This is a genomic window from Hyunsoonleella pacifica (assembly GCF_004310335.1).
GTDB classification, from domain to species: domain Bacteria; phylum Bacteroidota; class Bacteroidia; order Flavobacteriales; family Flavobacteriaceae; genus Jejuia; species Jejuia pacifica.
Genome location: NZ_SIRS01000003.1, coordinates 1 through 57,671 on the forward strand (window position 1 = coordinate 1; position 57,671 = coordinate 57,671).

Sequence of the window (57,671 nt, forward strand, 5' to 3'; positions counted from 1 at the left end):
TCATCAGTTTTGGTAGCCTTTGCACTAGCTATATTATCGGTTGTTCTATATATAGGTTTCCCATTGACAATATCATAAATAGCATAGACTTTACTACCAACTTTTATTCTTCGGGGTTGATCCTGATAGGCATCAAGGTAGGCAGAAACTCTAACTTGCTTAAGCCTATTATTTTCCCGCAAAGTTGATTTAAGGTTTTCAATTGCAGCCGTATTATAACTGGCTGCAATCTTCTGCCTTTCAACTTCGGTCTGTGAAAATAGATGAACACTCCAAAGAATGACAATTATATAAAAAAGGGTAACCTTATTACTCATTGTTAAAACCAGCATAATTTGGGTTTAGGTCTATCTCGTCTTCCGGTATTTTCAAGAAGAATAAGTTACTGTCTGCTGGAACGTCAATTGAAATGCGATGGATATCATTTCTAATAATAGGTAGGTTATAACGTTTAGCATCAAACCATTGAGGGCCAAACTCTCCATAAAACTCTTTTTTACGCTCCAATAGTATTTCATCTAATAATGCCTGTCCTGTACTAGTGGTCTTAACAGCATTAGGATCTCTTGCAGATTGTAGCGCAAAGAGTAAATCCTGTGCCCCTGTAGTATTACCTAATTGATATTGTGCCTCTGCATCAAATAATACCATCTCTGATTTTCTGATAAGTGGAATATCTGAAGCAAATGTAAATGCATATTTAGTGGAAACAAACTCTCTCCAAGGCTCTGTATCTGATACACCATAAATATCAAAGAATAAGTTACGAGAATCAGTAGCTGAAAATTCATTTACAAATTCTGGATCAAAATAGGTTGCTGAATAACTTAATGTTAAATGGTCCATCATAGGTGCCGCATGCCCCCAAAAGAAGTTAGTCTCATCAGTACCATTTTGAAAGAGTGCCCAAAGCCATTCTTGATCGGTCATGTCACTAAACCCATTACCCCAATTAGCGGACTGCACAGCTGAATCTGCATCTCCTCCATAAGCAGCTCTAGCTACATCAGACATTCTTCCCCAATCATCCTGGGTAACCGATAAAACTCGAGTTAGTACTGCTTGGGCTACAGCCTTGTTGATAAAACTTTTCCCCAATCGTGTATCTGGCAAATCTGCTACGGCATCTTCTAAATCCTGAATAACTTGATTGTAAATCTCGCGCATCGGTGCTGGAGGATTACCATTCACTGTTTCTAAAGTAGTTTGTTCTGTATAAAAAGGGATTCTTTCTAAATCTCTATCGTTATTGTAATTGGGACAGAACTCTAATAATAACTCAAATAAATGAAATCCTCTAAAGAACTTCCCTTTAGCAATAAATTCTTTTTTATCGTTATCACTTAAAACCTCGTTCTCCTGAACTCCCTTAATTAGGGTATTAGCAAAATTTACATTCTCATAATTAAAATCCCATGTAAAATCTGTACGCCTAAAATTGGGTTCTCTATTTTCATGACCATAATCAAAAGTATAAAAGGTAAATGCTTGTATTATATCATTACCTTTTACAGCACGGGCAAAGTACATTGAATAAATGCCTCCTTCGTCTGGATTGGCTCTATACTGCCCTTTATAATTAGATAATATCCCATTAATAAACACCTGTATATTATCTCTATTTGAAAAAATAATATTACCAGTAACACCAGAGTTATCCTTAGGTTCATCAACAAATTCTTCACTACAAGAATTTAAATTTATAAGAAACAGCACTATGATAATCATCGATAATGGTAGTTTCCAGATTTTTGTATTATTTATATTTTCCATAACGTTTTATTTATAATTTAAGAAGTGCTCCAAATGTCAATGTTCTTTGCAATGGAGATCTATTATTGGTCAATCCACTAAATGATTGTTCAGGATCTATTCCTTTGTGAGTTTGCCATGTGATTAAATTATCTGCTTGCAGATATAATCTAAACTGGTTTAGACCTATTCTTTCTAAAACATCACGAGGCAGATTATAACCAACTGTTAATGCCTTTAATCGCAAATAATCGTTTTTAAATAACCACCTTGTGGAACGGTCATTAAAGTTATTATTCCTAAGTGTTAAGCGAGGAAAATCTGAGATATCTCCTGGTTGCGACCAAGCATTAAAATTATCTGGATGTGCTGAAGATCCTATGGCGGTAAGGTTACTAACTAAGCCTGAATAATCTGTATCAAGAACATAAGCTCCTACACTAAAATTAAATAACACATTTAAATCAAATTGTTTGAATTTGAAAAAGCTATTAATACCTCCTTGAAAATCTGGCAATGACTCTTTTCCTGTTTCATACCTCGTTGCTTGATCATACTGGTTAGTAACATCCCTACCTACTACTTCATTATTAGCATCTGTAACGTCTATATACCAAAGCGCATCTCCTGTTGCTGGATCTACTCCTGCCCATTCTCTGATATAAAACTCAAATATTGAATTACCTGGAGCCCAGAGTTTAGAGCCTTGCACTACCCTATCTGTAAAAGGTGTAATTTCTACTATTTCATTTTTGAGAATTGAAAAATTTCCTCCAATACTCCATTGGATATTACTTTTATTGATGATATTACTATTTAGGGTAACCTCCCATCCGCTATTTCTTATAGAACCAGCATTTGCTCTAACTGTTGGTATACCAGGAGAAGGAGTAGCGTCTATATCTTGTATTAAATCTTTACTTTCTCTAATAAAGTATTCTACTGTACCTGAGAATATCCCATCAAAAAGCGTAAAGTCTAGTCCATAATTTGTTGTTTGAATTGTTTCCCATATCAAACCTTGATCGGGAAGCTGTCCTGATGCAAGAAGCGCTTGTTCTCCTTCCACCGGAGATAAAGTTATATTGCCAAAATTAGCACCAGAAAAAAGGACACTAGTTGGAAAAAAACCTCCAGGTATTGAAATATTACCTAGCTCTCCAAAACTAGCACGAAGCTTTAACTTATTAAGCCAGCTTATATTTCTCATAAATTCTTCATTAGTTACATTCCAAGATCCACCTATCGAGAAAAAATCACCAGTTCTAAATTCTGGAATAAATTGTGAAGACTTGTCTTGACGATAACTACCCTCAATAAAGTATTTTCTATCAAAATTATACATCAACCTACCTAAATAGCTTGTAATACGGCGTTCTGATCTGAAACCTCCAAAAGATTCTGCTGAGGTACCATTACCTATTTCTTGTTGTCCAGGTAAAAAACCAGTGACAGATGTTCTAAAAAAATCACCTGCACTAGTATTGGCCTCATAAATTCCGTCAATCGACACAGAATGCTTACCAAAGGTATTGGAATAGTTTAAAGCCTGAACCGCATTTAATGCTGTAGTTATATTTCGTCTCTTAGTTACCCTTCCATTAACGTTAGAAGCTGACCCTATCTCATCATCATCAAACTCATGACTATCAAAAACATAATTCTCATAGTTTAGTGTTGACCTAAACGTAAAATTACTTAGGAATGATATTTCAGCATAAGCAGAACCTAAAAGGTTGGTTCGTATTCTTTTCTCCTCACCCAATTGTATAGAAGCTAAAATACTTTCGCCAGAGCTACCTGGTCTGGTATTATTCACAGGTTGCCCTGTTGGTCTTCCATTACCATTACCTAAATCAAAAATTAGATTACCATCATTATCTAAAATTAAATTACCATTTGCATCTCTAACATAAATTGGATATATACTACTATTACTATATATCCATGAAATGGCTTGCGTAGTACTTCCTGATGTTTGGTCTGGATTGCTTGAATTAGATCTCGAATAACCTAAAGTTATTCCCGTTTTTAACCAATCATTAACTTGGCTGTCAATTGCTCCTCTAGCTGCTATTCTTTCAAAATTTGATCTGATAACTGGACCTTCTTCATCTAGGTAATCTACTGAAAAGAAGTAATTGGATTTCTCACTACCTCCAGATACACTTAGCGTATGATTAATCCTTGGGACATCTTTCCTTAATACTGTTTCTTCCCAATCTGTATCCCACAAAAGGTTGGCGCCCGAAACTACATTACCATCAGTATCTATAGGGTTACTTACGCCAAATGGATTATAACCTAATGTAGGAATTACCGAAGCACTTGCATTAGTACTTGCTTCCTGAGGATTTTGTCCTAAATTATATATATTATCATTTCTTAATCCAGTCCAGACAAGTTTAAGGTAGTCTTCACTACCCACTATATCATGAATACCTACGGCAGGATTAGAAAACCCATACTGGCTTCTTAAAGTTACTTCGGCCTGAGAATTCCGTTTCCCCCTCTTAGTAGTAATGATGATGACGCCATTTGCGGCTCGTGAACCGTATAGTGAAGCAGCACCAGCATCTTTTAAAACAGAAATAGATTCTATTTGATCTTGACTTATTGTATTGATGTTTCCACTAAATGGCGCACCATCAACAACTATTAAAGGCGCATTAGAACTTGCAAAATTACCAGTATCAACGTTACGATTACCGTTTTGATCATTAAAACTTCCAAAACCTCTAATCCGAATATTAGGGTTTTGCCCAGGTTGACCCCCTGCTGTAACTATATTTACACCCGCAACTGTACCTTGCAATGCTCTTAAAGGAGAGGTTACTTGTTGATTTTCAATTATCTCAGCATCAATAACATCAACTGCGCCTACAATAGCTTCTCTGGTTTGTGTACCATAGGCAACAACAACTACTTCTTCAAGTGCTGTGGCATCTTCTTCAAGATTAATGTTGATAGTATTAGAAGTTCCTATAATAACTTCTTTTGTAATATATCCAACATAACTAAAAACAAGAGTATTTCCTGAATTTAATTTTATTGAATAATTTCCGTCAAAATCTGTCGAGGTTCCGTTTGTAGTACCTTTAACTATAACAGTGGTTCCAGGAAGAGGTAAGTTGTTTTCGTCAGTAACTTGTCCTGAAATAGTTCGTTCTTGGGCAAATGATGATGATACACCAAACATTAATAGCACCAATAATGCATAGTAGTTTTTTAATCTCATAAAAAGTGAATTTGAATTAGTCTATGCAGATTGAAAAAAGGAAGACAGCAAAGTTTTTTAAGTGACTAATTCAAAAAATTACACTTTACATAACAAAGTTTAGTAGATTTCTCTTTATGTTTTTTAGTAAAGTCATTTACTCCCTTACCTTTTAACAATTGCAAGGGTAAAGTAAATTACAAAAGTTTGTAAAATGGATAACCCCCATAATAGTTTACTCTTCCGACAAGAATTTACTTTCTTTTTTCTTGAGTTTTTTGTTTCACTTTTGTCTGAATGTACTCTGTAGGAGTAAGAGATGTTACTTTTTTGAATGCTTTATTAAATGTAACCTTATTGTTATAGCCAACCTCGTAGGCCACATCAATTATATTTAAATTTCCATGTACATCTGCTTCTAATATATTTATGGCTTCTTGCACCCTAAACTTATTGATGAGTTCAAAAAAATTCATTTCAAAATGTTCGTTAACAATTTGGGATGTATTATGCCTAGTTGTATTTAGCTTATTAGAAAGAATTTCTAAGTTAATATTACTTTTTTTATATACCTTATCTTTAGTAAGTAACATAATTAAATGTTCTTTCAGCTCATTGGAAAGCGCTGGAGTAAGACCTGATTTTTCATATTTAGATGTTAAAACCATGCCTGTAGCACTATTTAAATCTAAACTAAATATAGTTGGTTGTACAAAAGCAATATAGGTTATATAAAGTATCATAACTGACATTGCTCCAATTTGAAAATGGTAAACATAAATGGAAATATCACTTTTTATAATATATGCAAAAATGCCATATAAAAAATATGCTGTTATATATGCCACATGAATTCTATACAAATTTTTAAACCATCTTATTATAGATGATTTATGAGGAAATACACTGTTAATTTCAATTTTTGAAAACTGAGATTTCCAAATAAGTAATGCATAAAATACTAGTGATGCTATTTTTATAAAAAAGGTAAAAGTGTCATAAAAATCTCCATCAAATTCATTAAGCCCTAACATTATTTTTATTTTTTCTGAAGAAGACTTCTTATAAATTGGCGTTAAAAAAAACAATAAAATTATTGTTGGCAGTAAATGAATTAAATCAACAATTCGAAATTTAAATTTTTGAGTTATACTTTTAAAGTAAAAAAACAATAACGGTCCAAACAATAAAGCTACTGAAGAAGATATACGATAGGCATGCGGATAGATTAACAAAAGCCTACACATAAATAATACAAATTCTAGAATAAACAATGAATGAATAGCAATGAAACCGCCTATAAATAATTTGGCATACCGGTTTTCCTTTTTAGTTAAGTTAATTGCTATAGCAAAAAAAAAGCCTATTAAAGCTGCATAAAAATACACAAAACTCAATGTGGTAACATTAGGTAGATATTTGTTTTTCAAACTAATATACTCTTCTGAATCTATAATCTTATTATAAGCACTGTTTTTTAAAATGTCAAAATTTAATGTATTTGAAATATATTTTTCTGAAAATATTTTAGCATCCCTAGATTGGTTTAGTTCTGCATTTAACAATGCTAAGTTTCTAAAAAACTCAATAGAATCGTTAGGCTTTTCTTTCAATCCGTCTTGATACAAAACCAAAAGCTCTAATCTTGTTAAACTATTATCTATAGTTTTTTCCTCAATTAGACTATCTATTTGAATAGATTTTACAGGATAAAGATTAGAAAGCGCATAACATTCTACACCAAAAATAAAAACACACAAAACAATGATTAGTACTTTAGGTCGATCTTTCATAAAACTATTTGAGAGTAAACTCCACAAAACAAAATATAAGCTTTTCGCTATTTTTATTATGAATTTATAAATAAAGATATCGGTAAATCTTAAAAAAAACTTAAAAAGGTAACTCCCGATAATCTTTTACTAGTACGCAAGTTCATATAATAAAAAAGTCACTCTTCAAAAGAGTGACTCTAATTATACCATTTTTTATGATAATTTCTATTGTCTAACTTTCTGTTCCCAATTCCATGCCGATAATATAGCATCATCCAAAGAAAGTTTTGCTTTCCAACCTAACTCATCATTAGCTAGTGTTGTATCAGCATAGGCTGCAGTTATATCTCCTTCCCTTCTGTCTACTATTTTATAATTCAATTTCTTTTCTGACACACGCTCAAATGACTCAACAACTTCAAGAACAGAACTTCCTTTGCCTGTCCCTAAATTAAAGGTTTCATAGTTATTTTTATTCTTTCCTTGTAGTAATCTATTAAGAGCTACAACGTGAGCTTTAGCCAAATCAACAACATGAATATAATCACGAATACAAGTACCATCAGGCGTAGGATAATCATTTCCAAAAACAGATAACTGTTCCCTTAAACCAATAGCGGTTTGCGTAATAAATGGTACTAAATTTTGAGGTACGCCTATCGGCAATTCTCCTATCTCTATAGAGTCGTGAGCTCCAATAGGATTGAAATAGCGCAGAGCAATAGCCCCTAACGTTGGCACTACTTTACAAGTATCTTCTATAATTTCCTCTCCAATTTGTTTTGTATTACCATAAGGTGATTCTGCTCTTTTAACAGGTGCATTTTCAGTAATTGGTAACTCATCTGCCTGTCCATAAACAGTGCAAGAAGAACTAAATATAAAACTAGCTGAAGGTAGCCTTTTTAATTCTTTTAAAATATAAACTAAGGTTGCAATATTATTTTCATAATACAGCAATGGTTCTTGTACACTCTCTCCTACAGCTTTACTTGCAGCGAAATGAATAACACCTTTAATATCTTTATGTTTAACAAAAAAAGCTTCAACTCCAGTTTTATCTTTTAAATCTAGCTTTTCAAAAATTGGTTTCTTACCTGTAATATTAGTAATCCTTGTTAAAACATCTATGGAGGAGTTTGATAAATCGTCAATAATCACAACTTCATATCCTTCATTTTGAAGTTCTACAACTGTGTGAGAACCTATAAAGCCTAATCCTCCTGTTACTAATATTTTATCCATTTATATAGTTTATAATTGTTGCTGTAATAAATTCAATTTGTTCTTCATCCAATTCCGTATGCATAGGTAAAGAAATGACTTCTTGCACTAATTTATTGGTTATAGGGAAATTTGTCTCTTTATATCTACCGCCTAAATAAGCTTTTTGTTTATGAAGTGGGATAGGGTAATATACTCCACAAGGAATTCCTTTTTCATTTAAGTGCTTTACAAGTGCATCCCTATCAATGTCAATTAGCCTTAAAGTGTACTGATGAAACACATGACAATCACATATGTCGCAGATATCCTCCTCACATCCATTTCCTAAATTAGGTGTTACAATTTGTTTTATATCTTTAAAAGCTTCATTATACTTCCTGGCTGCTACTTGTCTTGCTTTATTATAAGCGTTCAATTTGGGCAACTTAGCATCTAAAACTGCTGCTTGTATGCTATCTAAACGAGAGTTAACACCAACCACATCATGATGATATCTTTCATACATACCATGATTAACAATACCTCTAATGGTATGCGCTAAATCATCATCATTGGTAAAAATAGCGCCACCATCTCCATAAGCTCCAAGATTTTTTGATGGAAAAAATGAAGTAGCTCCCACATGTCCTATTGTACCAGCTTTAGCTTTTGTTCCATCTTTAAATCTGTAATTAGCTCCTATGGCTTGAGCATTATCTTCAATTACATATAAGTTATTTGCTTGCGCAATCTCCATAATAGCTTCCATATTGGCACATTGCCCAAATAAATGTACTGGAACAATTGCCTTTGTTTTTGGAGTAATAGCTTGTTTTATAGCCTCAATATTAATGTTAAAATCATCTTCGTTAACATCAACCAAAACTGGGGTTAAATTAAGTAAAGCTATAACCTCAACAGTTGCCGCAAAAGTAAAATCTGCAGTAATTACCTCATCACCTGGTTTTAATCCTAATCCCATCATAGCAATTTGTAAGGCATCTGTTCCATTAGCACATGGAATTACATGTTTTACTCCTAAATAACTTTCTAAATTCTTCTGAAACTCATGAACCTTAGGTCCGTTTATAAAAGCAGTATTTTCTATTACATTATTAATTGAAGTAGTTACAACATCTTTTATATCGTGATACTGACCCTTAAGGTCTACCATTTGAATTTTCTTCATATTCAAAGTTTTAGAGTCTTATAAAAATTTTACGACCCTATTTTAATTATACTCGACTTGAGGTTTCGGCTAACAAAATTACAAAATTCATCAAAGCCATTCATTGATTTCTTTCAAAGAAATGTATTTTAGCAAGAAAGACAATAGGCTTGCAGTTTATATATAGTATAGGCACTTATTTCGCTGGGTTTATTTTAAAAATCGTAGCGCTATTCAACACTAAAATTAAGTTAGGGGTTGATGGTAGAAAACGTACTTTTAAAATTCTAGAACAACAACTTGAACCTACAGATAAAACCATCTGGTTTCACTGTGCTTCACTTGGCGAGTACGAACAGGGGCTTCCTGTTTTTGAAAAGCTAAGAGAACATTTTAACAAGCACAAAATTGTATTAAGCTTTTTTTCTCCTTCTGGTTTTGAAATACGAAAAAACACCACAATTGCAGATATTGTTGTGTATTTACCTTTAGATACTAAAACAAATGCAAAGCGATTTATTAACCTTCTTCATCCTGAACTTACTGTATTTGTAAAATATGATATTTGGCCTAACTATTTAAATTTACTAAAGAAAAAAAATGCTCATACCATTCTAATTTCAGCTATTTTCAGACCTAAGCAAATCTATTTTAAATTTTACGGAAACCTTTTTAGAAAAGCGCTTTTTACCTTTAACCATATTTTTGTTCAATACGAAAGTTCAAAAAAGCTTTTAGAGTCGATTGGTTATAACGATGTAACTATTTCTGGCGATACCAGGTATGATAGGGTTAGTAATCAATTAAATAAGAACAATACATTAGATTTTATTGAACGGTTTAAAAGTAACAAGCTATCTGTTGTAATTGGAAGTTCATGGCCTGAAGATGAGTTATTATTTACTAATTTTATTAATAATAAACACTACCCCGAAGTAAAGTACATTATTGCTCCTCACAATATAAAAACCTCTCAAATCAATAATTTTATTTCAAAAACAAACACAAAATCCATTTTATTTTCTGAAATGGAGAACAAGCCATTGGAAGAATATAATGTGTTTATTATAGACACTATTGGTTACTTGTCAAAAATCTATAGCTACGCAGATATTGCTTATGTTGGTGGGGCAATGGGAACAACAGGGTTGCATAATACACTTGAACCTGCTGTTTTTGGAATACCTATATTAATTGGTAGCAACCATAAAAAGTTTCCTGAAGCACAAGCTCTTATTAATAATGGTGGTATGTTCTCTATAAAAAACCAATCACAATTCAACAAAGCACTAATAAAATTACTCAAGAACAGTGACTATCGTAAAAAATTAGGGTCTAAAAATTTGGAGTTTGTAAAGAAAAATAGTGGTGCTGTCATCCAAATACTAGATTATCTACGTATATAAAGTGTTTTTCTTAAAGAAAATCCAAACAATTGTGCGCTTTTTAATTATTAGATATTAAATTGCATACTAAATAATTAACACTAAAAAATAACTACAATGAAAAAATTAGTATTAGGAACAGCTTTATTATTAGCATTAGGATTGTCTTTCACATCTTGTAGAGACACAAAAAAAGCTGAATCAGTAGAAGAGGCTGTAGAAAATGCTGCAGAAGCAACTAAAGAAGCAGCAAGTGATGCTGTTGAGGCAGCTGGAGAAGCTGTTGATAAGGCAGGTGATGCTGTTGAAGGTGCTGTAGACGCTGCAAAAGAAGCTGGAGAAAACGCAGTTGATGCTGCTGGCGAAGCTGTAGATAACGCAGCTAAAAAAGCTGGAGAAACAGTTGATAAAGCTGTTGATGCTGCTGGAAAAGCCGCTGACAATGCTGCCGATGCTGTAAAGAAAGAAGCAGATAAGTTAAAGTCTAGTCACTAATAACGACTAAATTTAATGATTTTAAAAACCACCTTTTGGGTGGTTTTTTTGTTTACATACATATTTGAAAACAAAAAAGCCTTATCTATTTAGATAAGGCTTTTACAGAATATTGACCTATTCTCGAACCAATCCATTAATTTTTTTTAAAAAAGGTTTATGCTGCCATATTTAAAACAACAGCAATTAAAGTCACATTAAAATATAATATTATAGTACTTAATTAAGATGAGGAAACATTCAAATCGTGCATACATACTTTTATTAAAGCATATGCTCTTCTAATATGACCTTCAACCGTTTTAATAGAAATTTCTAAGTTTTTAGATATTTCAATATATTTTAAACCAGAAATCTTTTTATCCAAAAACACCTTTTTACATCTCTTAGGAAGTTTATTAAGGCATAAGTCCAGCTTTGCTAATAGTGCAGCTTTATAATTGTCATCTTCCTCTATAGCAATTGTTGCTTCTTTTACAGAGGATTGATAAAAAGCCAAATATTCATCATTCTTTTTGGAGTTATTTTTAAAGGCGTCCATAAGTTTATAATAAACAATTCTATATAGATAGCCTTTAAGTGAAGATTTAATTTTCAGTTTTTTTCGTTGATGCCAAAGATCTAAAAAAGTATCCTGAACAATATCTTGGATTAAACTACGATCAGGCGTATATTTAAGAGCATACACACAAAGTTCATCATAAAACCTGTTATAAATAGTTTCATAAGATTTTAAGTTCCCTTGCTTTAAAGACTTTAAAATAATACTTAAATCTTCACTCTTTTGATCCATTTACATTAAATATTGTGGATAAAACTAAGTAAATTTAAATAAAAATGGAGGGTTTTTGCAATTGTTGAAGACGTAATACTAAAAGCACCAAATAATGAATCAAAAGCAAATAGACCATTTAATAGTTAAATTTATAGAGAATGATATTTCTCATCAGGAACTTTTAGATTTAAAAGCGTGGTTAAATAATGCAAACAATAAAGCCTACTTTGATGAGTACATTAGGGTTAATTATTTAATAAATTTAAAAACACCTTTTAGCCGCGAGTCGTCCTTAGATGAAATTAAAATGGTAATTGCAACTAATTCCAGAGTTAAAAAGGTGCGCTTCATTAAATATGGTGCAATCGCAGCGTCAATAGCACTTTTAATATCGCTAACTTTTATTTTTAATAGTAATAATTCTCAAGTTGAAGAATCAATAATAGTAAATAATCAAATAAAAACCGGCACAGATAAGGCAATCCTAACTATGGAAACTGGAGAGGAAGTTGCTTTAGCTAAAGGCGTCTCTTTTCAAACTCAAAATGCTACTAGTAATGGTGAAGGCATTGTTTATAATAATAATTCTTCCCAGCAATTAGTATATAATTATTTAACTATTCCTCGAGGAGGAAAATTTTTTATTGAATTATCTGATGGCACTAAAGTTTGGTTAAATTCTGAATCTAAATTTAAATACCCTGTAAGTTTTATAGATGGAGAGGCCAGAGAAGTTGAATTAGTTTATGGCGAAGCTTATTTTGATGTATCATCTAGTATAAACCATAATGGTTCTGCTTTTAGAGTAATTAATGAAACACAAGAAGTTCAGGTTTTGGGAACCGAATTTAATATTAAAGCATATAAGGACGATTATCAAATTTTAACCACACTGGTAGAAGGTAAAGTAGCATTAAACATAAAAAATGATGTTAAAGTATTAGCACCAAGTGAGCAAGCAAATTTCAATAAACTAAATGAAACCATAGAAATTTCAAAAGTTGATATCTACAATGAAGTTTCTTGGAAAGAAGGCATCTTCAGTTTTAAAGATAAACCTCTTAAAGATATTATGACTATACTATCTAGATGGTATGATTTTAATGTACTATTTGAAAATAAAGATATGGAAAAAGACCTTTTTGGAGGTGTTTTCTCAAAAGACCAGAATATTAAAGATATTTTAAAAATGATTGAAAACTCGAATGCTGCCGTACGCTTCGAAGTATCAGAAAAAACAGTTACGGTAAAATAAAAAAGAGAGCAGAGTTTAGACACATCCTACCGTACCAATCTCTGTCCCTCTTGAGTATTAATTAATTATGAAGTATAACTAACTAAAAACAATCAAATTTATGGAAATTAATTTTAGTAGAGCTCCTATTCATATTAGGAAAAGACTCTTTATTTGGATTATGAGATTATTCGTTCTTTTATGTTGCACTTTTACTTTTGGTTTAAACCCTGTTACTGGGTTCTCTCAAAATATTAAAATAAACATTGATCATGACCAGGAATTGTCAGTTATAGACGTTTTTGAATTGATAAAAAAAGAAACAGATTATCGGTTTGTTTATCGAACAGAAAGCTTTAAAAACGCACCTAGCGTTAAATTAAACAAAGGTATTATTACGGCACACGACTTACTATCTAGATGCCTCTCTTCTAGCAATTATCTCTATGAGCTCACAGCAGATAAAACAATTATTTTAAAACAAAAACCTCCAGCAAACCAGAATAGAACAATTTCTGGAAAGGTAACCGACGAAAATGGTGTACCATTACCTGGAGTTACCATCTTAGTACATCGCAATGAAAACAATAACTTTAGAGGAACAACCACCGATTTTGATGGTGGATATGAAATAGCGGTTCAAAAAGGTGATATTGTTAAATTTAGTTATGTCGGTTTTCTTATGCAGAGAATTGTTATCGAGGATCAAACCATAATTAACATTACCATGAAAGAAGATGCTTCTAAACTGGATGAGGTTGTCGTTGTAGCGTATGGTAGCGAATCTCGAGAAAAACTAACTGGAGCAGTAGATAAGGTTGATATAGGTGTATTGCAAACCACTCAAAATGTATCTTTTGCTGATGCTTTAATTGGTGTTGTACCAGGCTTACTCGTACAGGAAAGCTTTAACAATCCAGATACGCCTCCATCCATTCTACTTAGAGGTGTAGGCTCTATAAATGCGGATACCGAACCACTAATAGTTATCGATGGTGTTCAAATGCCAGCAGGTTTGGCTTCATCTGCTCTAAATGTTAATGATATTGAAGGTATTAGTATTTTAAAAGATGCAGCGGCTACTTCTATTTATGGTTCCAGAGGTTCTAATGGCGTTATTTTAGTTACCACTAAAAGAGGAACAAAAAATAGCAAATTACAAGTTGCTGTAAATACAAGATTAGGTTTTAATAACCCTAACACGTCATTTACGGACGATCTCATGAACGCCTCTCAAAAACTTGATTACGAGGAATCTTTAGGGTTTTACGATTCCGATGCGGCATTATTGGATGAACGTAGAAATTCAGGTAATGATATTAATTGGACCGATTTGTTAGTAAGTAATGAAGTGAGCCAGAATCATGATATTGCTATTTCAGGTGGCGGTAATAATTCAAGCTACTACACATCCATATCCTACAGCAACGTCGATAATATTTTTGGTAGTGAATACGAACGTTACACGGCTACAATGCGAGCAGATTTTGAGTTTAGCAAAAAAATAAAATTAGCCTTGTCTGGAAATTTTGGAAATGTTAATAATCAAGACAGACGTGATGTAGGCAACCCTTTTTCTAATGCTTTTTTATTAAACCCTTGGGAGCAAGCATTTGATGATTCTGGAAACCCCACAAGATTAATCTCTTTTTTAACAAGCGGTGGAGGCGAACCATTGAATCCTCTTTTTGTAAGAGACAATACGAGTACGAGATCAGTAAGAAAAAATATTGGTGGAAGTGTTAATTTAATATATAAACCCTTAGAGTGGTTAACCTTAAACGGTATTTTAGGAGCCAATTATAACACATCCAAGAATACTACCTATGAAAACGAGATTGTCGAAGGTGGAGAACTAAATTTGTCTAATGGTAATAACAACAACTATACGGCAACACTTATGGCGACCGTTGATAAAACGTTTAATCAACATAATTTCAATCTTCTATTAGGTAATGAATTTAATGAAAATGAAATATCAAGTTTTACAGGAATTGGCAGAGGTTTCGAGTCTGATGCAGTTCAAACTTTAAGTGCAGCAGCCAATCCTCCAACAATTTTTGATACTGAAACACATGCCGGGTCTATTTCTTATTTTTCAAGGTTAAATTATTCTTTTAACAATACATACAACTTGTCATTATCTTACAGAAGAGACGGTTCATCTAGATTTGGAGACAATAATAAATATGCCAATTTCTGGGCTATCGGTACTTCCTGGAACCTTCACAATACACTTTTTAAAGAAAGTGAAACGGTAAACAATTTAAAATTACGTTTTACTACAGGAACTTCTGGTAACGATTTTATTGGAAACTTCTCCTCTCAATCCCTCTATCAATATAGATTTAACTATGATGATGCTGGTGTTCCTACCTTATCAAGAGGAGCTAATCCTGATTTAACCTGGGAAAAAAATGAGAACACCAACTTCGGATTGGACTTTGGATTGTTTAATAATAGAATTAACGGTTCTATTGACTATTACATCAGAACCACTAAGGATTTACTCGCTCAGATTCCAACGCCGTTAACGTCTGGATTTGACTTCTTGGACGCTAATATTGGTAATTTTGAAAATAAAGGCTTCGAAATTGCATTAAACACCATCAATGTTCAAAATGATAATTTTAGATGGACTACCAATATTACGTTTGCAACTAACGAAGGAACTGTAGTTTCTTTGATTGAAGATCGAGACCTGATCTTAAGAGGTAATATAGCTTACAAACCAGACAGTCCTATAAATGCATTATATCTTGTAGATTGGGCGGGCGTAAATCCAGACACCGGTTTTAACCAATATAGAGATACCGAAGGGAATCTTATAGATTATGACACAAATCTCCGTGGCGGTAACAGAAACGAAATTACGGAATTAAGAGAAGCTAGCGATAAAACTGCAATACCGACATATCATGGCGGTGTAACCAATGCGTTTACTTTTAGAAATTTCGACGCTTCTTTTTTAGTTTCATTTTCTGGAGGCAATCATATTTTAAATACTGGCTTACACAGCTTATATAATAATGTAAATCTAAATCAACATATTGATGTATTAAACGCATGGCAAAATCCTGGCGACCAAACAAATATTGCGGTTAGAACGGTTGACTCTAGAAGACCTACAACAAGGATATTAACTTCAGATTTCCTGCAGTCTACTCAATTCGTGCAGGACGCTAGTTACATTAAGCTTAAAAACATTGTTATAGGCTATACGTTAAATAAAACCGTTTCAAAGAAAATAGGTATCGAGCGTTTAAGGATTTTTGCCCAAGCCCAAAACATCCTTACTATTACAGATGTGGATTATATAGATCCTGAGTTTGCATCAGGATTAGGAGGCATCGGCTTATCCGCACCTATTAATACAGGATTTTCTTTTGGTATTAATGCTAACTTTTAATTAAAAAACTATGAAAACAATCATAAAATTTATATTTATATTTTTAGTAACCATCGGACTTACAAACTGTTCTGATGATATTATAGAGAAAGAACCACTTGATGAAGTATCTCCAGAAAATTTGCTTCAAACAGAAGGTGGTTTTAGGACTGCTCTTGATGGGGTTTACGGTATCATGCAAGAAGATTTTTTAGGATATAACTTTTGCATTTACTCTATTCCGGAAGCCATAAATGATGATATCATTGCGGGAGATCCTAATGGTTTTACTTTTGAAAACACTCATGCTGATATTTATCCATTAGCGTATGATGCTACGACATTTCAAATTGAAGGATTTTGGAGAGAGTCTTATAAAGCGATTAATAATGTTAATGCTATTATAAAAGCTGCGAGAACAAGTAGTTTGGCTAACAAAGACGCGTTTCTCGCAGAAGCACTTGGTATCAGAGCCATGTTGTATTATAACTTGTATCGCTTCTTTGCACCAGCTTACAATACAGATGCTAACGCTTCAGCAATTCCATACAAATTCGAAACGGAGGCACTTCTAGATACAAAGCCTAGAAATACGAATCAAGAAGTTATAAATTTTGTCTTAAGCGATCTATTAGAAGCAACAAGTTTAGCTGAAAACGATGTTAATTCTTATAGAATGTCTAAAACAGCTATTGAAGCATTAACAGCTCGAGTTTATCACGAAACAAATGATTTTTCTAATGCCATTACCTATGCGGAGCGTGCCTTAACAGATGCTAGGTATATGCTTGATACCGATGCTACAGCCTTACAAAATCAATGGCAGCTGGACGATTCGAATGAAATCATTTTCAGAATTCGCTTTGAAGAATCGGATGCTAGCTTTAACGCCGCCTTATTATCCATACCATTATTTTTCAGTTTTCCGTATTTTGTCTCCGATGATTTAATAAATCTTTACGATCAAACCAACGACACTAGGTTTGCTACTTATTTTGAACCAGAGCCCTTTGGCTCAGGAGCTTTTTATCCCGTAAAGCATGCTGGTACCAGAACTGCCGATCCAGATGCTTTTAATCCAGGGGCAATAGATATTAAATTGATACGTGTTCCAGAATTACACCTAATTCTTGCTGAGGCTTATGATAAAACAGGAAATGGAGGTATGGCATTAAATCATTTAAATATTTTAAGAAATGCTAGAGGCTTGGGTGATTATGTAGGTGGTGATTTATCAAATGAAATTTTAGATGAACGCCGACGTGAACTTGCTTTTGAAGGTTTTAGGTTTACCGATTTAAAACGACTGGGGCTTGGGTTTACAAGACCTGACGGTACATCATTAGCTCCAAATGCAGATCGTTTTGCCTTACCAATTCCTCAACTGGAAATAGACAGATCTGGTTTAATGCAAAATGATGGGTATTAATACGAATTTACTTTTATGGCAAGTTCTAAACCTATTAGGGCTATTGGTCATCTGCTTTTTAATTTATAAGGTTTATAAATACATGAGCAGAAACCCTAAATAATTTAAGGGCATACTAAATAATTTTTTTTTTGAGTTAGTCTTCAATTAATAAAGGTGGTACTATTAATCAACCACCTTTATTTTTTTAGTCTCCCTGATATAATAATTATATGAAATGAAAAAAATATTGAAACTAAGTTTAGTCCTTTTACTAAGTATTGGTATTAACAAATCTTATGGGCAGTATCAAGTAAAAAAGGATTCTTTATTGGTTTTAAAAAACGGGTTTATTATAAACCTAACTCCTAAAGGAGGTTTCATTAAAAGAGGAACCATTGTTATTGAAAAAGATAACATTAAAGAAGTAAACTACCTAAATAATGGAAAAACCTATGCCAATGCTAAAGTTATAGACCTCAACGGAAAGTATATTTTACCAGGTTTAATAGATACGCATGTACACTTAGCTACAGTTCCAAAAAAAGGCAGAAACGAGAACAATGCTTTTATGGAAAAGCAATTAAATAAAATGCTTTATTCTGGAATAACCACGGTACGTGATATGGCAGGAAATGCAATTATTCTTTCAGATTATGCCAGAGCAAGCAATTTAAATCAAATTCCTGCGCCTTCAATTTTTTATGCCTCGCAATTTGCAGGACCAAAGTATTTTAATGAGATACGAAGTTATTCAACTAATACTAGAAGCAAAAAAGACAGGCCTTGGGCGCAAAGCATAACAGATTCAACAAACATGCCTTTGGCAATAGCTAGAGCAAAGGGAGCTGGTGTTACGGGTATTAAAATTTATGCAAACTTAAAACCTTCATTAGTTACAAAAATAGTTAAAGAAGCAAAAAAACAGGGGCTTCAATCTTGGAGTCATGCCGCAGTATTTCCAGCCTCTCCATTACAAATTGCAACAGCAAAAGTAAATACCATGTCTCATGCTTGGGATATGATGTATGGGCTTAATACTACAGGTACTATAACTCGAAAAGATTTAGCCAAAGACATTAACTTTAATAAGCTAGATAGTTTATTATACATCATGAAGGACAACAATATTATACTTGATGCGACTAACTATATAGCAGAAAACAACAGTATGCACAATGGTGTAAACATTACAAAACGAGCACATAAACTAGGAGTTAAAGTAAGTGTAGGAACCGATTGGCCCTATTTATACGAGCCAGAAATCCCTTTTTATAAAGAATTAAGATTACTTATTGACAAGTGTGACTTTACCTATACTGAAGCGATATACAGCGCCACAAAAATAGGAGCCGAAAGTATTGGATTAACAGATAGAGGCGTTATAGAAAATGGGAAAAAAGCAGATGTCATTGTCCTTAATAAAAATCCTATAAATAATATAGAAAACTTAAAAGACCTACATCTTACCATTAAATCTGGAATCATTTATAAAAAAGAAACACCATGAAAACACTAAATGCTTCACTGCTTATACTATTTTTATTTGCTAGCTGTAAACCGTCTATAAAACCTAATTTTATTGGCAAAATAACCGATAATGATAACGTACAGCAAATAAAACTAATTGATCTAGAAAACGGTTATACCATTTTAGATTCAACTAACGTAGTAAACCAAACCTTTAGTTTTAATCTTTCCTTTAAACACAAAAAGCTTTTAAAACTTAGAACGAATGATCGTAAGGTGTCCAGACCCTTATTTTTTTATGAACCTGGATTAAATTACACCTTTCATATTGAAAACAAAGAAGCTTTAATTCAAGCACCAGAAAACTCATTGCAATATGAATATAATGGGTTATTAAGAAAACTTAATCCGCTAAATGAAAAATTAAGTAAAGTATCACGAGACACAACACTAACCAAAGCACAGCTTAATACACTATCGACCAAATATTTTACAGAGCAATTAGTCATTAAAAAAAATTATATACAAACCCATCCCGAATCTTACATATCACTTTACTTACTGAAAGATTTAGTCAGGCTTGGTCCAATTTTAAGTTATCATGAACTAAAAGACTTTTTTAATATTGTAAACATTGATGCACACAAAGGAAGTCCTATGCTAGATTTTATTAGCGATAAACTAAAAACCATAGAAGCAAACAGAATAATAGGTAAAACTGCGCCTGCATTTTCGCTAAAAAGCCCAAACGGAAAAGTGTACACTCTCGAAGATTTTAAAGAAGGGTATACACTTATAGACTTTTGGGCAAGTTGGTGCACTCCATGTAGAGTTGCCAATAAAAAAATTATTCCTTTGTATGAAAAATATAAAGATAAAGGCTTCAATATTATTTCAATATCCTTTGATGACAATAAAGAAAAATGGGTAAAAGCCATAGAGGAAGATAAAATTCCTTGGGTACAAGTATCAGATTTAAAAGGGTTTAAAAATTCTGAAATTAGAAACCTTTATAAAGTAAAGCAATTGCCTACAACCTATGTTTTAGATCCTGAAGGTAAGGTTGTTGATCAACATTTAAAGCACCATGAACTGGAAAATCTTCTTGAAACTATTTATCAAAACTAATTTTTCTCTCTTTTAAAATTCACAACAATGAAAAAAATATCAAACTTAATATACGTCTTAACTTTTATTGCAATTACCATAGTGTCCTGTACCAGTTCAAAAGAACAAAACAAATCTTTAATACAAGGAACAATTAAGGGGTTGGGAAATAATTCTATTGTTTTAATGGACGCTAAATACCAGCCATTAGATACTGTTCAGGCAAGTAACGACACCTTTGTGTTTGAACATGAATTAGACATAAGTAACCCTAAAATGCAAGGTCTTTTTATACCCCAGTTATCAAATAAAAAAGACCGTGGTAGGAGAGTGAATAAGACTTACTTCTTTGTAGACAGCAAAACGATTAACGTTACAGCATCGATTGTTAACGAAAACTTAGAAAACATAGAAGTTACTGGGTCTCCAACCACAAAAGAATACAAGGACTTGGAAGCTAATTTCCCAGCCAGTATAGAAATAGAAAAATATTCAAAACCATATAGCGACGCATTTCATCTTTACAACTACGTAGAGAAAAGTGAAGAGCATTTAAAAACATTGGAATATTATACTAATATAATAGATTCATTACTTACGGAAAAAGGGAAAAATATAATAGATGCTATTGAATACAACAAAGAAAGTATCGCCCTTTCCTATATTGTTTATCAAAATTATGGAACTAAACCTGCTCCATTTATTAAAGACTTGTTAAATAAGTTTTCTCCAAATATTGAAGACTCCTACTATATTTCGCTTTTAAAGGAGCAAGTGAAATTAAAAGAAGAATCTTCTGTTGGTGCTATGGCGCCTGATTTTGCACTGGTTGATGATACAAACAAAATTGTAAAACTTTCCGACTTTAAAGGATCTTATGTTCTTATTGATTTTTGGGCCAGTTGGTGTGGCCCATGCAGACGGGAAATCCCTCATTTAAAAAAGGCTTACAATACATTTAAAGATAAAGGGTTTCAAGTAGTTTCTGTTTCTATTGACAGTAAAAAAGAAGCTTGGGAAAAAGCTTTGAAAAAAGAACAATTGCCTTATGTAAAATTATGGGATGAAAAAAAGGAAACCATGCAATTATACCAATATCGAGGGATCCCATATATTGTTTTAGTTTCTCCAGAGGGAAAAATACTGAAGATAAAAGAAGGCTTAAGAGGAGATGCTTTAGAAGAAACTTTGAAAAACATTTTTTTAAATTAAAAGTGATTTCTAAAAAAACCTAAGGCAAAGAAAAGGCCCTGCGAACCCACAATTGACTTAAGCAATGACCTGCTTTTATTAATACCTTGATTAAAACATATTAAACAAACTATTGCGTAAAAAATGCTCAAGAGCATATTTCACACAAGCAATTGATAAACAGCATATTTATAGAGTTTCAGATTTAAAAATTTAATCCTACGAATTTCTAAAATTACCTCTGCTTATAAAACCAGAGAAGCCCGTTTTAGCCTACATATTTTTTTAACATTTTATTAGCAAGGGGGAAATGAAATTTGCTCGACATACCTTAAACACAAAGAAAGAATAAATGAAAAATATAATAAGTCTAGTTAGTGTATTACTATTTTTAAACCTTAATGCACAAAATTTAAACACACCTCTTCCACTTGATGATAGTATCAAAAAAGGTGTTCTACCTAACGGAATAACCTATTACTTGCATAGTACAGATGTTGTTGAAGATGTAGCCAGTTACTACATCATTCAAAATGTAGGATCCATACTTGAAGATGATAACCAACAGGGGTTAGCTCACTTTTTAGAACACATGGCATTTAATGGAACTAAGCATTTTCCGGGTAAAGGCATCTTTGATACTTTAGGAAAAGAAGGGATTGTATTTGGTAAGGATATCAATGCCTATACAAGTTTTGATGAAACAGTTTACAATATAGATAATATACCAACAACACCTGAGCTTATACATACAGGGTTGCAAATCCTCCACGATTGGTCAAATTATTTATTATTAACCGAAGAAGAAATTGACGCAGAAAGAGGCGTAATTAAAGAAGAATGGCGTACAAGACAAAATGGTGGAATGCGGATTATGCAACAAACTATTGGGACGGCCTATGGAAATTCCAAATACGCTAATCGACTTCCAATTGGTAAAATGGAGATTGTTGAAAATTTTGAATATAAGGCACTAAGAGACTTCTATCATGATTGGTACAGAACCGATTTACAAGCTATAGCCATTATTGGTGATTTTGATGTAAGTGAAATGGAGGCTAAAATAAAAGAAAAGTTTTCTTCCATTCCTGCGGTAAAAAATGCGCCAGAGCGCTATGTTGTTAAAATTGAAGACAATGATAAGTTAGATTATGCTATCGCTATGGATAAAGAAGTTTCAACAGCTAACATCCAGTTTAGTATAAGACATAAAAAAAATACTGATAAAAGCACAGCCTCATACTTAAGAAATGCACTGGTAAATGGATTTATTTTTAACATTTTAAAAGAACGCTTTAGTAAAATATCACAAGAACCAGATGCGCCATTTGTAAATGTATCTGCACGTTATGCTAATCTGTCCAGAGCACATAAAACATTTAGTGTGAATGTTATACCCAAAGAAAACAAACAGCAAGAGGCGTTTAAACTAGCTATGACTGAAATTAATAGAGCTGTAAAATTTGGATTTACTAAATCGGAAATTAATAGAGCTGTTATAAAGTATAAAAGCTTATATGAAAATCAAATTGCAAGGTTGAGTGATAGATCTCACAGAAAAATTATAAACTTAATTAAAGCAAATTATTTAGAAAATGTCCCTTTAACAGATTTAGCAAAAAAATATGAAATTGCTAAACCTATTCTTAACAATATAACACAAGATGACTTACTAAAACAAATGCAGGAGCTTTACACTCCCAACAACAGAAGTGTTATTGTTACTGGTGTAGAGGGCAAAAACAATTTATCTGAAACTGAAGCAGTTCAAATTATTGATGCCATTGAGAATGATGAGTCATTACAGCCATATAAAGAGGAAGCAGAGGTAAAACCTCTAATGTCTAGGGTTAAAATTAAACCAGGTAAAATTAAGTCTACAAAGAAAAATAAGGCACTTGGTTTTACAACCTTCACTCTAAGTAATGGTATTCGCGTGCATTATCAATTTGTTGATAAAGACAAAAACAAGGTGTTATTAAGTGGACACAGTTATGGCGGTACGTCATTATTAGCCATAGACGATTTACCCTCAGCAAGTGTGATAAGCAATGTAATGCCGATGTTTGGATTGGGTGAGTTTTCAGCAACAGAACTTCCTAAGGTTTTAGCAGGCAAAACAGCTATGGTAAAGTTCTTTTTAGGTGACATTACAGAATCTATTTATGGTTCTTCTACAACTAAAGATGTAGAAACTATGCTTCAATTATTAAATCTTCGCTTTACCAAACCACGCTTTGATGAATCTGCTTATAAAGTGTTTTTACAACAATTGGATACTTATTTGACATATAAAAGTCAAGATTTAAAATCTAAAATGAAAGACAGTTTAAACATGACATTATACGGTAATAATAATCCATACAAAAGAGTGTTTAATCAAGATTACGTTGATGATATCAGTTTTGAAAAAATTAAAGAAATATACACTACTAGATATGCAGATGCTTCAGATTTTCAATTCTTTATTGTTGGGGATACAGAAGAAGGTGTTCTTAAACGTTTATTAGAGCAATATGTTGCCAGTATTCCAACAACTAATTCAAAACCTGAAAATTATAAGGACAACTCAGCAGAATGGTTAAATCCAAGCATTGATAAAGACATTTATTTACCTATGGAAGATTTAAAAACTTCTGTTAGAATTGCTTTTAAAAAAGAAATGCCTTATTCCATTAAAAACTCGATATTAATGAAGGCTTTGGGCAGTATTCTTCAATTAAGGTATCTGGAGTCTTTAAGGGAGGAAGAAGGCGGTACTTATGTAGCAAGTGCAAGGGGCTTTTTGGTTAAAGAACCAAAACCACTAGCTTTTCTCTCAGTTAGCTTTGATTGTAACCCAGATTTAGCCGAAAAACTAATCAGCATTGTTCATAAGGAGATTGAAACCATTAAAACTGGCGATATAAAGCAAGAGGATTTAGACAAAACATTGGCCAGCTTAATAAAAGAAAGAGAAGAAAGTAAAAGCTCTAACCAATATGAAATGTCTGCAATGAAGACGTTCATTATAGACGGCTATAATCAAAACGCTCCAGAAAATTTCGAGAACACTGTTAAAGCTATAACAATAGAAGATATTCAAAGTATAACAAAGGATTTGTTGGAAGACAGTAAATCTTATGAAGTAGTTTTTAAACCTGAAATATAAAAACAGTAATTAGTAGCATCTTTCTTATAATTATTTGAGTTAGTCAGTCAATTTTTGATTTAGGAAAGAGCGAAAGGGCTGGTTTCAATCAGCCCTTTTTTAATCAACCATAAAACTATGAAATGTTTTTTATCATTAATAATTTTACTCGTAAATACTATAACGTATTCTCAAATCTATGAACCCGTAAAATGGACTACTAAAGTAGAAAAAGTATCAGATACAGAATATAAATTAATTAGTAAAGCTAGTATACAAAATGGATGGCATTTATATTCTCAAAATGTTCCAGAAGACGGTCCAATTCCAACTACATTCACTTATAATAACGCTGAAGCAAGTTTTACTCTAGTTGGGGATACAAAAGAAGAAGAAGGACATACCGTTAATGACCCCGTCTTTGAAATGGAAATAACGTTTTTTGAAAAAACAGCAACATTTGAACAATTAATAAAAGTTACAAGAGATGTTAGTCCCATAAAGGGCTTTGTGGAGTTTATGGTATGTGATGATACGAGATGCCTACCACCAACCGAGGTAGACTTGGTATTTAACATTTTAGATAAGTCTAAACAAGGTAATGCAGTAGTAGATTCATCAGAAATACAACCGAATAATGATAGTGAATCATCTTCCAAACCAAAGAAATCTGAGGAGGGGTTATGGACTATATTTTTTATAGCGTTTTTTTCTGGCTTTCTCGCCTTGTTAACACCGTGTGTGTTTCCTTTGATTCCTATGACCGTAAGTTTCTTTATCAAACAAAGTAAGAACAAATCTACTGGAATTAAGAACGCCGTTATATATGGTGTCTCGATAATAATAATTTATGTGGTATTAGGAACATTGGTAAGCTTGGTTTTTGGTCCAGATGCTTTAAATGCCTTTTCTACCAATGTTTGGTTTAATGTCGCTTTTTTCCTTTTATTGCTTGTTTTTGCAGCTTCATTTTTAGGAGCATTTGAACTGGTACTGCCTTATTCATGGGCAAACAAAGTAGACAAACAGGCCGACCGAGGAGGGCTTATAGGCATATTTTTTATGGCCCTGGCACTAGCCATAGTCTCTTTTTCATGTACGGGGCCAATAGTAGGTACTTTATTAGTTAAAGCAGCTGGAGGGAGCCAAGTAGGACCAATTGTTGGTATGCTTGGTTTTTCTTTGGCAATTGCCTTGCCATTTGCATTATTTGCAGCCTTTCCGGGCTGGTTAAATTCATTGCCTAAATCTGGTGGCTGGTTGAATACTGTAAAGGTTGTTTTAGGGTTTTTAGAATTGGCTCTCGCTTTCAAATTTTTATCAAATGCTGATTTGGTACTACAATTACATTGGTTGGAACGTGAGGTATTTATCGCTATATGGATAGCTATATTTGGAGCGCTAGCCTTTTATCTTTTTGGGAAGATACAATTGCCACATGATTCGCCAATAACCCATATTTCGGTAGGGCGACTAAGTTTAGGTTTGGTGGTATTATCATTTACAATTTACATGATTCCTGGATTATGGGGTGCGCCATTAAACTTAATAAGCGCTTTGCCACCACCGCAGCATTATAGCGAGTCTCCGTACGGTGTTGGATATACACAATTAGGTTTTGGAAATGTAACTAGCGAAAATCATGATAAGGTGCCTGAAGGTGCACACTTGATGCCTCCTCATAACATTCTTGCTTTTAATGATTATCATAAAGGGCTTGCATACGCTAAAAAGGTTGGCAAACCCATCATGATTGATTTTACTGGGCATGCGTGTGTAAATTGTCGAAAGATGGAACAAAACGTATGGGTAAAACCGAAGGTTTTGGATATTCTTAAAAATGACGTAGTTCTTATATCGCTATATCTCGATGACAAACGTAAACTTGAAGATGATGAAGTAGTAGATTCAAAACTAAAACCAGGTAAAAAACTAAAATATATAGGGCAAAAATGGAGTGAGTTACAAACCATTAATTATAAAACCAACTCACAGCCTTTTTATGTGTTGATGAATCACAATGAAGAAAATTTAATTGAACCCGTAGCATATACCCCAGATGTTGAAGAGTATTATGAATGGTTAATTGAAGGAACCTCAAACTTTAAAAATAAGTAGATATTATAAACATTTTATTAGTTTTTAGTGTTAGAACTGCCCTGAATCTTGGCTTTATTTAGGGTAGTTCTTTTAAAATAATAATGACATAATTAGTTGTGCAATACATCATATGAAACATATATTTGGCAATAAGCAAAAAAAGACATCTAAATTAGAGCGTTTTTTTCAACCATTTAGAAATAACATTATTGGTATAGATGAAGCATTTGATTCGCCTTACGGCAGAAAAAAGATTATTTATGCAGACTGGACTGCAAGCGGAAGGTTGTATAGACCCATTGAAGAAAAAATATCAAATGAAATAGGTCCCTACGTAGCCAATACCCATACCGAGACCTCAACCACAGGAGCGGCTATGACTTTAGCCTATCACGATGCCAGAAATATTATTAAGAATCATGTCAACGCATCTAAGGACGATGTATTAATTACCGTTGGTACGGGAATGACGGGCGCCATTAATAAATTCCAACGTATTTTAGGGATTAAACTCAACGAAAATTTAAAAGATTATACTCAAATTCCAGAAGAAAAGAGACCTATTATTTTTGTGTCTCATATGGAACATCATTCTAACCAAACCTCTTGGTTGGAAACCATTGCAAAAGTGATAGTGATACCTTCAAATAATGATGGGTTGCCCTGTTTAAAAAGTTTAAAGGATTTACTGGAACAACATAAAAACATTCCAATAAAAATCGCTGCGGTAACAGGTTGCTCTAACGTAACGGGTATTAAAACCAACTATCATGATATTGCTGAAATAATGCATAAAAATAATGGATTATGCTTTGTAGATTTTGCATGTTCTGCCCCATATGTTCATATAAATATGCATCCAGAACATAAAGACCAATATTTAGACGCTATTATATTTTCTCCACATAAATTTTTAGGAGGTCCAGGAGCATCGGGGGTGCTAATTTTTAATAAAAAACTCTATAATAATTTAGTGCCAGATAACCCTGGCGGTGGTACAGTAAGTTACACAAACCCTTGGGGCGACCATGATTACATAGATGATATAGAGACTAGAGAGGATGGGGGAACTCCTGGCTTTTTACAAGCTATTAAAATTGCATTGTCTATTCAGTTAAAAGAGCAAATGGGTGTAAAGAATATTTTGAATAGAGAGCATGAATTAAACAAGATTATTTTTAAAAGACTATCTAAAATAGACAACCTAAAAATTTTAGCTCCAAAACACAAAGACAGGCTAGGGGTATTTTCTTTTTATATTGAAAATGTGCATTATAATTTGGTGGTAAAACTTTTGAATGATTGCTTTGGAATTCAGACCCGAGGAGGATGCTCTTGTGCCGGCACTTATGGTCATTATCTCTTAAATGTTGATGAGACTACCTCTAAGGCTATTGAGCATAAAATCCTAGAAGGATGTTTAGTAGAACGCCCAGGTTGGATTCGTATGTCCATTCATCCTACCATGACAAATGATGAAATAGAGTTTATTTGTGAAGCTATAAAACAGATTGCAGAAAATATTGAATTATGGCAAAAACCTTATAAATATAATGCCGAAAAAAATGAGTTTGAACATATAAATAACTTAAACACAGAAAGAAAAATAGTTAAAAGTTGGTTTAAACTTTAGTTATTTCCAATAACATAAATTTCATTTCAAATGATTAGTAGAAGTGTTATTCTTTATAAAATAAGTACTGATATCTTATTAAATGAAGACTCCCTATCCCAATTTATAAGCATATATAAATTACAAATATTAAATATACAAAAAAAGCATACCATAATAGCATTTACCGGTACTGATGAAAAAATCGAAGAGATAACCGCATTGTTATATCCTTATGGAATAATTGAAAGTTCTAAATCCAGTGAGGTAAAAATTTTAATAACCTAATTTTTAATTCATAGAGAATGATAGATAAACCTTTTTTGAATAAAGAAACAGAAAGTACCAATAAAGAAATGGTTTTATCAAAACAAGAAATGCTAGACTATGGCTATCAAATAGTTGACACTATTGTGGAACACTTTGAAAATCAGCATTTAAAAGCCCCTGTTTCTGTATCAACAAGAGAAGAAATGGATAGCGTGTTTCTTGAGGAGGCTCCTGAAAATCCCATGAATGCGATTAAGGTCTTAGAGTTTGTAAAAGAAAAGGTGTTCTCAGAAACCACAAATGTTGCTCATCCAAAGTTTTTTTCCTTCGTTCCAAGCCCTAGTAATTTCATTAGTGCAATGTCCGATAGTTTGGCTACGGGATTTAACATATTTTCTGGTGGATGGTCTACCTCTGCTGCTGCTGAATTAGAGATTGTCTGTATTAATTGGCTCTTAAAACTATTCAATTTTCCTGTAAAAAAGGGAGGGGGTATTTTTACCAGTGGGGGATCAATGGCAAACCTAACTGCATTAGTAACAGCAAGAAGAGAAAAGCTTGGTGAGAACTTTGAAAATGGAACAATTTATATGTCTGATCAAACACACTCATCAAATATAAAGGCAATTAGAATTATTGGTCTTAAAAAAGAACAGGTAAGAATTATACCGACAGACTTAGAATTTAAAATGTCCTTAAATAAATTGCGAAATGCAATTGCCAAAGATAAATTAATGGGATTTAAGCCATTTTGTATAATAGCCAATGCTGGAACAACAAATACAGGTTCTGTGGATAATTTATTTGAAATATCCAAGATTTGTAAAGCAGAAAGGATATGGCTACATATTGATGCGGCATATGGAGGTGGAGCTATTTTATCAACTAAAGGCGCTCTTGCTTTAAAGGGGATAGAAAAAGCCAATTCCATAACAATTGATCCCCATAAGTGGTTTTATCAGCCATATGAAATAGGATGCCTTCTAGTTAGAAATCACAAATGGTTGAGTAATACTTTTACTGAAAAACCTGAATATTTAAAAGATATAGAGGGTAACCAGTCAGAAATTAACTTCTATGATTATGGAATTCAATTAACTCGAAGATTTAGAGCTTTAAAGTTTTATATGTCAATTAAAACTTTTGGTTTGAAAGCTTTTAGGGAAGCTGTAACCTATAACATTGAATTGGCTGAAAAAACAGAAGCGTTAATTCGAAAAAGTAAGCACTGGGAAATCGTAGCTCCAGCAAACCTTGCAATTATTAACTTTAGATACAATCCTGTAGATACGGATTATAAGGAAAATGAATTAGATAGAATTAACCAGGCGATATCGCAGCGCATTAGTAATCAAAAAAGTGCTATGCTCGTTACAACAATTCTTCAAAATCAAATTGTGCTAAGAATGTGCCTAATTAATCCTAGAACGACGATTAATTCTATAAAAGAGACTTTAAAACTATGCCACGACTTTGCGATTGAAATATCAAAAACGTCTGAGAAACGTTAGTATGTCTACCTTCCCATAAGGTAAAGATGTTTATTCTGTTTTACAGACAAATTCATACAACTCAGTTTCTGTAACTATTCCTATCCGTATACTTGACAAACCTAAAAGGACTGTTGGATATTTCCATTAGTTCAATTATGGAAGTATTTTATTTCTAATAGAACTAAACAGAAATGAACTAAGAATCAATTGAAACTAAAATCATAGCTAACCATCTAACATCAATGAGAATTTGGTTCATAGAGTAGTTAACTGTTGTACCTATGCTGTACCTAAATAAAAAAAGCCTTTACAAGAAATCTTGTAAAGGCTTTGTACTGAAGACGGGACTTGAACCCGTACGGACTAATGTCCATTGGATTTTAAGTCCAACGTGTCTACCAATTCCACCACTTCAGCATACTTCGATTGTGCTAAGCACATCGACAATTGGTATATTTTAAGAAAGTATCAGAGCGAAAGACGGGATTTGAACCCGCGACCCTCACCTTGGCAAGGTGATGCTCTACCCCTGAGCTACTTTCGCAGTATATTTATGAACATACAATCTCTCGATTGCGGATGCAAATTTAAAATATTTCTAGGAAATGCAAAGCCTTTTGATAAAATAAATAAAAATATTTTTATGCTTGTTTTTTCTTTATCAACATCCGCTTAATCTCGTTAAGTTTCATAAGTGCTTCTACTGGAGTAAGTGTATCAATATCTGTATGTAAAATTTCGTCTTTAATATTCTCAAGCAAAGGGTCATCTAAATTAAAGAAACTTAACTGCATATCATCGTGCAAGGTTTTTACTTTATCTGTGAGTTCTTCACTTGAATGTGATTTTTCTAACTTTTCAAGAATTTTATTTGCTCTACGTAACACCTGTTGAGGCATTCCCGCCATTTTTGCTACATGTATACCAAAACTATGCGCGCTTCCACCTTCAACCAGTTTCCTGAGAAATAAAACATTGTCTTTAAGCTCTTTTACTGAAACATTATAATTCTTAATACGCTCAAAGGTTTCACTCATTTCATTAAGTTCATGATAATGTGTAGCAAATAGCGTTTTAGGTTTTGCGGGATGTTCATGCAAATATTCACTAATTGCCCATGCAATTGAAATACCATCATACGTACTAGTACCTCGTCCAATTTCGTCAAGTAATACTAAACTTCTATCTGAAATATTATTCAAGATTGATGCTGTCTCATTCATTTCAACCATAAACGTAGATTCTCCCATAGAAATATTGTCACTCGCCCCAACTCTGGTAAAGATCTTATCTACCAATCCAATTTTAGCTTCTTTAGCTGGTACAAAACTTCCTATTTGTGCTAGTAATACTATTAAAGCTGTTTGTCTTAAAATTGCTGATTTACCTGACATATTTGGTCCAGTAATCATGATGATTTGCTGAGAAGTCCTATCTAGAAACACATTATTAGCAATATAAGCTTCTCCAATAGGTAGTTGTTTTTCTATAACTGGGTGACGGCCATCTTTGATATCCAAATCAAAAGTATCATCAATCTTTGGATACACGTAATTATTATCTTTTGCTAATTGTGCAAAGCCGCATAAACAATCTAGTTGCCCCACTAAATATGCATTTTGTTGTACTGCTTTAATGTACTGATGCATCCAAGCTACTAATTCTGAAAACAGTTGTTGTTCAATAGCCAAAATACGCTCTTCGGCTCCTAAAATTTTAGCTTCGTATTCCTTAAGTTCTTCAGTAATATAACGTTCTGCGTTTACCAAAGTTTGCTTTCTAATCCAATCTTCAGGAACCTTATCTTTATGTGTATTTCTTACCTCAATATAATAGCCAAACACATTATTAGATGCTATTTTAAGTGATGTAATTCCTGTACGCTCACTTTCTCGCTCTAACATATTATCTAGGTAATCTTTTCCAGATTTGGATAAACTTCTTAATTCATCCAATTCTGAAGAAAAACCAGTTGCTATGGTATTCCCTTTTAGAACATTAACAGGTGCTTCTTCATTTAAAGTCAACTTAATTTTCTCTCGTAGAATTTCGCAGCTTTGTAAATTATCTCCAATAATTCTTAAGGATTCATTTTTAGAATTTGAGGCTATAGCTTTTATAGGCACAACAGCTTCTAATGAGTTTTTAAGTTGTATTACCTCTCGCGGATTTACTTTCCCTGTTGCTGTCTTAGAGATTAAGCGTTCTAAATCGCCAATATGCTTGATGTGGCCTTGAATCTTTTGTAAAACATCTTCTTCTTTTGTAAAAAAATCAACAACTTCATGACGTTGTTTAATTTTTTCAACATGCTTTAGAGGGAGTGCTAACCATCGCTTTAATAACCTTCCGCCCATAGGCGAAATAGTTTTATCAATAACATGTAAGAGTGTAACAGCATTATTATTTGTAGAATTATACAGCTCTAAATTTCTAATGGTAAACTTATCCATCCATACATAATCATCTTCTGCTATACGAGCAATAGATGTAATATGTTGTAATTTATGATGTTGTGTTTCTCCTAAATAATGCAATATAGAGCCTGAGGCTATAATACCTTCATATAAATCTTCAATACCAAAACCTTTCAACGTTTTTGTATTAAAATGTTTGGTTAAGGTTTCGTAAGCATAATCGGTTTGATACACCCAATCTTCTAAATAAAACGTATGGAAGTCTTCTCCAAAAGTTTCATTAAACAACGCCTTTTTTTGTTTAGAAACTAAAACTTCACTGGGACTAAAATTTTGAAGTAACTTGTCAATATACTCTGCATTTCCTTGAGAGGTTAAAAACTCTCCTGTTGAAATATCTAAAAATGAAATACCAATATACTTTTTATCAAAATACACTGAGCACAAAAAGTTGTTAGATTTTGATACTAAAACCTCATCATTTAAAGCAACTCCAGGAGTTACCAATTCCGTAACACCACGTTTTACAATTGTTTTAGTTTGCTTTGGGTCTTCTAACTGATCGCAAATAGCAACACGTTCTCCTGCTTTTACTAACTTTGGTAAATATGTATTAAGCGAATGGTGTGGAAATCCTGCCAATTCTGTTTCACTCTCACTACCTGCACCACGTTTGGTTAAAATAATACCTAAAATACCAGCAGCTTTTACAGCATCACTCCCAAAAGTCTCATAAAAATCGCCTACACGAAACAATAATAAAGCATCAGGATATTTAGCTTTAATAGCATTGTATTGTTTCATTAAAGGGGTTTCTTTTTTTGCTTTTTTAACCAATAGAAAGTTGTTTTTAAGTGTTACTTTTGACAAAATTGTAGCATGCAATGTACTATTAATTTCATGTTTTTTGAAGTTGAACTATTAGAAGTTATCTACAATTAAAGTGAGATTTCAACAATAAAACCATGCGAAAACTAAAAAATAGTGAATTAGACAGATTAAGTGTTGACGGCTTTAAATCAGCAAAAAAAGCACCAATCATCATTATTCTTGACAATATCAGGAGCTTGAACAACATCGGCTCAGTATTTAGAACGAGCGATGCCTTTCTAATTGAAAAGATTTATCTCTGCGGTATTACTGCAAAACCGCCCCATAAAGACATCCATAAAACCGCATTGGGAAGTACTGAAACCGTAGATTGGGCATATTTTGAAAGCACATTGGATGTAGTTGAAAAACTAAAAACCGAAAAGGTAAAAATATGTAGTATTGAACAAGCTGAAAATGCTACAATGCTAAATGATTTTAATGTTGAAAACAACACTAAGTATGCTTTAATTTTTGGTAACGAAGTGAAAGGCGTTGCGCAAGATGTTGTTGATGCTAGCGATACAGTAATTGAAATCCCCCAATTTGGCACTAAACATTCATTAAATATTTCTGTAAGCTGTGGTGTTATAATTTGGGATTTATTTAGCAAAATGAAAGTATAAAAGATGATTACAAAAAAAATAAACAAACATAAATTAATACTTAAAAGGCGGTTAGAGCAGAAGAAAACTTTAGATAAAATGTCTAAAATTAAAAATGCCACACTTCAACTTTTTATACACGTCTTTACAAGTGTAAAACAGCAAAAATTTACTGATGATGATATAGTAGCATTTAAAAGATGTGAATACTACAGACATTCCCTTTTGAAGGATGATAGAAAAGTGAAATATGATATTTTTGGTTTAAACGAAACTGCATTAGTTTCAGAAATATGTGTCAAAGCTGCATCTAAACCCAAGTGGTGTCAGTTATTATATGGGATAGCAAAAAAATTAGACAATCCATCTGTTTTTGAAATTGGCACTAATTTGGGTATCTCTGGAACGTATTTATTGGAGGCTTTAAAAAATAAACAAGGATTTTTCACAACTATGGAAGGTTTACCAAAGCTTTGTGAAATAGCTTCAAATCAATTTAGTACAATTACTACTGAAGACAATTTTCAGGTTATTCAAGGACTGTATGACGATACGTTTCCAAAAGTGATGCAACAAGAGCATAAATACAACCTAATTTTTATTGATGGCAATCATAAAAAGAAACCAACTCTAGAATATTTTTATGCCTTAAAAACAAAAATGCGTATACCTTCAATTTTTGTTTTTGATGATATTTATTGGAGTTCTGAAATGATAGAGGCATGGACTATCATAAAAAAAGATAGTGATATTAATTTCTCTATTGATTTATACGAGCAAGGTATTGCAATAATTGACAACGATGAAGTTATTAAAAACCAAAACTTTAACTTACATCTCTCCTATTAAGCAAAAATTGTGAGTAAAAAAACAAAAAAGCCCTGGCCTACTAAAGATGTTATGACTCAAATTTATGACAAGCATCTTTGGGGTGATAATGCACATGACTATTACTCAGGTTTCGGTTCTCATGATAATAATATTGTAAAACCATATTTAGAGGCTGTCATTAATTTTTTAAAATCTTTCACTGAACCTTTAACTATATGCGATTTAGGCTGTGGTGATTTTAATGTTGGTAAACAACTTGTGCCTTTCACTAAAAATTACATTGGTATTGATATTGTCCCTCTTTTAATTGAGCGAAATAAAAAAAAATTCCATGCTGATAATTTAAAATTCCATTGTTTGGATATTGCAAAAGATGAATTGCCTATAGGTGATTGTGCAATTTTACGGCAGGTACTTCAACACTTATCTAATCTTGAAATACTACAAATATTAAATAAATTAATCAATTATAAATATGTTATTCTAACTGAGCATATACCTATGGGCAATTTTACTCCGAACAAGGATATTATCTCTGGGCAAGGTATTCGGTTTAAAAAGAATAGTGGCGTTAGTGTATTAAAACATCCGTTTAATTTAAACATTAAAGATGCTAAACACTTAACGACACAATATTTGGAGACTCCTACTAATAGTCAAATTACCACCACATTGTATCAATTATTCTAAAACTTTTCATACTTGCTTGTATTCCCAAATAAAAAAGCTACCTCTTTTCAGGTAGCCTTTATTATTTAGTATACTTAATGCGCTTCTAATTCAAATTCAAATTAGTTTTGAACTCTATCATGCGTAGTATTCGCCCATCTAATTTGTGCTCTACCGCCTCTAACACGGTATGCGCCATATCTAATTTTCGATTGCGTTCCTCTTTCAGGATCAGGAATATTCCAATTAAAGGCCTCACCACCAATTATAGCATTACAATAATGTACTTTTTTAGAAGAATCGCTTGAGTCCACTTTGAAACCTACCTCTAACACAAAAGAAGTTATTTCATTTTTATTAACTCTCTTAAGCAAAACCACTTCTCTACCGCTTCCTGAACCACCACGTTCTAAGATGCGTTCAGCATAAATATCGAATGCCACTTGCTTGTCTGCATTACTACCTGTACCGTAAACAGGATGTGCTCTATATAAACAAATAGCAGGATCTGGAGATCCACCACCACCAGTATGCTGTCCTTTAGCTTGAGCTATGTATGACCCATCTTGACTAAAAGAGCCTGCATCAGCTACTTCAAGAATTCTAAAGTCTCCTGTAAATTTTACAGATGATCCTACATTAGAGTTGGCTACAGGTAATGAGCGCTCCATTCTAGGTTGTAGGGTATTCGCTGCATCTTGATTATTAGAGCCGTCTGTTATATTGTAAACCCCCCATGTAACACCATCAATGATACTTTCACTATAATTAGAGTAACAAGTTCTATCATCAATAGTCCCTATATTTACAGGGTTTGGTAAATCGTCCGAAGTTCTGGTAGTATTTGCCCCTTCTGGTGTACAAGTTGTAATTTCTCTTGTATCTTCATCACTTGCTACTAGAGGATTTGGATCCGGATCCGGATCTGGATCTTCTGGAATAACTAGTTCTAATTCATCGTTATTAGTACCTCCATCACTGCTGCAAGAAAAAACACTTACACAAATAAATAATACTAATATTAATTGTATTTTTAAATTCACTTTTTTCATAAAACAATACTTTTTTTTCAAATATAACAACCTATTTTTTATTATCTGTCCTGAACAATGCTGTAAACCTTACAATTCACAGGTCTTTTTTAACCAAAAAAACTATCAACCAAAAAAATAATAATCTAAAACAACTGTTTTAACACCCACAGATAATCTTCTCTTTGATTCACAAAATCTTTATCAGCAACATCAATAATCTTCACATTTAAGTCGGTTTGGGTTTTTAAAAACTCCAAATATCCTGAATTAATATGTTCCAAATAGTCATTTTCAATATTCTGTTCGTACTCGCGTCCACGTTGTTTAATATTCTCTTGTAGGCGTTCTGTATTCTGGTAGAGATATACATAGAGTTCTGGTTTTTTAATGTCTTTATACATTAAATTAAACAGCTTTCTATATAAGGTAAACTCGTCTCCTTTTAGAGTAATTTTAGAAAAAATCAACGATTTTATAACGTAATAGTCACTAACAATAAAATGCTTAAACAAATCTAGTTGTGATAAATCGTCTGAAATTTGCTGATACCGATCTGCCAAAAATGACATTTCTAAAGGAAAAGCGTACCTATTAGCATCTTCATAAAATTTGGGCAAAAAGGGATTATCTGCAAAACGTTCTAATATTAATTTTGCATTAAAATCTTGAGCTATTTTTGTAGCTAAACTTGTTTTCCCTGCACCAATATTACCCTCTACAGCTATATAATTATATTTAGAAAAGTTATACTGTCTGCTTGGGTTTTTTAACCATATATTACTGGGTTCTAGTACAGATTCATCTTCACATTCTTCTAAAAGAACTGATATTTCTTTTTCTAATTTTGGGTGTATTACTTTAGAAGCAATATCATTTAAAGGCAGTAATACAAATCTACGCTTTTGCATTTCTGGATGCGGTACTTGTAGTGTTTTTGTACTAATAATATCATCTTCAACTAAAGCAATATCTAAATCTATAGTTCTTGCTTCATAGCCCTCCTTTTTATTGCGTGTTCTTCCTAAATTAGTTTCAATCTCTAATAATCTATCTAGAACATTTTGGGGTTTAAAATCGCTTTCTAAAACCAAACAACAGTTTAAAAAATCATCGCCTTCAAAACCAAAAGCTGGCGATTTATAAACTTTAGAAATAAGCTTTATGCTACCTATGTGTTGATAAATAGCATCAACAGCTAGTTGCAAGTTTTTAAACTTATTGCCTTTGTTACTTCCAAGAGCAATATAAAATGTTTTGGATGTAGTCATGAAGAAGCAAAATACTAAAATCTAAATAGATTTAAGCTATATTCTTCAATGCAATTTTTAAAGAATTTTATTAGTTTTAGTCTATGAAAAAAACCATTATCGTTTTTTCAGGATTAATATTAGTAATAGTACTTTTATTTCATATTAGTACCTACTCTATCTATTCAGGACATCTTAAAATTGAATTAGTCATGGCCATTATCGCTGTTCTGTTTTTAATACTTGGAATTTACATTAATAAAAAAAGTCTACATCAATTAAAGCCTGAATTAAAAACAATAGATCATAAAAAAATACAAGAGTTAGAAATTACATCTAGGGAATATGAAGTACTACAGTCGATTTCAGAAGGGTTATCCAACAAAGAAATCGCTGATAAATTATTCCTATCAGAAAGCACCATAAAAACCCATGTATCTAATCTGCTAGTAAAACTAAATGCAAAACGACGAACACAAGCGCTACAAATTGCAAAATCTTATAAAATCATTTAAAATTCATACTTTTAAAACTAAAGTATTAGCAATTTGGTACTTTAGTATGAGCCTTGTTTCTACCTACACCTCTAGTTTTGTTTTCAATTAATCAAAATCAAATTATATGAAATTAGGCGCATTTTCTATTAGTTTAAGTGTTAAGGATATTCATAAATCTAAGGCTTTTTACGAGTATTTAGGCTTCAGCATTTTTGCTGGAGACATAGAACGCAACTATCTCATCATGAAAAACGGCAATGCTCTTGTTGGGTTATTTCAAGGTATGTTTGAGCAAAATATTTTAACCTTTAATCCTGGTTGGGATGAAAATGCTAATACACTTGAAAACTTTGATGATGTTAGAGCTATTCAAAAACATTTAAAAAATAAAGATATAACTTTAGAAAGAGAAGCAAATGAGAACACGTCTGGCCCCGCGAGTGTTGTTTTAACAGATCCTGATGGCAATACTATTTTAATAGACCAACACGTGTAACATCAATTAAAAAGCGAACAAAATGAAAAATACAGTGATTAAGTACGGTGGTTATGGTCTATTAACCGGTATCGTTATTTTTTTAGCTACTATTTTATTAGGAAAAGGCTTGAGCTATACTACTCAAGAAATTTTGGGATATGCCTCTATGGTGGCTTCTCTTTCTTTTATTTTCTTTGGTATAAAACACTATAGAGATAAAGTAAATAATGGTGTTGTATCATTAGGAAAAGCTACACTTATTGGAATATTAATATCCATTTTTGTTGGTGTTGGTGTTGCAATAGCTGATTATATTTACACTACAACTATAAATCCAGATTTTGCCAATGAATATTTAGAGACTACTTTAAAAACTATGGAAACGTCAATGATTCCAGAAGAATTTGAAATAAAAAAAGCTGAACTTACAAAGCAAATGGAAGATTATGGAGGCTCAGGAACCATGGCACTTTTAATGTTTATTACTGTTGTGCTTATAGGATGTATTATATCTTTAATTTCAGGTTTAATTCTTCAACGTAAATAGAAACTTATGCAATACGATGCTACATCTCCTGAAGATTACATTAGTCAAGTCCCTAAAGAAAGACGTGCTACTTTAGAGAAGCTTAGACAGCTTATTAATAAAAACCTTCCTGAGGGATTTGAAGAGGGCATGATTTACAAAATGATAGGTTATTATGTACCACATTCGGTATATCCCGATGGGTATCACTGCGACCCTAAAACACCATTACCTTTTATGAGTTTTGCTTCTCAAAAAAATTCTATCAACCTATACCATAGTGGGATTTATGCTAAACAGGAATTACATGATTGGTTTGTTAATGCATATCCTAAATACAGCAAACGAAAACTAGATATGGGTAAAAGCTGTATTCGTTTTAAATATTTAGATGATATTCCTTTTGATTTGATTGAAGCACTAGTTAAAAAAATGACCTGTGATGAGTGGATTGAAATTTATGAAAGTACTATAAAGAAAAAGTAGTTTGTAGTTTAACAACAAATACGTTAGGGATTGCAGTAATAGCTTCTGGTCCCGCTTAAGCGGGAAGCCAAAACTACAAACGCAAAGCCCGACCCGAGAACATATATATAAATGATTGTTCAAAATAAAGTCATCGAGGGAAACCTGCCTGTCGGCAGGCAAGCGCCAAAACTAAAATTAAGAATAATATTTTTTAAAATGAAAAACAGAGTTACAGGAATAGGTGGGTTATTTTTTAAAACTAAAGACCCAAAAGCTTCTAAAGCTTGGTATAAAAAACATCTTGGTTTTGATACTGACGATTACGGCTGTACATTTTGGTGGAAAAATAATGAGGGTAAGAAGTGCTCTACGCAATGGAGTCCGTTCCCTGAAGACACCAAATATTACGAACCTTCTAAAAAAGACTTTATGTTTAACTACCGTGTTGAAAATTTAAAGGAACTATTAGAAGTTTTGAAGACCGAAGGAGTAACGATTGTTGGAGACATAGAAGAGTATGAGTATGGAAAATTTGGTTGGATTCTTGATAATGATGGTAATAAAATAGAGCTTTGGGAACCTATAGATAGTGCTTTTTTGTAATTTAGCATTTATAAGAAAATAACTCTTGTCTTACTTAGAAATTCTTCAATCACATGGTTTAACCCAATTGCAATGGGTTGCTATTGGTCTAGCAGCATTTATTTTAGGCTTTTCTAAATCTGGAATAAAAGGAATAGGCATTATTATTATATTAATTCTAGCTTTTGTTTTTGGAGAAAAAGCTTCTACAGGAATTTTATTGCCAATGCTTATCTCTGCAGATATTGTTGCTGTAAGCTACTACAATAGGCATACCCAATGGCGGTTTATAAAAAAACTTATACCTTCTATGGTAGTTGGGGTTTTAGTTGGAGTTTGGGTTGGAGATATTATCTCTGAAATTGTATTCAAGCGTGTTATGGCTGTCATTATCATAGCATCCTTGGGAATCATGCTGTTTTTTGAAAAACAAAACACTAACTCAATTCCTAAAAACAAAGTTTTTTCCAATTCCGCGGGCTTTTTAGCAGGATTTACTACTATGATAGGGAATTTAGCTGGACCTATTTCTAATATTTACTTTCTGGCTATACGCTTACCCAAGAATGAATTTATTGGCACTGGTGCTTGGCTGTTTTTTATTATAAATGTATTTAAGCTACCGTTTCATTTCTTTGTTTGGAAAACAGTAACAAAAGAAAGCCTAGTATTAAATTTAACATTAGTTCCTATAATTTTAGTAGGCTTTTTTATTGGTGCCACTTTAGTTAAAAAAATTTCAAATGTCAATTATCGTAAATTTATAATTATTGTTACGGCTATAGGTGGGGTAATAATGTTATTCCGATAATTTTATAATTGTAACAGTTTTAAACTTTTAAACACATATAGTTAGTAGTAATTTTTTTATTACTTTTAAATACTAATCAAAAAAAATAAAAAATCATGTCAGACGAAAAAAAATTAGGAGACGATTTAAACGATATGTTAGATGATGCTAAAGACGGTGCAAAAATGGCAGCCGACAAAGCTGGAGAAATAGCTGATGAGGCAAAAGAAAAGGCTAAAGATTTTGCAAATGAAGCTAAAGAAACTGTTTCTGAGTTTGCAGATGATGCTAAAGAAGTATTGAGTGATGGAAAGAACGTAGCAATAATAGCTCACATTACATTTATTGGATGGATAATAGCATTGATTATGAATAGTAGTAATAAAACCGAATTGGGTTCATTTTATATTAGACAAATGTTAGGATTAGTCTTGATCTCTTTTGTAGGAAGCTTTATTCCTATCTTAAATATTATTCTATGGATTGTCATGTTAATATTATGGATTATGAGTTTAGTAGGTGCTTTAGGAGGAGACAAAAAACTTACCCCTGTTTTAGGAGAGCATTTTCAAAATTGGTTTAAAGCTCTATAATATAGATTAAAGTCCATTGATTAAATCTCTTTGGACTTTTTTTAGTTAATTTATTATTGTAATATTGCAATATTACATTTTAGTTATATATTTGTACTTATAATTAGATAATCATGGGAGCTTCAAAACTACATATTTACAGTAAAGACATCAACGAAATGGCCGCTATAGCAAAAGTATTTGCACACCCTGCTCGTATTTCAATTTTACAATATATAAGTAAACAAGAATCTTGCATTTGTAATGACATAGTTGATGAAATAGGGCTATCTCAACCGACAATTTCTCAACACTTAAAAGTTATAAACGAGGCTGGTTTACTAAAAGGTAATTTTGAAGGAAAGAGTATTTGCTACTGTATAAACATTGAGCGCTTCCAAGAATTTCAAACACAGTTAAACATTTTTTTTAATACTACAGCATCTAGCTGTTGTTAAAACTACTATTTAATTAAAATCTATCGACCATATAAAACTTTAATATGAGAACACAAGAATTTTTTTCAATTTTGGAATCAAATAAAGATAAAACGTTACTTTTTGAATATGCCGAAGGTGTATTCGTTAGTGCTAATTATCATATTACAGAAGTAAAACATATCTCTATAGACTCTGTAGATTGCGGAGCTGGCACTGATAGTTGGAGAGAAACTATAATCCAACTTTGGGAAAGTCCTGAGGAACATGATAAAACTGAATACATGTCTGTTTTAAAAGCTCTAGGAATTTTAAATAAAGTTGGACGAATGAAACCTTTTGTTTTGGATGCAGAGGTAAAATTCGAATATAGTAATGAAACCTTCCATACTGCTCAGTTATTTGTTAACGATTTCGAAATACGCGGTCATAACTTAATTTTTAAATTAGCTGTTGAAAAAACAGACTGTAAAGCCAAAGAAGCATGTGGTATTAGTTCTGAAGAAAAAGTAACTTCAACAAATGAGGCATGTTGTTCTCCAAATAGTGGGTGTTGTTAAAATTTAAAAATTTGATATGTTATTTAATACTATTTCTAATGTCATAGCAACATTAGACACGAGCATAATTTCAGAAGAGAGAAAAACTATTTTAGAAGAATTAATTAGCTACTTACAGAAAAAAAAGGCATCTGATTCTCCTATTCGTTTAAATTTTATTTGCACGCATAACTCAAGACGTAGCCATTTATCACAAATATGGGCGCAAACTATGGCGTCTTATTTTAATATAAAAAATGTATCGTGTTATTCTGGAGGGACAGAAGCTACAGCTATGTTTCCAAAAGTTGGTGAGACTTTGAGTAATCAAGGCTTTAATATTGATACATTATCTAATGAGAATAATCCTGTTTACAGCATCAAATTTTCTAAAAATGATCCATCTATAATAGCTTTCTCTAAGAAGTATGATGACGATTTTAATCCAGCTTCCGAATTTGCAGCAATAATGACATGCTCTTCAGCTGATGCAGGTTGCCCAATGGTTTTTGGTTCCGATAAGCGTATTGCACTTACGTATGAAGACCCAAAAAAATCTGATGGTACACCTCAGCAAACAGAAACGTATTTAGAGCGTAGTTTACAAATTGCTACTGAGATGAAGTTTGTATTTTCTAGGCTAAATTAAAATCTGTTCTACATCAATTACAATCCATAACCAAAAGGTAATAAATCTCCAACGCGCTGCGCTGCAATTTTACCAGCGAAAAGTACTTTATCTGCTTCTGTGTAATTACCGTAATAGTCAATTAAAATTGAAGGTGTCTCAAACTCAATACTCGATTTCTTCCAATTCTTGAAAAGAATATTTAAAGGTTGTGATAAAGAAACACGCTTTATTTCAGTATTGTCTTTTGGTTCTACATGAATGTATTCCCATGGATCTACCGGGGTATTTTTAGAATATATTTGATATTTTTTTAATTTTTGGATATAGAGGGCACGCATAAATTGTAGTTTAGAACCATCATACGCCTTTCTTCTATTTTTGAGTGCTTTTTTCTTATCAAAATTCTCAAAATCTTGGTAATACGAATTACCTAGAAATCCTACTCTTTGCACACTGAAGAGGCCTTGGTTTGGAGTTGGGGGATTAAATTTTAATGTAAAGGAATTTAGATCGTAAGTTAGATTGTATTGTAATGCGTTATTTTTAACACGCAAAGGAGCTTTAGAATGAGCTGTTAATACTCTTTCTTTTTTGTTGTAACTGAGTATAATATCATCCTCGTTTAGAATAGTGCAAGATTTACCAAACCTAGAAAGTCCTAAAAATTCTCTTCTAAAAAATCGAAGCTTTTGCTTTCGTGTTAGTCCGTCATTAGCATTTACGACTACTTCTCCCAAACTTTCGTAGTCTTCTTCTAGTAAAATCATTAAAGTATTATTATTTCTATAATTAGTAACGACCTGTTTTTTATAACCCAAAAAAGATATAATTAAGGGTGATTTTATAGCATCAGAATATTTTATAGAAAATTTACCATCACTTCTAGTAATTGCTCCTAGGCTTGTATTATCAAAATAAACAGTAGCTGTTTCAATTGGGGTTTTGGTTTTGGAATCTAAAACAGTACCACTTATAGTTTGAGAATTTATTGAAAAGCCAAGTAATAAAAATAATAAAGGGTATAATTTAACTTTCATGATTATCCATGAATTTTTGTTCTAGCTCAGCTTGAAATTCTTCCATTACGGGTCTAACAGTACTCTCAGGCAAGTCTGCTATTTTAATGTACATTAAGCCATCTACTGCATTATTAAAAAGTGGATCTACATTAAAAGCAACAAGTTTAGCATTTTGTTTGATATATTTTTTTAGAAGGACGGGAAGTCTTAACGCACCTGGTTCAACTTCATCTATAATTTTATCAAATTTATTTAAATCTGCTTCTGTTTCATCAAAAACAAAATCTTTATCAGCATCTTTTAACTTTACTTTAAATTCTTTTTTCGGCCTTACATATTGGGCTATATATGGATCGTAGTAATGCGATTTCATAAACTCAATCATCAATGATTTAGAGAAGTTTGAAAATTGGTTACTGATACTTACACCACCTATTAAATAATTATGTTCTGGGTAACGCAACGTTGTATGTACAATCCCCTTCCAAAGTAAAAATAAAGGCATTGGTTTTTGCTGATACTCCTTAATAATAAAAGCACGACCCATTTCTATGGATTCGCTCATCATCTTATAGAGTTCGGGCTCAAAACGAAATAAATCTTGTAGATAAAAACCATCAATACCGTAGCGTGCAAATATTTTAGATCCTAACCCCATTCTGTATGCCCCAGCAATTATCTTTTTCTCATTATCCCATAAAAACATATGATGATAATAATTATCAAAAGCATCTAAATCTATAGCTTCATTAGTACCTTCTCCCACTTCTCTAAATGTAATTTCTCTAAGCCTACCTATTTCTCTGAGAATATTAGGAATTGTTTTAGCATCAGCTAAAAACACTTCGTAATTCTTACTTTCTAGAAGTCTAGATTTATCTTTTCGTAGTGCCTCTACTTCCTGAACCATTAGATTGTTATCAACAGGAGTAACAATATTTTTAGGTGGCTTGGGCACTTTTAATGACGAAGATATATTGTCTAGTATTTTAGATTTATCCTCAAAAGCATTAGAAAGCATATATGTTTTTTTTCTAATGAATTCTGAAAAATCTTCTAAAGATGTATATTCTTTTTGATCTTTTATTGAAATAGGTTTTCCTATTCGAACTTTTATGGTCCTTCGTTTTTGCGTTAATAATTCCGAAGGTAATTTTGCCGTTCTAAACGTATCACTAATTTTAGATAGCTTGTAAAACAACTTACTGTTTTTTGCATGAAAATAAATAGGCACTATAGGCACCTCTGCTTTTTTTATCAATTTCATGGCTGCTTCTTCCCAAGGTTTATCAACAACTAATTTACCGTCTCGATATGTGGAGACCTCACCTGCTGGAAAAATACCAAGAGGGTGCCCTTCTCGAAGATGTAAAATGGCATTTTTAAAACCAGATATACTAGATTTGACATCCTTCCTATCTTCAAAAGGATTAACTGGCATAATGTAAGGCTTTAATGGTGCAATACGGTGCAATAAAAAATTGGCGATAATCTTAAAGTCTGCTCGTTGTTCTATCATCAACTTTAGCAACAAAATCCCATCAATTCCTCCCAAAGGATGATTAGAAACAGTAATATATGCACCATCTTTAGGTAAACGTTTTAAGTCTTCTTCAGGAATTTCAAACTTTATTTGAAAGTCCTCTAAAATAGCATTTAAAAACTCAAGATCGCTTAAGTGTTTATTTCGTTTATAGATTTTATTAAGTGTAGAAATTTTAAGAACCTTCATAAGCACCCAACCTATAAAAGTACCTAAAAACCCATACTTATTAAGTTGTATAGCCTTAGCTACTTCTTTTGCTGTTACCAGCCCTATATCTTGCTGTTTCCCCATTAGCGTAAAAGTAATAAATAAAACTATTTAGTAACTATTTGTACTATTTCTTGTGTTAATTGTTTCAACAACACTCTTTTATCTTCTTCTAACTTTTTTAAAACTTCGTTATTGTAATGTCTTATAGTATATAAAGAAACATTTTTATGACAGGTTACTTTGAATTTTGCTTTAAGATGTTGAAGTAGTTGTTCTAGGTTATTGAAAATATTATCAATACAAACCGAAAAACTTATAGCTGAGTTTTGAATAACATCTACTTTCATTTTATGAGTATGTAATAACTGGAAAATTTCACTTATGTTGTCTTCAACTATATATGAAAAATCTAAAGAAGATAAAGAAATCAACACCAGTTCCTTTTTCACAATAAAACAAGGTATATCTGGCTGTAATGTAATGCCTTTACCAACACGAGTTCCTTCATTTTTTGGGTTTAAAAAAGATTTAACATATAAGGGAATTTCCTTTCGCTGTAGTGGTTGTAATGTTTTAGGATGAATTACTGAGGCTCCATAAAATGCAAGTTCTATTGCTTCTTCATAAGATATTTGATGCAATAATTGGGCATTATCAAAATACCTAGGATCAGCATTTAAAACCCCGGGAACATCTTTCCAAATTGTTACACTTTTAGCATTAAGGCAATACGCATATATAGCAGCGGTATAATCACTTCCTTCTCTTCCTAAAGTGGTTGTAAAATTATTAGCATCACTCCCTAAAAAACCTTGGGTAATATTTAAAATACTATTTTCAAAATTTGAAGAAATATTATGTTGAGTCTCTTCCCAATTTACATTGGCACGTCTGTAGTAGCTATCTGTTTTAATTTGCGTTCTAGCATCTATCCAATGGGTACTTATATTAATACTATCTAAGTATGCACTAATAATTTTAGTAGATACCAATTCTCCAAAACAGGTAATTTGATCATAAACAAAATTGTAGTCGGGAGATTTATTAGTTCTTAAAATATCATCTAGCTCTCTAAAAAGTGTATTTACTTTTTTAAATATAGGATGAGACTCGTTTTCGAATAAGTCTAGCAAAATATTATTATGAAATTTAATTACCTCTTGTAAGGCACTTTTAAGATATTCCTTTCTATTAAAATAATTATCCACAACAACTTCAAGAGCATTTGTAGTTTTACCCATTGCGGATACCACTACCAGAGTATTTTTATAGCCAACTGTTTGTAACACTTTGGCCAAATTTTTAATACCATTGGCGTCCTTTACTGAAGCTCCTCCAAATTTAAATACTTGCATGCTATAGTTTAGAAATATAATTCTTTATACCTTCTTCATTTAATTGCACTACATCCCAATCACGCATTACATTAGCTCCATTTTTTTCATAAAATTCAATTGCAGGGGTATTCCAATCTACAACTTCCCAGTTTATACGTTTAACTCCTAATTTGTGTCCATATTTCACTACTTCATCTAATAATTTAGATCCTATACCATGCCCACGCATAGCTTCACTTACAATTAAATCTTCTAAATGGATGGCTCTTCCTTTCCAGGTAGAGTATCGGTTATAAACTAAGGCTATACCTTCTATTTTATTATCTACTTCAGCAACAAAACAATGAAATTGGGGTTGCTTACCAAATCCATCATATTCTAAATCTTTAACAGTTACCTCAACAGCTTCTGGTTCTTTTTCAAAAACAGCCAATGCTTTTATAAGATTTAACACCTGTGGCATATCTTCTTTTTTCGAGTCTCTAATTATTAATTCCATAACTTATTTGTATAGAAACCAAATATAGTTTAAAGTTCATATTTTATTATACTTATAAGTTACGAAAACGTTGTAATTCTTGAAATTTTATAGATATTTGTATTACTAAACTCAAACATTTATGTCGCAACAAAAACAAACTTTAGGAGAATTTATTATTGAAAACCAGACATCATTTAAATATTCATCTGGGGAATTATCAAGTCTTTTAAACTCTATTCGTTTAGCAGCCAAGGTAGTTAATCATGAAGTAAACAAAGCAGGATTGGTAGATATTATTGGTGCAGTAGGAGATACAAATATTCAAGGTGAAGATCAACAAAAATTAGATGTTTATGCTAATGATAAATTTATACAAACCCTTACGCGACGTAATATAATTTGTGGCTTGGCTAGCGAAGAAGAAGATGATTTTATAGCTATAAATAGCCAAGATGAAAATCACCAAAATAAATATGTGGTACTTATAGACCCCTTAGATGGCTCTTCTAATATTGATGTAAATGTTTCAGTAGGTACTATTTTTTCAATATACAGAAGAGTTACCCCTATAGGTACTCCAGTACAATTAGAAGACTTTTTGCAAAAAGGGAATGAACAAGTAGCTGCTGGATATGTGGTTTATGGGACCTCTACGATGCTTGTTTACACCACTGGAGACGGTGTTAATGGATTTACTTTAAACCCTGCAATAGGGTCTTTCTATTTATCTCACCCAAGTATGGAATTCCCTGAAGATGGCACTATTTATTCAGTAAATGAAGGTAATTACTTTGATTTCCCTAAAGGTATTAAAAACTACATAAAATATTGTCAAGCCGAGGAAGGAGAGCGACCATATACTTCAAGATACATTGGTTCTTTAGTTTCAGATTTCCATAGAAATATGATTAAAGGAGGGGTATATTTATATCCTCAAGGATCTAGAAACCCTAATGGTAAACTACGATTACTTTATGAATGTAACCCTATGGCTTTTCTAGCTGAACAAGCCAACGGAAAAGCTAGCGACGGTTTTACCCGAATTATGGATATTGAACCTACCGAACTACACCAACGTGTACCATTTATTTGTGGAAGTAAAAATATGGTAGACAAAGTTGAGGAGTTTATGGAGGACGCAAAATAAAAAAGCAAACCAATTAAGATTTGCTTTTTAATAATTCCCTAAGAGGAACCTTGTTGAAATAGCAACTTAGTTTTTTACTATTTTAAAGGACGCACTGCCCGTATCAGTTTTTACATTTAAAATATAAATACCTTGTCTCAAATTGGTTAAATCTAAAACATTCTTTGATCCTATGTTTGAATAGACTGTTTTCCCTATTCCATCATATATCTCTGTCTTTGTTATTTTGATATTATTAGGTGTATTTATCACTAACTTATCCGAAAACGGATTTGGATATAGTTTTGTAAGTTTAAATAAACTACTCTCTGTACTAAGACTCGCATCAATATTAAAACTCGCAGAATCATAAATAGACCAATCACCATTTGTGTCTTGAACCCTGACGTAAAAAATATGATCTCCTTCAGCGAGTCCAGACGAATCTATATTGAGTGTTTGGGTAGATAAAGATGGATTACTAAAAACTACAGAAGTTCCGTTTCCTAAACCTGGATCTGTATCAATAAAATACTCGGCTGCATTAATTTCATCAGGAGATACATCAAAATCTTTAATGTAAATAACTTGTCTATCATACAAACTCCAATTCCCAGAACTATCTTGGGTCCTTAAATAAAAATTATGAAACCCTTCAGGTAATCCAGTAGTTGCAATAGAGAACGTTTGTGTTAGAGTTCCAGAATTGGTGTTTACACTTAATGATGTTCCGTTTCCTATACCAGGATCTGTATTAAAAAAATATTCTGCAGCTGTAATTGTAAATGTATCAAAACGCTTTACATAGAACACCTCTCTATCGTATAAACTCCAACTATTTTCAGTATTTAAAGTTCTAATGTAAAGACTATGAAACCCTTCAGACAAAGAACTCGTGGGAATGGTATATGTTTGTGTTAATTGCCCTGTATTACTATTTACAGATAAAACTATTCCATTACCTACTCCTGGATCTGTATTAAAAAAATATTCAGCTGCTGTTATATTTGAGGTTAAAAAACTTTTAAGATAAAAGCTTTTTCTGTCATACAAACTCCAGTTGTTATCACTATTATATGTACGAACATATAAACTGTGAAATCCGTCGGAGAGGCCCGTAGTAGGAATGGAAAATGTTTGCGTTAATTGTCCCGTATTACTATTTGTAACTAATGCTGTACCGTTACCAACTCCGGGGTCTGTATTAAAAAAATACTCGGCATTAGTTATGGTTTGCGAAAAGCAAAAGCAAACACCAAATAGTAAAAAGACACTCGATAAAAGTCGTCCCATATTAATTAGCATTAGTATCTATAGTTACACTTAAGTTATCCTCTGGTGCAATTCTATCAGTAATATTTGTAATTTTTACAGTAGGAATGCCATTTGTAAAACCAAAGCTATTAAAGGTAAATGTACTACCGTCATAAATTCCCATATCTACACCTTGCACACCACTATCTATAGCAGGGGATCCTGCTTGTAAATTGTAATCATCCGTAGAATTATAGTTTGTAGTATCTGTTATATTTACAAATTGAGGATTTTGATTATTGAGATTATTATTACCTGATAAGACACTAACGGTTCCTGAACCAACATTATAGGCTAAACAGTTTTCAAAAATTACCCCGTTAGCATTGGGGTTAGGAGTGCTGCTTGTATTATAATATAAAATATTATTTTGAACAGTTATATTTCCTAAAGCTGGGATTTCATTTGATATTGGAGTTGAAGTACTAGGAGTAAGAAAAACGTTGTTTTTAATAGATATTGATAAAGGGTCATCTATGTATACTATAGATCCAATAATATTATTTGAAATTATAGCGTTTGTGTAATTATTAAAACTGCTAGAACTATTACCTATTATCCTTATAACACTACCTTGAATTATTATATTATCTACAGGTGTAGCTCCTCTAAAATATATTTGATCTCCAAGACAATTTTCTATTACTATGTTATTAATAGTTTCATTTACAGCTGAACTTGGATAAAAATCATTAAAATTTAATCCTGTAAATCTTGAATTTGAAGAACCGTTTAATAAAATTATATCTTCAATAAAGGTGTTTTTATCAATAGCACTATGCCCAAAACCTATTAGAGTTAACGTTTTAGATATATTAACATTTCCGTAACTGTCAGTTGATGCATGTACATAAAGAATGTCTCCGTTTGCCGCTGCATCAATGGCACTTTGTAAATCACTGTATTGAGCATTTGCTCCCACAGAGTTATCAACTGTTATTATATTTTGCGCTCCAGACATAAAGGATAAGAGTAACGCAATTGCTAAAATTGTAATTTTTGTTTTCATTGTTTTTGTTTTATGGATTAATAAATTTTAAGTGTTTGTTTTAAAAGTAATAGTGGATACCGCCGCCGCCATTAAAGCCACCAATAGATCCAACACCATCGAAGGAAATATTAGTGTAACCTAATTCGAAAGAAAACGCTAAGCCTTCAATAAAGTCGTTAAAGGTCCATTCTATGCCGCCTCCTGCGCCTATAGCTATGGAATTTTGGTTGAATGACCCTCCAAAAAAATCATATTTGTACGTCCAGTATCCTACTTGACCGTATACATACGGTTGATACTCTGCAAAATCTAAATCTCCAGATGTAAAATTGTAGGCATACCTTCCTGTAATAGACAAACTACTTTGTCCAGAGAAGGAAAAACCGTAATTAGCCGAACCTACAATGAGCTGCCCCGTATGCGTCTCAGTGAAATTGTATTTTAACGATGCGCCATAATTTAAGGACGTCCAAGCCAAACCTGCTCCAAAAGAGCCTGCCTCTGACATTTGAGCATTAACTGTAAAGTGACTAGAAATAATTAAAGCGAAGACGCATATTATTTTTTTCATGATGTATTTGTTTTATGTTTACCACAAACATAATTTCAATACGTTTTTCATGATTACGGGTAGCCATAAAACAGAGCTGCAACAGTGTTAATTAAGATAAAGTGAAGAAAAAAATCGTTAAGAAACACATTTCGAAAAAAGACGTTTTCAAATGAATAATTAGGCAATCAGAATAATTGAGATTTTAAATTTAGGTAAGCTATTTAATAGCTATCAAACTTCCAAATACCATTTACATTAACCAATTTACCCTCCCAACTATTACCTTTTAGTCTTAAAAAACTAAAGAAATGGCTAGTATTTTTAGAACTTTTTTGAGCTTGGTAAGCCGCTTGCAGTTTAATGTAGTTCTCTCGTCCTTGTTCTGTTAATGTAAGTCTTACCAATGCTTCGGTTTTTGTATGGGATACAATATCTACATCTGTACTAAAACCATAACTGTACGAGCTTGCTTCTATGGAATTTAACGTGGTGTATAATTTAGGGGTTGATGTATTTTTAATAGTTATTTGAGATTTACTATTTAATCCCCTAATAAATAATTGTGCACTAGATTTAATTTTATCTAATACAACAGAGTCATCATTTCTATTCTTGGTGCTGGATGTATTTTGAGTACTTTTAGGCAGTACACAGCTAGGAGGTATTTTACTATAGGTGCCATTGGACACCGATAAGGTTTTGTAATACACCGAGCGCATTTCTATGGCCCCATCCCCTGTTATTTTATTGCCCAAAATATATTTACACCAATGGTTTTGTTTATTGGCATTATTAAAGGCTACACACAACAAAATAATTTTGGGTAAGGTAGTGTAAAGAAGGTTAGAACTAGTAAAATCTAAACTTACTGTACCATTAGCATCTATACTACTTTCTTGTTTTACAGAAATTGTTTGTTGCTCTTTTCCATAAAAAAGGGTAGCATTAACTGTAACATCTCTTGCTGCAACAGCTCCAGAATTAGCAAGTTTTAAAAAAAATTTACGTTTATCTTTTAGCCATACAAAACTATCGTCTACTAAATGTATTTTTGCTGTAGTAAGTGGTGCTTTTTGTGTTATAGCCCCACTACTTTTCTGTTCTGAGGTTTTGGACGTAGCAGGTACTACCTGTATTTTCGCTTTTTCTATTTTATCTGTGTCTACCTTAGGTATGGAATCAGCTACTTCTTTATTTTGAGAAGTATCAATTAAAGCATCATTGTTTATAGTATTGTCTGTTTTTTCTTCGTCAAACACATAATCCGCGAGCTTAAAAAGCACCAGAGCTATTACTAAAATTTTAGAGATGGTAGCAAGCCAAAATTTTATTTTACGTTCTGTTTTTAAGTTCATCCTTTTCTATTAAATCAAATCATCAACCAAATCCTCTTCTAAACCTTCAAAATCATTTAAAAATTCTTCAAAAATATGTTCAGTACTTACCGCATCATAGTTAATTGATACGAAAAACAAGCCTATAGCTCCCAAAGTATTGTTAGCAAAATTTGCCTGTTTTAATTTACGTTGCAATTCTTCTATTTTTATTTCTAAATGTGCAATCATTCTGGTTTTAATGGCCAAATCATCATTCATTTTTTCCTGTAAATTCTCAAAACGCATTAGTAACTTCTGTTCCATGTTGGCCACTAAGGTTTTTAGTGTTTGCTCTTCTACATCTTTTTTAAACGATATGTACTGTTCTTGCTGCTCTTCTATAAAAGCAATTTTTTCAGGTTTAGATTTAAAAACTGCTTGTATTACTTCATGCTTAGGTACATGCTGTTTATAATAGTCTTGTATTTCTTTTTGATGTGTTTTAGCAATTTTTAAAAATCGTTCTTCTGGGTTTTCAAAATAATAACCACAAAGTGTATTTAATGTTTTTACTGATGGTTTGTAAACTTTTTGCTCTAGTTTATCTTTTTGCAATGCTTCTCTAAGATCAAAAGCCCGCTTTATGGTTCGTGCATCAATTTCCTTTCTATCTGCCACCCCTTCGTCTGCTATTTTCTTATAGTCAATTTCAGGTTCATCAGCCAAAATCAGGTCTGTAATATAAATAAATGCGGGCAGGTATGTTTCTGAGAGTCTTGTGATTGGCATACGCCAAATGTAAATAAAAAACTTAAAAAATCTGTCAAAATACAGTACGTCATATCCTTCATGACGGTCATGACAGCACTTTCATACCCCTAAACTATTCCTTTGTCATGTACTTGAAAAGTCACACCGGTTAACACTTTAGCAAGTATGTAAACGTCCCAAAACTTTCTTAACCGCAAGTTTAATTTTTAAAATTTAATATTATGAAAAGTGTATTTAAAATAGTGTGCTTAGGGGTTTTATTAGCTATATCTGCAACCTCGTGTACAAAAACAGATTTAGAAGCTGAAAATGAGGAGTTAGTGCCTGTGCAAACTGAGGGAGGAGACGAAAAAGTTAAAGCCGTTCCAAGAGATGATTAATCTCTAGATATTTGTTAATTAATTATGAAAAACCGTACAATTTGTACGGTTTTTTTATTTTTAACCTGATCTATTAACAATTTAAATACTAAATCACATGAAAAAATTATTCAAAGTAGTCTGCTTAGGGGGTTTATTAGCAATTTCTGCTACCTCTTGTACAAAAACAGATTTAGAAGCTGAAAATGAGGAATTGGTACCTGTACAAACTGTAGGCGCAGATGGAAAGGTATTACCTCCACCAGAAGGCGATTAATTTAAATTTAATTTTTTAAAGAAAAGTCATACTATATGTATGGCTTTTTTCATTAGATTTATGGGATATTTTGTTATGTAACAATTAATTCAGACTATAATTTCTATTTTGAATCTCTCAATCAAACATTATATTCTTCTAGTATTTACCATAATCGTATGCATTCTAGGGTGTGTAAATAACAAAATACCCAAAGAAACGTCTGAATCTTATCATCTATTAGAATTAAGCAAACAAAAGGAGAATACTGACGACCAGCTCAGTCTCATTAATAAAGCTTTTAAAGTATCCGAACAATATCATATTGATTCTTTACATCTAGCCATTGTTTCTAAAAAAGGGATTCTTCATCTACAAAGGCAACAACAGGATAGTTTCTTGTACTACAATCAATTACTATTTAAAAAATCTCAACAAATTAGCAATAATCATTACAAAGCTAGAAGTGCTTTCAATTTAGGATATTATTATGACGAACATAGTGTTATACAAGATAGTGCCTTTTATTTTTATGTGATAGCCAAAAATACTTTTCTCTCTCAAAGAGATACATTAAGAATTGCTGAGACCTTGATGAATATGGCAATACTACAAAATATTCAGAATAATTTTTTTGGAGCAAAAGAAAGTCTAATAGAAACTTTAAAATATTTAAACAAAAGTCCTAACAAAAAATACATCGCTTCCGTTTATAGTGAGTTGGCTGCTAGCAATCATAAATTACTCAATTATACTGATGCTGAACAGCTTTACAATAAAGCTATCGAAATCACTAATGACAAGAATGACGTATTAAAGTATAAAAATAATTTAGCATTCTCTTACATCGAGCAAAATAAACAACATGATGCCATACCAATACTAAAAAAATTATTGAAGGATTCGTTATTACAAAAAGACCCTGAGCTTTATGCTAGGGTATTACATAATTTAAATTATGCCCACTGGTTAAACGGTAATAAAGATGTATTGCCTGCTTTTTTAGAAGCATTGCATATTCGTAAAGAAACAAACGATAAGCGTGGACAATTACAAAGTTATACCGATTTGGGAAAATACTATTCCAAAACAAACCCTGGTAAAGCGAGCAAATATCTAGATACTTTAATACTTATTTCTAAAGTGCTGAGAAGTCCTAGAGCTGAAACTGATGCTTTGAAACTTTATATGACATTATATCCTAAACAGGTAACTTATAAAGACCGCTATATCTTTTTAAAAGACAGTTTGTACAAGCAAGAGCTAAAGGTAAAAACACAGTTTGCTAAAATGCAGTACGACGATCAACAAGAAAAAGCACAAATACAACAATTGCAACAACAAGCCATAGAAGAAAAAGCAGCATTAGCCGTACAAAAAACACAAAAAACACTGTTTTTATCGCTTAGTGGTTTGCTTTTAATTGCCGGTATATCATTATACTATGCCTTAAGGCAACGCCATAAAAAAGAAAAATTAAAAGAGGTTTATAAAACAGAACAACTTATTAGTAAACGGTTGCATGATGAGCTCTCTAACGATATTTACGGTTTAATGGCATCCATAGAGCAAAACCCAAATAAAGACAAACATTATTTACTTGATAATTTAGAAAAAATATATGGCCAAACTCGATCAATATCCCACGATAACAGAGAAATTGCTACCGGTGCTGCATTTGCAGAAGAGCTTAAAGATGCGCTAAGTACCTTTTACAACAAAGAGACCAATGTAGTTGTAAGCGGATTAAATTCTATCTCTTGGGAAAACCTATCAGACCACAAATGTATCGCTATACATAGAACACTTAAAGAGTTGATGGTAAACATGAAAAAGCATAGTGAAGCTACATTAGTTGCTATAAATTTTAAAAATGAAAGTAAACTAATACGTATTAACTATTCTGATAATGGTATTGGTTTACAAGAAGATCAAAAATTAGGTGTTGGCCTTAAAAATACGGTTTCCCGTATTGAAGGTGTTAATGGGAAAATTACATTTGATTCTGAAACAGGTAATGGAACAACCATTACCATTACAATTCCTAAATAGCGCGCATTCATGTTTAAAAAAATACTCCTAGTTGAAGATATAGATAGTATTGGACATGGCATGTCTTTAAAACTAGAACAGGATTTAGATATTAAAAATATCACAATGACCCAATATTGTGATGATGCCTATTTAAAGTTTTTAAAGGCAGAGCAAGATCAAGCCCCATTCGATTTAATAATTACCGATCTTTCCTTTAAAAAAGATTATAAAAATAGTAGTATTTCATCTGGAGAACAATTAATTAAAAAATTGCGCAACCAAAACTATAACATCCCTATAGTAGTATATTCTGTAGAGGAGCGTCCTACGGTTGTTAAAAAGTTAATAGATTGGTATGATATTTCAGCCTATGTTTTTAAAGGGAGAAATAGTACTAAAAATATGGTTGATGCACTTAAATCCGTAAAAACAGGAAAACACTTTATATCTTCTGAAGTAACGGCTACATTTCAAAAAAATGAGGTTTTTACCCTTGAGGAGTTTGACACGATTATACTCCGTGAACTCTCCAAAGGAAAGACACAAGAAGAAATTTCTGCATATCTAAAATCTAAGGATATATCTCCAAGTAGTTTAAGTTCTATAGAAAAACGACTTAACAGATTGAAAGATGAACTTAAGGCAAAAACTACGATACAGTTAATCGCCAATGCCAAAGACTTAGGTTTAATATAATTCTTACTTATTTCCCATTTAGACTATTATTTATGCGCCTTAGCGCAAAACCCTTTTGCTTTACGGTTTCCCGTAATCGCCTAGAATTCATACTATTTAGGTTTGTTAGTGTACGATTTTAATAACCACTAAAAGCAACCAAAAATGAAAACTAATCTAAAGCCTATATGGTATGGAGTACTCCTGTTTTGTACGCAATTCCTATTTGCACAAAAGGAAGAAATCTGGGAAGAAGCAACTGTTTTTGAATTTGCATTACCCTACGAGACCATTACCATAAACTATGACGAAGA

At 32.4% G+C, this 57,671-nt stretch carries 51 protein-coding genes and 2 tRNA genes (1 of these 53 running past the window's edge); 32 read left to right on the forward strand and 21 right to left on the reverse strand.

Going from position 1 to position 57,671, the window contains the following annotated elements:
• The 6 genes from EYD46_RS06395 to EYD46_RS06420 all read right to left on the reverse strand — a co-directional run.
• On the reverse strand, positions 1-332 hold a 332-nt coding region (locus EYD46_RS06395; RefSeq protein WP_165454350.1), incomplete at its 3' end, for a hypothetical protein.
• Complete coding sequence (locus EYD46_RS06400) at positions 310-1,773, reverse strand: RagB/SusD family nutrient uptake outer membrane protein (protein WP_130936257.1); 1,464 nt, start codon at positions 1,771-1,773, stop codon at positions 310-312. The genes EYD46_RS06400 and EYD46_RS06395, both read right to left, overlap by 23 nt.
• A 10-nt stretch (positions 1,774-1,783) precedes the next feature.
• Positions 1,784-4,990: a SusC/RagA family TonB-linked outer membrane protein gene (locus tag EYD46_RS06405; RefSeq protein WP_130936258.1), complete on the reverse strand. Its 3,207-nt coding sequence runs from the start codon at positions 4,988-4,990 to the stop codon at positions 1,784-1,786.
• A gap of 233 nt (positions 4,991-5,223) precedes the next feature.
• Positions 5,224-6,762, reverse strand: coding sequence for a helix-turn-helix domain-containing protein (locus EYD46_RS06410; RefSeq protein ID WP_130936259.1), 1,539 nt, complete (start codon positions 6,760-6,762; stop codon positions 5,224-5,226).
• Positions 6,763-6,969: 207 nt separating this feature from the next.
• Entirely contained in the window at positions 6,970-7,989 is a 1,020-nt protein-coding gene (gene galE, locus EYD46_RS06415; RefSeq protein ID WP_130936260.1) for a UDP-glucose 4-epimerase GalE, read from the reverse strand.
• Positions 7,982-9,139 carry a DegT/DnrJ/EryC1/StrS family aminotransferase gene (locus EYD46_RS06420; protein WP_130936261.1) on the reverse strand — a complete coding sequence of 386 codons (1,158 nt, stop codon included), beginning with the start codon at positions 9,137-9,139 and terminating at the stop codon, positions 7,982-7,984. Before EYD46_RS06420 ends, galE begins: the two co-directional genes overlap by 8 nt.
• A 149-nt stretch (positions 9,140-9,288) precedes the next feature.
• On the opposite strand from EYD46_RS06420, the gene EYD46_RS06425 reads away from it, so the two are divergent.
• Both EYD46_RS06425 and EYD46_RS06430 read left to right on the forward strand, forming a co-directional pair.
• The gene (locus EYD46_RS06425; protein WP_130936262.1) at positions 9,289-10,524 is read left to right on the forward strand and encodes a 3-deoxy-D-manno-octulosonic acid transferase; all 1,236 of its coding nucleotides are present in this window, start codon (positions 9,289-9,291) and stop codon (positions 10,522-10,524) included.
• Positions 10,525-10,620: 96 nt separating this feature from the next.
• Complete coding sequence (locus EYD46_RS06430) at positions 10,621-10,998, forward strand: hypothetical protein (RefSeq protein ID WP_130936263.1); 378 nt, start codon at positions 10,621-10,623, stop codon at positions 10,996-10,998.
• 223 nt (positions 10,999-11,221) lie between these two features.
• On the opposite strand, the gene EYD46_RS06435 is transcribed toward EYD46_RS06430, so the two are convergent.
• Complete coding sequence (locus EYD46_RS06435) at positions 11,222-11,791, reverse strand: RNA polymerase sigma factor (protein WP_130936264.1); 570 nt, start codon at positions 11,789-11,791, stop codon at positions 11,222-11,224.
• A gap of 94 nt (positions 11,792-11,885) precedes the next feature.
• Here EYD46_RS06435 and EYD46_RS06440 point away from each other — a divergent pair, with 94 nt between their 5' ends.
• The 11 genes from EYD46_RS06440 (at position 11,886) to EYD46_RS06490 (ending at position 30,194) form a co-directional block, all read left to right on the forward strand.
• Positions 11,886-13,028, forward strand: a complete 1,143-nt coding sequence (locus EYD46_RS06440; protein WP_130936265.1) for a FecR family protein — start codon at positions 11,886-11,888, stop codon at positions 13,026-13,028.
• Between the two features lie 100 nt (positions 13,029-13,128).
• Complete coding sequence (locus tag EYD46_RS06445) at positions 13,129-16,416, forward strand: SusC/RagA family TonB-linked outer membrane protein (protein ID WP_130936266.1); 3,288 nt, start codon at positions 13,129-13,131, stop codon at positions 16,414-16,416.
• A gap of 10 nt (positions 16,417-16,426) precedes the next feature.
• The gene (locus tag EYD46_RS06450; protein ID WP_130936267.1) at positions 16,427-17,824 is read left to right on the forward strand and encodes a RagB/SusD family nutrient uptake outer membrane protein; all 1,398 of its coding nucleotides are present in this window, start codon (positions 16,427-16,429) and stop codon (positions 17,822-17,824) included.
• Between the two features lie 217 nt (positions 17,825-18,041).
• Positions 18,042-19,313, forward strand: coding sequence for an amidohydrolase family protein (locus tag EYD46_RS06455; RefSeq protein WP_130936268.1), 1,272 nt, complete (start codon positions 18,042-18,044; stop codon positions 19,311-19,313).
• Positions 19,310-20,401 carry a TlpA disulfide reductase family protein gene (locus tag EYD46_RS06460; RefSeq protein WP_130936269.1) on the forward strand — a complete coding sequence of 364 codons (1,092 nt, stop codon included), beginning with the start codon at positions 19,310-19,312 and terminating at the stop codon, positions 20,399-20,401. Before EYD46_RS06455 ends, EYD46_RS06460 begins: the two co-directional genes overlap by 4 nt.
• A 27-nt stretch (positions 20,402-20,428) precedes the next feature.
• Positions 20,429-21,592 (forward strand): TlpA disulfide reductase family protein, encoded by a 1,164-nt coding sequence (locus tag EYD46_RS06465; protein ID WP_130936270.1) that lies wholly within the window; start codon positions 20,429-20,431, stop codon positions 21,590-21,592.
• Positions 21,593-21,923: 331 nt separating this feature from the next.
• Positions 21,924-24,722, forward strand: coding sequence for a M16 family metallopeptidase (locus tag EYD46_RS06470; RefSeq protein ID WP_130936271.1), 2,799 nt, complete (start codon positions 21,924-21,926; stop codon positions 24,720-24,722).
• 117 nt (positions 24,723-24,839) lie between these two features.
• Positions 24,840-26,819 carry a protein-disulfide reductase DsbD family protein gene (locus EYD46_RS06475; protein ID WP_130936272.1) on the forward strand — a complete coding sequence of 660 codons (1,980 nt, stop codon included), beginning with the start codon at positions 24,840-24,842 and terminating at the stop codon, positions 26,817-26,819.
• A gap of 112 nt (positions 26,820-26,931) precedes the next feature.
• The gene (locus EYD46_RS06480; RefSeq protein WP_130936273.1) at positions 26,932-28,434 is read left to right on the forward strand and encodes an aminotransferase class V-fold PLP-dependent enzyme; all 1,503 of its coding nucleotides are present in this window, start codon (positions 26,932-26,934) and stop codon (positions 28,432-28,434) included.
• Positions 28,435-28,464: 30 nt separating this feature from the next.
• Complete coding sequence (locus tag EYD46_RS06485; RefSeq protein ID WP_130936274.1) at positions 28,465-28,701, forward strand: hypothetical protein; 237 nt, start codon at positions 28,465-28,467, stop codon at positions 28,699-28,701.
• Between the two features lie 17 nt (positions 28,702-28,718).
• Positions 28,719-30,194, forward strand: coding sequence for a pyridoxal phosphate-dependent decarboxylase family protein (locus EYD46_RS06490; protein ID WP_130936275.1), 1,476 nt, complete (start codon positions 28,719-28,721; stop codon positions 30,192-30,194).
• 315 nt (positions 30,195-30,509) lie between these two features.
• Here the strand turns inward: EYD46_RS06490 and EYD46_RS06495 are convergent.
• The 3 genes from EYD46_RS06495 to mutS all read right to left on the reverse strand — a co-directional run bounded on the left by EYD46_RS06495 (position 30,510) and on the right by mutS (position 33,397).
• Positions 30,510-30,593 (reverse strand) — tRNA-Leu (locus tag EYD46_RS06495).
• Between the two features lie 55 nt (positions 30,594-30,648).
• Positions 30,649-30,720 (reverse strand) — tRNA-Gly (locus EYD46_RS06500).
• 97 nt (positions 30,721-30,817) lie between these two features.
• Positions 30,818-33,397, reverse strand: coding sequence for a DNA mismatch repair protein MutS (gene mutS / locus EYD46_RS06505; protein ID WP_371870111.1), 2,580 nt, complete (start codon positions 33,395-33,397; stop codon positions 30,818-30,820).
• Positions 33,398-33,558: 161 nt separating this feature from the next.
• Between mutS and EYD46_RS06510 the strand changes: the two genes are divergently transcribed.
• Genes EYD46_RS06510 through EYD46_RS06520 form a run of 3 tightly spaced genes read left to right on the forward strand, consistent with a single transcriptional unit; the run spans position 33,559 to position 35,589 of the window.
• Positions 33,559-34,089 carry an RNA methyltransferase gene (locus tag EYD46_RS06510; protein ID WP_130936277.1) on the forward strand — a complete coding sequence of 177 codons (531 nt, stop codon included), beginning with the start codon at positions 33,559-33,561 and terminating at the stop codon, positions 34,087-34,089.
• 3 nt (positions 34,090-34,092) lie between these two features.
• Positions 34,093-34,917 (forward strand): O-methyltransferase, encoded by an 825-nt coding sequence (locus EYD46_RS06515; RefSeq protein ID WP_130936278.1) that lies wholly within the window; start codon positions 34,093-34,095, stop codon positions 34,915-34,917.
• Positions 34,918-34,926: 9 nt separating this feature from the next.
• Positions 34,927-35,589: a class I SAM-dependent methyltransferase gene (locus tag EYD46_RS06520; RefSeq protein WP_229731330.1), complete on the forward strand. Its 663-nt coding sequence runs from the start codon at positions 34,927-34,929 to the stop codon at positions 35,587-35,589.
• Positions 35,590-35,690: 101 nt separating this feature from the next.
• On the opposite strand, the gene EYD46_RS06525 is transcribed toward EYD46_RS06520, so the two are convergent.
• Positions 35,691-36,620 carry a hypothetical protein gene (locus tag EYD46_RS06525; protein ID WP_130936279.1) on the reverse strand — a complete coding sequence of 310 codons (930 nt, stop codon included), beginning with the start codon at positions 36,618-36,620 and terminating at the stop codon, positions 35,691-35,693.
• A 125-nt stretch (positions 36,621-36,745) separates the two neighbouring features.
• Entirely contained in the window at positions 36,746-37,870 is a 1,125-nt protein-coding gene (gene folK, locus EYD46_RS06530; RefSeq protein ID WP_130936280.1) for a 2-amino-4-hydroxy-6-hydroxymethyldihydropteridine diphosphokinase, read from the reverse strand.
• Between the two features lie 83 nt (positions 37,871-37,953).
• Between folK and EYD46_RS06535 the strand changes: the two genes are divergently transcribed.
• From EYD46_RS06535 to EYD46_RS06580, 10 genes are all read left to right on the forward strand, one after another.
• Positions 37,954-38,364 (forward strand): response regulator transcription factor, encoded by a 411-nt coding sequence (locus EYD46_RS06535; RefSeq protein WP_130936281.1) that lies wholly within the window; start codon positions 37,954-37,956, stop codon positions 38,362-38,364.
• Positions 38,365-38,470: 106 nt separating this feature from the next.
• The gene (locus EYD46_RS06540; RefSeq protein WP_130936282.1) at positions 38,471-38,842 is read left to right on the forward strand and encodes a VOC family protein; all 372 of its coding nucleotides are present in this window, start codon (positions 38,471-38,473) and stop codon (positions 38,840-38,842) included.
• A gap of 22 nt (positions 38,843-38,864) precedes the next feature.
• Positions 38,865-39,371: a DUF4199 domain-containing protein gene (locus tag EYD46_RS06545; protein ID WP_130936283.1), complete on the forward strand. Its 507-nt coding sequence runs from the start codon at positions 38,865-38,867 to the stop codon at positions 39,369-39,371.
• Positions 39,372-39,377: 6 nt separating this feature from the next.
• The gene (locus EYD46_RS06550) at positions 39,378-39,836 is read left to right on the forward strand and encodes a DUF1801 domain-containing protein (protein ID WP_130936284.1); all 459 of its coding nucleotides are present in this window, start codon (positions 39,378-39,380) and stop codon (positions 39,834-39,836) included.
• Between the two features lie 198 nt (positions 39,837-40,034).
• Positions 40,035-40,421, forward strand: coding sequence for a VOC family protein (locus EYD46_RS06555; RefSeq protein WP_130936285.1), 387 nt, complete (start codon positions 40,035-40,037; stop codon positions 40,419-40,421).
• Between the two features lie 25 nt (positions 40,422-40,446).
• A complete protein-coding gene (locus tag EYD46_RS06560; RefSeq protein ID WP_130936286.1) occupies positions 40,447-41,211 on the forward strand; it encodes a sulfite exporter TauE/SafE family protein in 765 nt (254 codons plus the stop codon).
• 95 nt (positions 41,212-41,306) lie between these two features.
• Positions 41,307-41,783 (forward strand): DUF883 domain-containing protein, encoded by a 477-nt coding sequence (locus tag EYD46_RS06565; protein ID WP_229731329.1) that lies wholly within the window; start codon positions 41,307-41,309, stop codon positions 41,781-41,783.
• Between the two features lie 113 nt (positions 41,784-41,896).
• The gene (locus EYD46_RS06570; protein ID WP_130936288.1) at positions 41,897-42,220 is read left to right on the forward strand and encodes an ArsR/SmtB family transcription factor; all 324 of its coding nucleotides are present in this window, start codon (positions 41,897-41,899) and stop codon (positions 42,218-42,220) included.
• 44 nt (positions 42,221-42,264) lie between these two features.
• The gene (locus EYD46_RS06575) at positions 42,265-42,759 is read left to right on the forward strand and encodes a DUF6428 family protein (protein ID WP_130936289.1); all 495 of its coding nucleotides are present in this window, start codon (positions 42,265-42,267) and stop codon (positions 42,757-42,759) included.
• Positions 42,760-42,775: 16 nt separating this feature from the next.
• Positions 42,776-43,387 carry an arsenate-mycothiol transferase ArsC gene (locus EYD46_RS06580; RefSeq protein WP_130936290.1) on the forward strand — a complete coding sequence of 204 codons (612 nt, stop codon included), beginning with the start codon at positions 42,776-42,778 and terminating at the stop codon, positions 43,385-43,387.
• Positions 43,388-43,404: 17 nt separating this feature from the next.
• Here the strand turns inward: EYD46_RS06580 and EYD46_RS06585 are convergent, their stop codons facing one another.
• From EYD46_RS06585 to EYD46_RS06600, 4 genes are read right to left on the reverse strand one after another with little or no spacing between them, the layout of a single operon-like run.
• Complete coding sequence (locus EYD46_RS06585) at positions 43,405-44,406, reverse strand: carboxypeptidase-like regulatory domain-containing protein (protein ID WP_130936291.1); 1,002 nt, start codon at positions 44,404-44,406, stop codon at positions 43,405-43,407.
• Positions 44,396-46,225, reverse strand: a complete 1,830-nt coding sequence (locus EYD46_RS06590) for a GNAT family N-acyltransferase (protein WP_130936292.1) — start codon at positions 46,223-46,225, stop codon at positions 44,396-44,398. Before EYD46_RS06590 ends, EYD46_RS06585 begins: the two co-directional genes overlap by 11 nt.
• Positions 46,226-46,248: 23 nt before the next feature.
• Positions 46,249-47,499 carry an aspartate kinase gene (locus tag EYD46_RS06595; RefSeq protein WP_130936293.1) on the reverse strand — a complete coding sequence of 417 codons (1,251 nt, stop codon included), beginning with the start codon at positions 47,497-47,499 and terminating at the stop codon, positions 46,249-46,251.
• A gap of 1 nt (position 47,500) precedes the next feature.
• Positions 47,501-47,980, reverse strand: a complete 480-nt coding sequence (locus tag EYD46_RS06600; protein ID WP_130936294.1) for a GNAT family N-acetyltransferase — start codon at positions 47,978-47,980, stop codon at positions 47,501-47,503.
• A 121-nt stretch (positions 47,981-48,101) separates the two neighbouring features.
• On the opposite strand from EYD46_RS06600, the gene fbp reads away from it, so the two are divergent.
• Positions 48,102-49,109 (forward strand): class 1 fructose-bisphosphatase, encoded by a 1,008-nt coding sequence (gene fbp, locus EYD46_RS06605; protein WP_130936295.1) that lies wholly within the window; start codon positions 48,102-48,104, stop codon positions 49,107-49,109.
• A gap of 66 nt (positions 49,110-49,175) precedes the next feature.
• Here the strand turns inward: fbp and EYD46_RS06610 are convergent, their stop codons facing one another.
• The 5 genes from EYD46_RS06610 to EYD46_RS06630 form a co-directional block, all read right to left on the reverse strand.
• The gene (locus EYD46_RS06610) at positions 49,176-50,381 is read right to left on the reverse strand and encodes a T9SS type A sorting domain-containing protein (RefSeq protein WP_165454351.1); all 1,206 of its coding nucleotides are present in this window, start codon (positions 50,379-50,381) and stop codon (positions 49,176-49,178) included.
• Between the two features lies 1 nt (position 50,382).
• On the reverse strand, positions 50,383-51,411 hold the full coding sequence (locus tag EYD46_RS06615; RefSeq protein ID WP_130936297.1) for a right-handed parallel beta-helix repeat-containing protein: 1,029 nt from the start codon (positions 51,409-51,411) through the stop codon (positions 50,383-50,385).
• Between the two features lie 40 nt (positions 51,412-51,451).
• Positions 51,452-51,964: a hypothetical protein gene (locus EYD46_RS06620; RefSeq protein WP_130936298.1), complete on the reverse strand. Its 513-nt coding sequence runs from the start codon at positions 51,962-51,964 to the stop codon at positions 51,452-51,454.
• Between the two features lie 203 nt (positions 51,965-52,167).
• Positions 52,168-53,301: a hypothetical protein gene (locus EYD46_RS06625; protein WP_130936299.1), complete on the reverse strand. Its 1,134-nt coding sequence runs from the start codon at positions 53,299-53,301 to the stop codon at positions 52,168-52,170.
• Between the two features lie 9 nt (positions 53,302-53,310).
• The gene (locus EYD46_RS06630) at positions 53,311-54,051 is read right to left on the reverse strand and encodes a hypothetical protein (RefSeq protein ID WP_130936300.1); all 741 of its coding nucleotides are present in this window, start codon (positions 54,049-54,051) and stop codon (positions 53,311-53,313) included.
• A gap of 203 nt (positions 54,052-54,254) precedes the next feature.
• Here EYD46_RS06630 and EYD46_RS17730 point away from each other — a divergent pair, with 203 nt between their 5' ends.
• From EYD46_RS17730 to EYD46_RS06645, 5 genes are all read left to right on the forward strand, one after another.
• Positions 54,255-54,413 (forward strand): hypothetical protein, encoded by a 159-nt coding sequence (locus EYD46_RS17730; protein WP_165454352.1) that lies wholly within the window; start codon positions 54,255-54,257, stop codon positions 54,411-54,413.
• Positions 54,414-54,510: 97 nt separating this feature from the next.
• On the forward strand, positions 54,511-54,669 hold the full coding sequence (locus EYD46_RS17735; RefSeq protein ID WP_165454353.1) for a hypothetical protein: 159 nt from the start codon (positions 54,511-54,513) through the stop codon (positions 54,667-54,669).
• Between the two features lie 108 nt (positions 54,670-54,777).
• Positions 54,778-56,700 (forward strand): ATP-binding protein, encoded by a 1,923-nt coding sequence (locus EYD46_RS06635; RefSeq protein ID WP_130936301.1) that lies wholly within the window; start codon positions 54,778-54,780, stop codon positions 56,698-56,700.
• Positions 56,701-56,709: 9 nt separating this feature from the next.
• Entirely contained in the window at positions 56,710-57,378 is a 669-nt protein-coding gene (locus EYD46_RS06640) for a helix-turn-helix domain-containing protein (protein WP_130936302.1), read from the forward strand.
• Positions 57,379-57,522: 144 nt separating this feature from the next.
• Positions 57,523-57,671, forward strand: the beginning of a protein-coding gene (locus EYD46_RS06645) for a M48 family metalloprotease (protein ID WP_130936303.1). The gene runs 1,402 nt beyond the window's last position; the window shows 149 of its 1,551 coding nt (coding positions 1-149); its start codon is at positions 57,523-57,525; its stop codon lies off the right edge, out of view.

Bases quoted from the DNA above. Each gene is read 5' to 3' on its own strand.
- EYD46_RS06400 (WP_130936257.1), bottom strand. From the start codon at position 1,773: ATGGAAAATATAAATAATACAAAAATCTGGAAACTACCATTATCGATG.
- EYD46_RS06405 (WP_130936258.1), bottom strand. From the start codon at position 4,990: ATGAGATTAAAAAACTACTATGCATTATTGGTGCTATTAATGTTTGGT.
- EYD46_RS06410 (WP_130936259.1), bottom strand. From the start codon at position 6,762: ATGAAAGATCGACCTAAAGTACTAATCATTGTTTTGTGTGTTTTTATT.
- galE (WP_130936260.1), bottom strand. From the start codon at position 7,989: ATGGATAAAATATTAGTAACAGGAGGATTAGGCTTTATAGGTTCTCAC.
- EYD46_RS06420 (WP_130936261.1), bottom strand. From the start codon at position 9,139: ATGAAGAAAATTCAAATGGTAGACCTTAAGGGTCAGTATCACGATATA.
- EYD46_RS06430 (WP_130936263.1), top strand. From the start codon at position 10,621: ATGAAAAAATTAGTATTAGGAACAGCTTTATTATTAGCATTAGGATTG.
- EYD46_RS06435 (WP_130936264.1), bottom strand. From the start codon at position 11,791: ATGGATCAAAAGAGTGAAGATTTAAGTATTATTTTAAAGTCTTTAAAG.
- EYD46_RS06440 (WP_130936265.1), top strand. From the start codon at position 11,886: ATGAATCAAAAGCAAATAGACCATTTAATAGTTAAATTTATAGAGAAT.
- EYD46_RS06445 (WP_130936266.1), top strand. From the start codon at position 13,129: ATGGAAATTAATTTTAGTAGAGCTCCTATTCATATTAGGAAAAGACTC.
- EYD46_RS06450 (WP_130936267.1), top strand. From the start codon at position 16,427: ATGAAAACAATCATAAAATTTATATTTATATTTTTAGTAACCATCGGA.
- EYD46_RS06455 (WP_130936268.1), top strand. From the start codon at position 18,042: ATGAAAAAAATATTGAAACTAAGTTTAGTCCTTTTACTAAGTATTGGT.
- EYD46_RS06460 (WP_130936269.1), top strand. From the start codon at position 19,310: ATGAAAACACTAAATGCTTCACTGCTTATACTATTTTTATTTGCTAGC.
- EYD46_RS06465 (WP_130936270.1), top strand. From the start codon at position 20,429: ATGAAAAAAATATCAAACTTAATATACGTCTTAACTTTTATTGCAATT.
- EYD46_RS06470 (WP_130936271.1), top strand. From the start codon at position 21,924: ATGAAAAATATAATAAGTCTAGTTAGTGTATTACTATTTTTAAACCTT.
- EYD46_RS06475 (WP_130936272.1), top strand. From the start codon at position 24,840: ATGAAATGTTTTTTATCATTAATAATTTTACTCGTAAATACTATAACG.
- EYD46_RS06480 (WP_130936273.1), top strand. From the start codon at position 26,932: ATGAAACATATATTTGGCAATAAGCAAAAAAAGACATCTAAATTAGAG.
- EYD46_RS06485 (WP_130936274.1), top strand. From the start codon at position 28,465: ATGATTAGTAGAAGTGTTATTCTTTATAAAATAAGTACTGATATCTTA.
- EYD46_RS06490 (WP_130936275.1), top strand. From the start codon at position 28,719: ATGATAGATAAACCTTTTTTGAATAAAGAAACAGAAAGTACCAATAAA.
- mutS (WP_371870111.1), bottom strand. From the start codon at position 33,397: ATGAAACAATACAATGCTATTAAAGCTAAATATCCTGATGCTTTATTA.
- EYD46_RS06510 (WP_130936277.1), top strand. From the start codon at position 33,559: ATGCGAAAACTAAAAAATAGTGAATTAGACAGATTAAGTGTTGACGGC.
- EYD46_RS06515 (WP_130936278.1), top strand. From the start codon at position 34,093: ATGATTACAAAAAAAATAAACAAACATAAATTAATACTTAAAAGGCGG.
- EYD46_RS06525 (WP_130936279.1), bottom strand. From the start codon at position 36,620: ATGAAAAAAGTGAATTTAAAAATACAATTAATATTAGTATTATTTATT.
- folK (WP_130936280.1), bottom strand. From the start codon at position 37,870: ATGACTACATCCAAAACATTTTATATTGCTCTTGGAAGTAACAAAGGC.
- EYD46_RS06535 (WP_130936281.1), top strand. From the start codon at position 37,954: ATGAAAAAAACCATTATCGTTTTTTCAGGATTAATATTAGTAATAGTA.
- EYD46_RS06540 (WP_130936282.1), top strand. From the start codon at position 38,471: ATGAAATTAGGCGCATTTTCTATTAGTTTAAGTGTTAAGGATATTCAT.
- EYD46_RS06545 (WP_130936283.1), top strand. From the start codon at position 38,865: ATGAAAAATACAGTGATTAAGTACGGTGGTTATGGTCTATTAACCGGT.
- EYD46_RS06550 (WP_130936284.1), top strand. From the start codon at position 39,378: ATGCAATACGATGCTACATCTCCTGAAGATTACATTAGTCAAGTCCCT.
- EYD46_RS06555 (WP_130936285.1), top strand. From the start codon at position 40,035: ATGAAAAACAGAGTTACAGGAATAGGTGGGTTATTTTTTAAAACTAAA.
- EYD46_RS06565 (WP_229731329.1), top strand. From the start codon at position 41,307: ATGTCAGACGAAAAAAAATTAGGAGACGATTTAAACGATATGTTAGAT.
- EYD46_RS06570 (WP_130936288.1), top strand. From the start codon at position 41,897: ATGGGAGCTTCAAAACTACATATTTACAGTAAAGACATCAACGAAATG.
- EYD46_RS06575 (WP_130936289.1), top strand. From the start codon at position 42,265: ATGAGAACACAAGAATTTTTTTCAATTTTGGAATCAAATAAAGATAAA.
- EYD46_RS06580 (WP_130936290.1), top strand. From the start codon at position 42,776: ATGTTATTTAATACTATTTCTAATGTCATAGCAACATTAGACACGAGC.
- EYD46_RS06585 (WP_130936291.1), bottom strand. From the start codon at position 44,406: ATGAAAGTTAAATTATACCCTTTATTATTTTTATTACTTGGCTTTTCA.
- EYD46_RS06590 (WP_130936292.1), bottom strand. From the start codon at position 46,225: ATGGGGAAACAGCAAGATATAGGGCTGGTAACAGCAAAAGAAGTAGCT.
- EYD46_RS06595 (WP_130936293.1), bottom strand. From the start codon at position 47,499: ATGCAAGTATTTAAATTTGGAGGAGCTTCAGTAAAGGACGCCAATGGT.
- EYD46_RS06600 (WP_130936294.1), bottom strand. From the start codon at position 47,980: ATGGAATTAATAATTAGAGACTCGAAAAAAGAAGATATGCCACAGGTG.
- fbp (WP_130936295.1), top strand. From the start codon at position 48,102: ATGTCGCAACAAAAACAAACTTTAGGAGAATTTATTATTGAAAACCAG.
- EYD46_RS06610 (WP_165454351.1), bottom strand. From the start codon at position 50,381: ATGGGACGACTTTTATCGAGTGTCTTTTTACTATTTGGTGTTTGCTTT.
- EYD46_RS06615 (WP_130936297.1), bottom strand. From the start codon at position 51,411: ATGAAAACAAAAATTACAATTTTAGCAATTGCGTTACTCTTATCCTTT.
- EYD46_RS06620 (WP_130936298.1), bottom strand. From the start codon at position 51,964: ATGAAAAAAATAATATGCGTCTTCGCTTTAATTATTTCTAGTCACTTT.
- EYD46_RS06625 (WP_130936299.1), bottom strand. From the start codon at position 53,301: ATGAACTTAAAAACAGAACGTAAAATAAAATTTTGGCTTGCTACCATC.
- EYD46_RS06630 (WP_130936300.1), bottom strand. From the start codon at position 54,051: ATGCCAATCACAAGACTCTCAGAAACATACCTGCCCGCATTTATTTAT.
- EYD46_RS17730 (WP_165454352.1), top strand. From the start codon at position 54,255: ATGAAAAGTGTATTTAAAATAGTGTGCTTAGGGGTTTTATTAGCTATA.
- EYD46_RS17735 (WP_165454353.1), top strand. From the start codon at position 54,511: ATGAAAAAATTATTCAAAGTAGTCTGCTTAGGGGGTTTATTAGCAATT.
- EYD46_RS06640 (WP_130936302.1), top strand. From the start codon at position 56,710: ATGTTTAAAAAAATACTCCTAGTTGAAGATATAGATAGTATTGGACAT.